The following is a 57,671-nucleotide window of genomic DNA, read 5'->3' on the forward strand; positions in this document are numbered from 1 at the left end:
CACAACATAACATCTGTTAAGTTATATAACATTTTATCTCAAGAAATATTTAGCGAAACAGATATTGATACTTCAGATTATACTGCTTTAAAAACAGGTAAATTAAGTACAGGTACTTACATTATTAAAATGAAAACTGATGTTGGTGAAATTTCTAAAAAAGTTCTGATCGAATAAATAAACCAAAGCCTTATAATTAAAAAGCCGAAACGTATGTTTCGGCTTTTTTTTATCTTTTTAATGCAAAATGACCTGAATAAGTCCTTCCGTCATACCGTGTTAGTATAAACCAATAATCATCAGATCTAAGATTTAAGCCATTAAAAGTACCATCCCAAGAATTATCATCTGGGTTTAATTGTTTAATAAATTTACCGTACCTATCAAAAATGTCTATAGTATAACTACTTTCAGAAGCTATACTTTTAATCTTCCAAGCATCATTTATTCCGTCATTATTAGGTGTAAAAAAACTAGGATAATAAATTAAAAAAACATCTTCACTTACTACTCCACAATTGTTTTTGTCTCTAACATATACGGTATAGTCTCCATACTTAACATCGTTAAATACATTACTGTCCTGAAAAAATATTCCATCTATAGAATATTCATAATTACCAATTCCTTCTGCTTCAACTATTATTGAATTACTGTTGCTTGTCCAGTCGTCTACAGTAATATTCGTGATTTCTGCAACATCAGAATTTGAAACATTAAAATACTTAATCTCTGTACAAGTTATATCATTATAGTAATTAGATACTTCTACCCAATATTCACCAGTTTCATTTAGAGTTATCGTGTTAGACACTTCTCCTGTAGACCACAATACACTATCAAAACCATAGGGAACAGAAACTGTTACCTCTTCGTTTTTACACAAATACCAGTTTTCATTAAATTCAAAATCAGGTGTTTCTAGATAAATAATTTGAAATTGTGAAACAGTAAAACAATCCGGATTATTTTTATTAAAAACTCGCACATAAATTGTTGTTTCTATATTTTCACTTTGAAAAGGTAACTCTATAGGGTTCAAATTTAGTTCTGCTTCTACAAAACTATTATGATAAGACGTCATAAATTGCCCATTTGACTCAATATTTAATATGGATTGGTTTTGAAAGTTAAAATCTAAAGGATCATCAAAGCTATCTGAACATAAAATAATATCTGACGACGAAGTAATAACTGGTACGTCATAAATAGTAATAGTTTGGTTTTGCTCAATTACGTTAAAGCCATCTACCAAAGTAATTGCTACTTGATATTCTCCTGGTGCATCATATAAATGATTTACAGTTTCTTGAGAAGAGAATGTACCGTCTCCAAAATCCCATAAAACAGAGTCAAAAATTTCGTTACCACTAACCTCAAATTCAGTAAATTCTCCAAAACAATTTCCTTCAAATTTTATATAAGAATCAAAAAAAGATTGAATAAATGGTGGTAATCCTGCTTTAGATACACCAGTTGTCAAGTAAACGCCATCATACTGATAATCTGCTTGATCACCATATGCATTAGGATTATTAATAACGCCTAAATAATCATACTCAAAATGTGCTACATAAATTTTCTTGTCTGGACCTAATTGTAAAGCACTATGAGGAAAATCTCCAAAAGACTCTCCGTTTGTTGTTAAATCGTATCTTGAATTTATGATATCATTATAATTAAAATTTGATGTATCAAATTGTATAATTCCGTCTTGAGTTTCTGATACATAAAGATATTTACTGTTAGAAGAAAACTCTACACCATAAATATAGCTAAGAGGCAGACCTTGATCAAAATCTGTTATTTGAATATTATTACTTGGTTTACCTGTTGTAGCATTAAACTCAAATAAATCTAATACTTCAGAAGAGTAAGCTACAGCTAATTTTGTACCATCTGGAGATATCTTCATTGCTCCAACATTATCGTAAATATCTATTGGCGTATGACCAATTTGCGTCTCTACAGGATTCATTTGAATACCATTATTAGTTACTAAATAACTAACAAATTTGTTTGAATCACTTGCATGAGATACAACCCAAATATCATTTTCATTAGTATGTTTTATTGCTGAAATCTTCTCTGAAGTTGATTCATATAAAAGCACATTTTTTTCTGATAGGACAACACCTCCTAACCCAGAATCTAATGACATATCTACTAAACTATATCTTAACCCATTTTCTCCTCCTGTTTCTGGCAAGGAAAACACATAGTATAGATTAATATTTCCTGGATGAGGTATGATAATACCTGATTGAGTACTAGAAATTGAACCTAACAAACCTGTTCCGTTTGGCATTAGTTGGTGATTTTTATTCCATACATCAATACCGTCAGTATAAAACAATAAATTTCCATTACTGTCCGAAATTGTAGAACAACCTTCGGGTGTATTCAAGACTCCATCATCAAGAGCTACAGGTATACCGTTACTAAAATTAATACCAGCATTTTGACCAAAATACCAATTGTTTGCTTGATTTTGACCAAATAATACTATTGTAAAAAGTAAATTTAGTAGAAAAAGCAGATTTTTCATTTAAATAGCAAAAACCTAAAGATAAGGTTTTTAGCTAAAATTTTTAACAACTTGCTCTAAATTAACATTTTGTTGCTCTCCGGTAATCATGTTTTTTAAAGCAAAAAGGTTGTTTTCTATTTCTTGTTCTCCTACAATTATTACAAAAGGAATGTTTCTTTTGTTAGCATAATTCATTTGCTTTTTCATTTTTGCATTATCAGGATAAAGCTCTGCATTTATACCGTTTTCGCGTAAGGTTTTTATTGCTTTTAGAGAATATAATGCTTCTTTTTCTCCAAAATTAATAAACAATACTTCTGTAGATTTTGTTATAGTTTCAGGAAACAATTCTAGCTCTTCTAATACTAAATAAATACGATCTAATCCAAAACTAATACCAACACCACTCATATTTTTCATACCGAAGATACCAGTTAAATCATCGTATCTTCCGCCTCCGCCAATAGAACCCATTGCTACGCTTGGAGCAGATACTTCAAAAATTGCACCAGTATAATAATTTAAACCTCTTGCTAAGGTAACATCTAGTTGAAGGATAGCAGATTTTAAACCAAGCTCTGAAATTGCTGTATTTATAAATTGAAGTTCTTCAATACCTTTTTTTCCTTCTTCAGAAGTACTTAAAATAGAGTTTAAGCTTTCTACTTGTGTTCCAAAATCTCCTGATAAGGTAAATAAAGGTTGAAGTTTTTCTATACCGTCAGGACTTATTCCTTTACTAAGCATTTCTTCTTTTACCTTCTCCTCACCTATTTTATCAAGTTTATCTAATGCTACTGTAAAATCTATTAATTTATCACTTGCACCTATAACTTCTGCAATACCTGATAAAATTTTTCGATTATTAATTTTTATAGTTGCGCCTTCTAGTTTAAGTGCTGTAAATACTTCGTCATATAATTGCACTAGCTCTACTTCTTGCCACAAACTATTACTACCTACCACATCTGCATCGCACTGATAAAACTCTCTAAAACGTCCTTTTTGCGGTCTATCTGCACGCCAAACTGGTTGCATTTGGTAACGTTTAAACGGAAATTCTATCTCGTTTTGGTGTTGTACCACGTATCTTGCAAATGGTACTGTTAAGTCGTAACGAAGTGCTTTTTCTGAGATTTCACTAGAGTTTTTTGAATTAAAACTATCTAATTCATTTATATATTCATTATATATTTTTTCAAAATTATTTCTTTTAAACTCTAAAGAAGATTCAAATTGAAGTATATCCATAGAATCATTCTCTCTAAAGAAACTTAAAATTTCTGATTCATTTTTCAAGAAAAAATCTCTTAAAATCCCTTTTTCTAATTTACCTATTCCTGAAATTATTTTTAAATATCTATTAACTGTTTCCTCATAACCGAAATCATCATTTCTAAAATTAGAAATAGTTTTAATTGAATCTAATAACTCAAAGAAATAAACAGAAAATTTACCTGAATTTATTATATTCTTTCTTACATCTTTAAAATAATCACCACTATTTAATATTTTAAAAATCAAGCGATCACCTTCATCACCATACTTACCCATTAAGGTGTCTGAATTTTCAAAACTTGGTGTTTCTATTGGCATAAATCCAAAACGTTCAAATTTTGATTTTATAGTATTAAAAATATAGTTTCGTTTTGCGACTTCTTCTGGATTAAAATCTCTGGTTCCTTTTGGTATGCTTGGTTTTTGTGCCATATTAACTTCCTGCGAATGCAGAAATTTATTTAAATGATTATTATTTTATTTAAGTTTAAAAAGCTTAGTAGCAAAAATAGTAGTTTAGTTACAAATAACGAAAGTTAATTATTGAGATTACTATCTATGCAGAAGTGACTATTTTAATTGATTAAATTGTTCATATACTCATACAACTCACCTTTTGTAATATTGCTTCCTTGTTGGATAAGTGCAAATTTATCTAGGTTTTTGTCATCAGAATATTCTTTTTTTGCTTGAGCAAACTCTACACTTTCGTCCATTAAATTATTACGTAACCAATTAAAGCCTTCTTGTGTAGTTACATCTACATCTTCTTTTTCAATTTTTATCCCTATTAAATGCATATGATCGTCGTTTAATGCAAAAAGATGTATGTTTTTAGGCGAAATATGTTCTAAGTATTTGGCTGCTGTTAATACGCCTTCCCAAACCAAATCACTAAATACATCTAGCTCTTGTTCGGCTACTTCTGGTTTTTCTGTTTTAATGGTTTGCCACTCTTCTGCTGTGATAGATTGTGTGGCTAAAAAGTTGATAAATTCTTGGTGCAGTTCTTCAAATTGTTCTTTTGTAAGTCTTGCGTATTTCATGTGTTTTTATTTTGAAATTTGTAAAGCATTAGCGGCTTCAAATGGTCTATCTGTTGCAAAAACATCTATACCTTTTTGCATCCAATGTCTATATAATGTGTCAGATTTTGTTTTTGCTTGTTTGTCTAAGTTTCCTAAAGTACCTAAAATGGTTTTGACACCTAATTTATGTATGGCTTTATACAAACTATCTGACGATAATCTTGTACCCGTAAATGCTAACATATTTTGGGTTGGTATTTTTGAGTGCAAAAGCCAATCTAATTCTTTTGTATTTCTTGCTGAAACAGAAAGTAATAAATGAGGTGCAATTGCATAAGCTTCTGTAGCTTGTTGTATATCGTAAGTGATTAAAACAACTTGATCTTGTGCTTGTAATTGATTAACTAAATTTACAATAGATTTATAATCTACACTTCGTTTTTTATCTAGTGTTAATACAATATTGTTCTGTTTTGCAAATAGAAGTACATCTTTAAGTGTAGGTATCTTAAAGTTTGTTTCTGTGCCAAAATCATCCACCAAATTAAACTGCTGAAGTTGCTTATAAGTATAGTTAGTTAATTTGCCAGTACCCGTTGTTGTGCGATCCAAACTATTATCGTGCATTAAAACTAATACACTATCTTTAGTTTGTGCTACATCAATCTCATAAATAGCAGATATACTATCATTAATATATTTTAAGGTTTCTAGGCAGTTTTCTGGATAATTACTTAATCCTTTTCCGCCTCGATGTACGCTAATTATTGGTTTATCATCACTACGATATTTAAACTTTTTAAGTAAAATAGATGTGGTTTGATTTGATTTTGATTGCGGTTTTACATCTTGTTTGTTTTTATTATTACAAGACAATAAAACCAATAGTATTAGTAAAATATAGGTGTAAGTTGATTTAACATTATTCATTAAGCTGATATTTTTTTATTATGGATACACAATAAATATATTGTAAAATTAACATAAAAAAAGCCACCTTTTAGGTGGCTTTAATTTTTATTTAAAATTTGCTAACTTGTTTGTTAACTTATTTTAAGCTTGCGCTACTACTTCAAATTCGATATCTGCAGATGCTTCACGGTGTAAACGTACAGTAGCCGTATATAGACCTAAACGTTTAATATTACCTCCAACGATAGAAACATACTTCTTATCTACAGTATGTCCTTCTTTTTCAAATGCTTCTACTAAATCTAATTTAGTTACAGAACCAAATAATTTATCTCCTGCAGATGCTCCTTCTGTAGCTTTTGCAGCTATTTTTATATCTAATTGTTTTAAAGCTTCTAACGTTTTGTTAGCTTCTTCAATTACTTTTTTGTCTTTAAAAGCACGTTGCTTTAAAGTTTCCTCTAATGCCTTTTTAGCAGACTTTGTTGCTAAAATTGCTTGTCCTGTTGGGATTAAGAAGTTTCTACCATAACCGTTCTTTACCGTTACAACATCGTCTTTAAATCCTACGTTTTCAACGTCTTGTTTTAATATAAGTTCCATTGTGTTATGATAATTTTATTTTAATAAATCTGTTACGTATGGTAACAAAGCTAAGTGACGAGCTCTTTTTACAGCTACAGATACTTTTCTTTGGTATTTTAAAGAAGTACCTGTTAAACGTCTTGGTAAAATTTTACCTTGCTCGTTTACAAAGTTTAATAACCAGTCTGCATCTTTGTAATCAACATACTTAATACCAGACTTTTTAAAACGACAATACTTTTTAGTCTTGTTAGTTTCTATATTTAAAGGAGTTAAATATCTAATTTCTCCTTCTTTTTTTCCTTTTGCTTGTTGTTCGATACTTGCCATGATGATTACGCTTTTTGTTTAAGTTTTTCTCTTCTACGTTCTGCCCATGCAACAGCGTGCTTATCCATTGCTACAGTTAAATAACGCATAAAACGCTCGTCACGTCTAAATTCTAACTCTAAAGGCTCTATTACTTCTCCTTCTACTTGGTACTCAAATAAGTGATAAAAACCACTTTTTTTGTTTTGAATAGGGTAAGCTAATTTTTTTAGTCCCCAATCTTCTTTCGATACCATCTTAGCTCCTCTAGAAACAAGAAAATCTTCGTATTTCTTTACTGTCTCCTTTATCTGTGTTTCAGATAAAACGGGATTTAAGATGAAAACAGTTTCATAATGATTCATAAAAATCTATTTTATTGTGTTAAAAATGAGTGCAAAAGTAATTCTTTTTATTTAATAACACAATACCCTTGTAAATATTTCTGTTAAACGACTTTTTAAATGTATATTCGAATGATTTTATTTTTATGTTAAAAAAATCATTTTACCGATGTTTTTTGGTTTTAATCCGTATTTTTTGTACTATTGTCGATAACTTAACCTTAACACTTACGCTATGATACTAAATTGTGTAGTTGTAGATGACTCGGCAATACAAAGATTGTCTATTGTAAAACTTATTGAAGGCAACAACAACCTTAATCTAATTGCTGAATACAGCATCGCTTTAGAAACCAAAAATGGATTAAACACCCATAAGGTAGATCTTATCTTTTTAGATATAGAAATGTCTGTTCTTAATGGTTTTGAGCTTCTGGACGTTTTAAATAATAAGCCTCAAATTATTTTTGTTACAGGAAAAACCGAGTATGCTTTTAAAGCTTTTAATTACGATGCTACAGATTACTTACAAAAGCCAATCTCTAGAGATCGTTTTAATCAAGCTGTAGAAAAAGCTGTAGAGCAACACAAACTTAAACAAGACTTTAGTCAAGAAGAAGGCGAACATATTTTTGTAAAAAGTAATCTAAAAAAACGTAAGGTTTATATTAAGGACATTAAATGGATCGAAGCACTTGGTGATTATGTAAAACTTGTTACAGAAGATACTAGCCTTGTTGTCCTATCTACAATGAAAGCTTTTGAAAAAGAATTACCAGAAGGAAAGTTTTTAAGAATACACAAATCTTATATTGTTAACCTTGATAAAATAGATAGATTTAATAGTAAAAATGTTGAAGTTGGCGCTTACGAAATACCGTTAAGTAGAAACAAGAAAACACAATTAGTTGAAGCTTTAAATAGCATCTAAACTACTACTCTACTATAAAAAATTAAAATCCTGTTTCTTTTTTGAAATGGGATTTTTTTTGGATTACACTTAATAATTATCCACATTCATGATTAATCGTACAGATTTAAAATCTCCTATTGCATTAAAAGTAGTTTCTACACGTTTTATAGCTTCTTTTGTTTTGCCTAGATGTTGACCTTGAGGTATTTTAATCAATATGTTTTTATGATACTGATTACGAATTCTTGATACTGGCGGAAACTCTGGTCCCAAAACATTATTTTTAAACAATTGTACCAATGCTTTGGCTAACCAATCTGAAGCCAAATTCACTTTATTATAATCACGATGTTTTAAAGTAATTTTTATTAATCTATAAAATGGTGGATACTTATAATTATAACGTTCTTCTAGCTGTTCTTTAAACATTCCAATATAGTCGTTAGTTGAGACTTGCTGTAAAATTTTATGATACGGATTGTATGTTTGTATCAAAACTTTGCCTCTTTTATCGGTACGTCCTGCACGACCTGATACTTGTAGCATTAATTGAAAACTTCTCTCATGTGCTCTAAAGTCAGGAAAATTTAACATGTTATCGGCATTCATTATACCAACTAGTTTAACATTTCTAAAATCTAAACCCTTGGTAAGCATTTGTGTACCAACCAAAATATCTATTTCTTGTTGTTCTAAAGCGGTAATAATCTTCTCGTAACCAAATTTTCCTCGTGTGGTATCTAAATCCATTCTTGCTACTTTAAAATCTGGAAATAATTCTTTTATCTCAGCTTCTATTTGCTCTGTACCAAATCCTACAGTATCTAAATCTGGTGTGCCACAAGCCATACATTTTTGCTGCATAGCAATACCATAACCACAATAATGACAACGTAATTGTTTACGATATTGATGATAAGTTAAACTAACATCGCAATTTGGACATTGTGGCGAGTGACCACAAGTTGTACACTCTACAATTGGAGAATAACCTCGTCTATTTTGAAACAAAATAACTTGATACCCTTCTTTTAAAGTTTCTGTAATTTCTTCAATCAAACGGTCAGAAAAATGACCTTTCATACGCTTTTTTTTGTACTTATCTTTTAGATCTACCAATTCTATATCTGGCATTTGTACATTATTATAACGTCTATTTATTTGTACTAATCCATATTTTTTTTCTTGTGCATTATGATAACTTTCTAAGCTTGGCGTTGCGCTTCCTAATAAAATTTTTGCCTTGAAAAATGATGCTAACACAACTGCAGAATCACGTGCATGATAACGTGGTGCTGGATCAAATTGTTTAAAAGATTGCTCATGCTCTTCATCTACTATGATTAACCCTAAATTATCAAATGGTAAAAATATGGATGATCGTGCTCCTAAAATTATTTTCGCTTTCGCGGAATTATGTAGCACATTATTATAAACCTCAACACGTTCATGCGCTGAATATTTACTATGAAAAACAGCTACTTGCTCTCCAAAATAATCTTGTAAACGACTAACCAATTGTGTAGTTAATGCAATTTCAGGAAGTAAATACAAGGCTTGTTTTCCTTCAGCTATTACATCTTCAATTAGCTTTACATAAACTTCTGTTTTACCTGAAGATGTCACACCATGTAACAACACAACGTTTTGGTTTTCAAACTGATTTTTTATTTGCTGTAAAGCTTCTGTCTGATATTGATTTAACTGTTTACTTTCTGAGTTTTCTTCACCATTATATTGTACACGATCGGTTTGAATATGATATTCTTCTAAAATATTTTTATCTACTAACGTTTTAATGGTTGAAGATGTAGTCTTACTAACTTCTATCAACTCTGAAACTTTAACTGGTTTTTTTGTCCTTGCAGAAATAGTAAAGAGATTTAAAATAACCTCTTTTTGTTTGGTTGCATTTTTGTTTAAATTGTCTAAAAGCGAATTTAGCTCAGCTTCAGAAGCATACTTGCTACTTAACTTTACGTATCTAACGTATTTTGGCTTATACTTTTCGTAAATTTCTTCATTGAGGATTACTGCTTCTTTTTCGACCAAACGTTTAACTACAGGAAGCACATTTTTTTTATCTAAAATGTTAGATATATCTTGAATTTTTAACGACGATTGATGTTGCAAAGCTTCGTAAATTAAAAACTCATCATCTTTTAAATCTTCTTCATTAATTACAGATGTTTTATTTGGGCTTATTATAGTTTCACTTTCTAATAAAAAAGCGTTTGGTAAGGCTGCACGCATGACTTCGCCTTCTGTACACATATAATATTTAGCTATCCATTGCCATAACCTAAGTTGTTGTTGGGTAACTATTGAAGCTTCATCTAAAATTTGATGGATATCTTTAGCATCGTAAACAGAAGGTGCTGTTTGATGGATATTTGCGACAATACCTGTATAGATTTTAGTTTTACCAAAAGGAATTGATACACGCATTCCTACTTGCAAAAACTCACTTTCTGCTTGTGTTATATTGTAAGTAAAGCGTTTTTCTAACGGAATTGGTAAAATGACGTCTATAAAATGCAATTTGATTTAGTTTTAAAAGTTATTTTACTTTTTCCCAATATTGTGTAGAGTATATAAATCCTAAATAACCTCTTACTTGAAGTTGACCTTTATCGTTTATTGCTAACCGTAGTTTATAAGTATTTCCGTTTTGAGGATCTAAAATAGTTCCGCCTTTATAATATTTACCGTCTTTAACTGCATCTTTTATAATGATTAAACCTAGGATAGGTTTGTTATTATCATCACCTTCACATTTTGTACATAAAGCATTTACTTTAGACTGGTCATTAATTTTTATTATTTTTCCGTAAACAACTCCATTTTCTTCGTAAATCTTTACTGTAGACTTTTTTTCACCTTTATCATTTATAGTTTGCCAATTACCAAAAATATCTTGAGCAGACATTGATAGACTGAAAAACAATAGTAATAATGTGATGTGTTTTATCATTTAAAACTTTTTCTTAATTGTTTAAGTGAAATATTTAACTCAAAACCTAGCAATAAAATATTGGCATTTAACCAAAGATAAAAAAGCAATATTAGTAATGCACCTATTGATCCATAAAGTTCATTATACTTTGCAAAATTTTCTATATAAATACCAAATAAATATGAGGTTAACATAATTAAAATGGTAGTAAATAATGCACCTACCGAAAAAAACTTGGAGGTTTTACCTTCTGCAGTACCAAAGTAATATAATACTGCAGTTGCCAAATACACCATTAAAACAAAGAAAATATACTGTGCAAAATTAGCCCAAAAATCTGTATTTCTGGAACCTATATATCCCTCAAAAGTAGACATGACGTAAATTTGAAAATACCCTAATACTACTACAGTTACAATTAGTAAAAAACTTAATATTAAAGCTATTCCCAATGCATATAAATATTGTTTAACAACGTTTCTAGATAATTGTTCATGATAAGAATTTTCAAAACCAGAGAATAAAGCATTAACGCCATTTGCCATTAAAAAAATAGATAATACAAACACAGATGAAATTAATCCTTCCTTATTTCCTTCTATGTTATTAAAAATATTTTCATAAAAAAAATCTGTAGTTGTTGCTGGTAAAAAGGACTCTAAGAAAACTAAAAAATCGGTTTGAAAATCGTCTATTGGAACAAAAGGAATTACTATTAAAATAAATAATAAAAAAGGAAACAACGCCATAAAAAAGCTATAAGCTATAGCACTTGCTCTTGCTGTTAATGCGCCTTTTGCTATACCAATAACGTACAATTCTAATAAATCATAAAGCGATAAGCCTTCTAATCCTGGTAGTTTAATTTTACCTAATAATCTAACAATTATGTTAACTACAGGAATTTTATTTAGCTTATCCTCTATCGCTTTTGACATAAAATAATTTAGTCTTTATTTTTAATTTACTACTCAACTGCTTTTAAACTTAAATCTTTATTGTAAACTGAATGCGTTAATGCTCCAGAAGAGATGTAATCTACACCGCAAAGTGCATATTCTCTAATCGTATTTTCGTTAATTCCTCCAGAGCTTTCGGTTAAGCATTTATCACCTATAAGCTTTACAGCTTCTCTAGTGTCTTCGTAATTAAAGTTATCAATTAAAATACGATATACGCCATCAGATTTTAAAATTTCTTTAATTTCATTTAAATCTCTAGCTTCAACAATAATTTTTAAATCACGATTAGTCTCTTTTAAATACTGCTTGGTTTGATCTATTGCTTTTGTAATTCCTCCAGCAAAATCTATATGATTATCCTTAAGCATAATCATATCGTATAACGCAAAACGATGGTTCTCTCCTCCTCCAATTTTTACAGCCCATTTTTCTAAAGCTCTAATACCTGGCGTAGTTTTACGTGTGTCTAAAACTTTAGTTCCTGTACCTTCTAAAAGGTCTACAAATTCTCTTGTTTTTGTAGCGATTGCACTCATACGTTGCATTGCGTTTAATACTAAACGTTCTGCTTTTAAAATAGATTGCGAAGCACCAGAAACGTAAAACACAATATCTCCGTATTTAACATGACTTCCGTCTTCAATCAAGGTTTCTATTTTCATGTTTGGATCAACATAATGAAAAACTTTTTTAGCAAACTCTACACCTGCAATTATACCTTCATCTTTTACTAAAAGTTTAGCTTTTCCTTCTGCCGAAGCTGGTATGCAAGCCAGACTACTATGGTCGCCATCTCCTACATCTTCTCTAATGGCGTTGGCTATGATTAATTCTATTTCTTTATCAAATTGCGCTTGACTGATCATGTTTATAATGTTTTGTGTAAAAATAGTAAATTGAATGACGTTTTACGATTATAGGTTTATGATTTTTTTAGATGAAATTAAAACATCATAACTCATAAAGTGTAAATTTGCGTATGACTATAAAACTACTTGCTATAGGAAAAACAGACAATAAGCAACTGCAACAGCTTATTGAAGATTACACAAAGCGTTTAGGATTTTACATAAAATTTGAATTAGAAATAATTCCTGATTTAAAAAAGGTAAAAAACCTAAGTGAAGACCAACAAAAGCAAAAAGAAGGTGATCTTATTTTATCAAAAATAACACCTACAGACATTTTAATTTTGTTAGATGAAAACGGTAAACAATACGATAGCGTGCAATTTGCTAATTACTTACAAAAACACATGAATTCTGGTATAAAACAGTTAGTTTTTGTAATTGGCGGACCATATGGTTTTAGTCCAGAAGTATATAGTAAAGCAAGAGGAAAAGTTTCTTTGTCTAAAATGACATTTTCTCATCAAATGGTACGTTTATTTATGATAGAACAGCTGTATAGAGGGTTTACCATATTAAAAAACGAACCTTATCACCATAGGTAACTACTTTAGGCTACATTGCTTTTGTTTACAATATCGTCTATTTAACAAACCATTTGTAACCGTAGATAAAGCAATTACCAAAATAAAAAAGACATCCCAGTTTTCACTATCCTTAAATAAGATTGCAGATAATAAAATAACAGATGCCCAAACGATAGAATTTATAATAATTAATTTTTTCATACTTATTTGACGTACCAATTTTAAAAAAGTTACAAAAACAAATAAAAAAAAGGCTGATATAAGATTTCACTTATTATCAGCCTTTAAAAAATATATTTAGAAGTTAGTGGTTAGCAAATGTATGCTTACGTTTTTTTAGCTGCTTTTCTAAATCTTTAATAGCATGTTTTACAGCTTTTTCATAATTATCTTCATTAGCAGTAGCAAAAATTCGTGGACCAGGAACACTTAATTCCATTTTACAAATTTTACCTTTAATTGGATCATGTTGCTCTTTTTCAAAATGAACTTCAGCTTTAATAATCCAATCAAATTTTTCAGTTAAATTATTTAGTTTTTCAGTTACGTAAGTGTTCATAGCTTCACTTGTAGACATATGAACGTATTGAATATTAATTGTCATTGCTTTTGGTTTTATATTAAATTATACTCAAATATACTATAGATAAACCGCGATAAAAATGATATAAATCATATAATAGAAACCAAAAAACACATATTTAAATTACATTTGCGACAAACCTTATTAAGATGAAATTAGTCTTTGCTACCAACAATCTAAACAAGCTAAAAGAAGTACAAAGTTTAATACCAAAACATATTACTTTATTAAGTTTAAAAGACATACAGTGTTTTGAAGATATCCCAGAAACCCAAGACACTATTGAAGGTAATGCCATTCAAAAAGCAGAATACATCAAAAATAATTATGGATACGATTGTTTTGCTGACGATACCGGACTAGAAGTTGAAGCCTTAAATAACGAACCTGGAGTGTTTAGCGCACGTTACGCAGGACCACAACGTGATGCAAATGACAATATGGATTTGTTACTTACCAATCTAAAAGATAAACAAAACAGAAATGCGCAGTTTAAAACAGTTATTGCACTACATTTAAACAATAACCTACAAACGTTTACAAGTGTTTGTAAAGGTGAAATTACAACTGAAAGACATGGAGAAAAAGGTTTTGGCTACGATCCTATTTTTAAACCAAAAGGTTATCAAGACACTTTTGCTGAAATGGATTTAGATTTAAAAAACAAAATTGGGCATCGTGGTAAGGCTGTAAAATTGTTAGTTGATTCTTTAAATAAAATTTAGGATATATTAAAGCTTTACTAAATATTTTACCAAAACATTTAAATCTCAAATAAAAGACTATCTTTGCACGCTGAAACTCAAATCATTTTGAGACAAAAATTCCTCAGAGAGAGGATGTGTTACTAGAAGTTTTAGGTTTAAGTTTGTTCAATTCGCTTCTATATGTAACACCAACATAATGCAATTGAATACTTATATTTTAGAATGAGCACATTCCAACAACTTGGTCTTGACGCTAATTTGCTTCAAGCCATTACTGACTTAGGTTTTGAAACACCTAGTGAAGTCCAACAAAAAGCAATCCCAACACTTTTAGAAAGCGAACGCGATCTTGTAGCACTTGCACAAACAGGTACTGGTAAAACAGCAGCTTTTGGTTTCCCTATGTTACAAAAAATTGACGTTAACAGTCGTACAACACAAGGGTTAATACTATCTCCAACACGCGAGCTTTGTTTACAAATCACCAACGAAATGAAACTTTACGGTAAGTACCTTAATGGTCTTAACGTCACTGCAATATACGGTGGATCTAGTATTACAGAACAAGCAAGACAAGTTAAACGTGGCGCACAAATTATTGTAGCTACACCTGGTCGTATGAAAGATATGATTAGCCGTAACTTGGTCGACATCACTAAAATTCAATATGCTGTTTTAGATGAAGCTGATGAAATGCTAAACATGGGATTTTATGATGACATTAATGACATCTTAAAAGATACACCAGTAGACAAAAGCACATGGCTATTTAGCGCAACAATGCCTAAAGAAGTAGCAAGAATTGCTAAAGACTTTATGAGTAATCCTTTAGAGGTTACTGTTGGTAATAAAAATGAAAGTACATCTAACGTATCACACGAGTATTATTTAGTTAACTCTCGTGACCGTTATTTAGCTTTAAAACGATTAGCAGATGCTAATCCAGATATATTTTCTGTAATATTTTGTCGTACTAAAAGAGACACACAAAAAGTTGCAGAAAAACTTATTGAAGATGGTTACAATGCTGGTGCTTTACACGGCGATTTAAGTCAAAATCAACGTGATTTGGTTATGAAAGCATTTAGAAACAATCAAATACAAATGCTTGTAGCTACAGATGTTGCAGCACGTGGTATTGATGTAGATGATGTAACACACGTAATCAATTACCAATTACCTGACGAAATTGAAACCTATACACACCGTTCTGGTCGTACTGGACGTGCTGGTAAAACTGGTGTTTCTATGGTCATAGTTTCTAAAAGTGAGGTAAGAAAAATTAAGAGCATTGAACGTATTATAAAACGCGAATTTGATAAAAAAGAATTACCTGATGGTATGGAAATTTGCGAAGTACAATTAATGTCTTTAGCAAATAAGGTTCATAACACAGAAATGAATCACGAAATTGATGCTTACTTACCAAGCATTAACGAAATTTTTGAAGATACATCTAAAGAAGAATTAATTAAAAAATTCTTTTCTGTAGAGTTTTCGCGTTTCTTCAATTATTATAAAAACTCTAAAAACTTAAATGTAGAAGCTTCTTCTCAAGACAGTGGTAGATCTTCTAGCGGAGATAGCACAAGATTCTTCATAAACGTTGGTAGAAAAGACGGTTATGATTGGATGAAACTTAAAGACTATTTAAGAGACACTTTACAACTTGGTCGCGATGATGTTTTTAAAGTAGATGTAAAAGACAGTTTCTCTTTCTTTAACACAGAAAAAGAACACCAAGAAAAAGTATTAGCTTTCTTTACAGATTTTAAAGAAAACGGACGTTTTATAAACGTAGAAATCACAGAAGATCGTGGTGGACGTGATAGAAAACGTGGAGGAGGAAGACGTCGTGATGGCGGAAACGACCGTAGACGAAGAAGCGACAAACCAAAAGGAGAAAGACGTAGCAGAAGAAGTGAAGACTCTAACAGCTCTAACAAAAAAAGTAAACGTAGCAACAGAGATAAATCTGAATTTAAATCTACACACGGTAGACCAAGACGCTCTAGACGTTAAACCTTTTTGTTAATATTTAGTCAAATATATAAGAAGACGCTATCAATTAGCGTTTTCTTTATTATTTTTAGAGCATTAAATAATTACATGAAGTCATTTTTTACCCTTTTAATTTTAGTATTTAGCATTCAGATTGGTCTTGCTCAAGACAACAAACAAAAAGATAATAAAAATACTACCCAAACAAGAACAGTAGATTCTACTCAAATAAAAAAAGATTCTACCGTTAAAGGGATAATTATTGATGCTACTACAAAAAAACCATTAGAAAACGTAAACATCGTTAACCTCAATCAAGTTATTGGTACAGCAACTAATAATAAAGGAGAATTTGAATTACGCGCAGTAGCTAACGATACACTACACTTATCTTACCTTGGTTTTAAATCTGTAAAAGTAAAAGTAACTAACGACTGGGTTAATAAAATTGAAAAATCTACCATTACATTAACCGAGCTGGCGTTAGCTTTAGAAGAAGTTGTTGTAAGCGAACTTAAATTAACAGGTTATTTAGAAGTAGATATCAAACAAGTAAATGTAAACAACAACTACAGATATAGTATTAGTGGGTTAAGTACAGGTTACGAAGCAGGAAAAAAACAGCCTAATGCCATAAACAAAGTATTAGGATCTATTTTTAATCCTCTTGACTTTTTATATAATACCTTTAGTAAAAAAGGAAGAGAGTTACATAAGCTTAAAAAGATGAAAGAGGACGATAACATCCGTAATACTTTAGTTAAGCGATTTGACCGTGATATGCTTACAGCTTTACTTGGCGTTACAAAAGTAGATTTAGATGAAATTGTAAGTCAATGTAACTATTCTGCAGAGTTTATTAACACCGCAAACGACCTTCAAATATTGGATGCTATTAGCGAATGTTACGAAGAATACAAAGTATTAAGTAGAACACGAAAAAAGCGTCTTTAGTTTTTGGTGCTATAAAATCGTTCTACAATTTCGTCATAACTTTTAATTGTCTTTTTACACCAGTCTAAACGCTTTTCTAACTTCTCTGTTTCAGTTAATTGCCAATTTATATCTGTTTTTTTCAGTTTACTAGTGACGTGCTGTAAGATTATTGCTGCACTTACAGATATATTTAAACTTTCTGTAAAGCCAACCATTGGTATTTTTAAATAAGCATCTGCTTGTTGTAACACCTCATCAGACAATCCTTCGGTTTCTCTTCCAAAGAAAAAACACGACTTTTTTGTCACATCAAAATCTGATAAATCACAATCGTTAGTGTGTGGCGTTGTTGCTACAATTTGATATCCTTTAGCTTTTAAATCTTTAATACTGTCTTTTACTGTATGATAGCGGTTTAAATCAACCCATTTTTGTGCGCCCATTGCAATTTCTCTATCTATACGCTTTGTATTTTGCTCTTCTACAATATTTACTTCTTGTATACCAAAAACATCACAACTACGTATTACTGCACTAGTATTATGTAATTGATACACATCTTCTGTTGCTACAGTAAAATGCTTTGTACGTTGGTCTAGTACTTTATGAAAACGCTCTAAACGATTTAAGGTTAAATAACCTTCTAAATGTTCTAAAAGTTTAATATCTATCATGGGTTAAAAATAAAAAAACCTGACAGTTATTTGCTATCAGGTTTGCTTTAATATTTAAATTTTAAGCCTAATTAGATCCTATATTTCCTTGTGCTAAATGATAGTTAGTTGCTGTTTCACTTAAAACAATATCTACATAGGCGTCAATAGTTAGTAAATCTTGATAAAGTAATGGGTTTCCGTTTTCATCTTCTGCTATATTAGAAAAGCTTTTTCCTGTTGTCCCATCTACATTATTAAAAGTATAAATAAGATTACCTGGTGCATTTGATAAATCTCCAGAATAAATGAAAGCAGGATGAGATCCTCCAAATGGCAAATTAGAAAGGTTAAAAACAGCTAATGCTTCACCATTAATACGCTCTGTAAAAGTTATGTTTCCTGATACGCCATCTAAATCTACATCGTGCAATGTATAACTTGTAGTATTTTGGGTTAACTCATTTTGACCTATGTCTACATATGCAACTATTTGAGAGTTATTACTATCTACACGAACAGTCAAATAACCATCCATATTTAGCAATTGTTGATATGAAATTTGCGTGCCGTCATCATTAGTATTAAAAGTTGTAAAGCTTTCTCCTGATGCGCCGCTAGCAGGAACTAAACTAATGCTAATAGGACCTGTTTCAGCAGCTGTATTAGAGTGGATATACGCTGGTAACATTGCGTTAGATGGTGTTCCTGTTAGATTTAATTCTACACTTATAGTTCCGTTAGAGTTATTTATAAAACGTGCAGTCCCAGAAACACTATAACCATTTGCAGATTGTAATTGATATGTTTTTGAAGCTATTTCTACATTCTCTTCAACATCATCTTTTGTACAACTTGAGAAAACAATAAAAATTGAAAAAAGTATTGAATTTTTTTTTTAAGATTTCCATGGATTGAAATTATTGATTAGTTTTAATTAATTGTTTAAGATTTTAAGCGACATTATCTTAAACTGCATTTACTTGGCTAAAATAACACAAAAAAATGAAACACCTTGTAGTTTTAACTGGCGCTGGCATGAGTGCAGAAAGCGGACTAAAAACATTTAGAGACGAAAATGGTTTGTGGGAAGGACATGATGTAATGAAAGTAACTTCTCCACAAGGCTTTGCTAATAATCCTAATTTAGTTTTAGAGTTTTACAACCAACGTAGAAGACAATTAAAAACTGTACAACCAAATGCCGCACACAAGACTTTAGCCGAACTTGAAAACAACTTTAAAGTATCTATAATTACTCAAAACGTAGACGATTTGCATGAACGTGCTGGCAGTAGTAATGTAACTCACTTACATGGTGAACTATTTAAAGCAAGAAATATTGCTGATGAAACTTCTGTTGTGCATTGGGAAGATGATATTGTTTTAGGTACAACAGATAAAAACGGGATACAATTAAGACCACACATTGTTTGGTTTGGAGAAGATGTTCCGTTGTTTGAAAAAGCTATTAGCATCTGTCAAACTGCCGATATTTTATTAATTATTGGTACCTCTTTACAAGTTTATCCTGCTGCTAGTTTGATGCATTACACTGCGCAGAATACTCCTAAGTTTTATATAGATCCAAAACCTTCAATAGCATCAAAAGAGAATTTAACCGTAATAGGTAAAACTGCTACAGAAGGTATTAAAGATTTTATAAATGAAATAAGTTAATTTGATTGATTACCGACCGTCGTAGAAATATAAAATTTTACTACTAAAATTCTAATTCTCGATATAAATTTTTCTTTTTTAATCGAAAAATTCACTCGAACTGACGAATTTTATCAGAAAAACAAATGATGAACTTAGTGATTATTTATTAAGATTAATATCTGCTATTCGCTCTATACGATTACGCTCTAAGAACGCATCTATAGTTTCAAAATGTTCTATAACGCGTTGATCTTTAAATTCGAATACTTTTTGAGATAACCCTTGCAAAAAGTCACGATCATGAGACACCAAAATTAATGTACCATCAAACTCTAAAAGTGCTTCTTTTAAAACGTCTTTAGATTTTAAATCTAGATGGTTTGTAGGCTCATCTAAAATCAACAAGTTAACTGGTTCTAAAAGCAATTTAACCATTGCTAATCTGGTTTTTTCTCCTCCAGACAATACACCAACTTTTTTATCAATATCATCACCAGCAAACATAAAACGACCTAAAATATTTTTTATTTGTGTTCTAATATCGCCTTGTGCAACTTCATCTACAGTTTGAAAAATAGTTAATTCTTCATCTAATAAAGAAGCTTGGTTTTGAGCAAAATAACCAACTTTAACATTGTGTCCTAATTGGCAAGTACCTTCAACTTCTATTTCGTTTAAAATGGCTTTTATCATTGTAGATTTTCCTTCACCATTTCTTCCAACAAAACAGACTTTTTCGCCTCTTGCTATAGACATATTTGCATCTTTAAAAACGACTTTATTATCGTATGCTTTTGATACGTCTTTAACCGTAACTGGATAATCTCCAGATCTTGGTGCCGGAGGAAAACGTAATTTTAATGAAGAATTATCTATTTCGTCAATTTCAATAATGTCCAACTTTTCAAGCATACGCTCACGTGAGGCAACTTGATTAGTTTTAGAGTATGTGCCTTTAAAACGTTCTATAAACGCCATATTATCGGCTATAAATTTTTGTTGCTCTTGATAAGCTTTTAATTGATGGCTACGTCTATCTGCGCGTAATTGTAAATAATGACTGTAATTGGCTTTATAGTCGTAAATACGTCCCATAGTTACTTCTATAGTACGATTGGTTATATTATCAATAAATGCTCTATCGTGAGAGATTACCATAACCGCATTGGCTTTGTTAACTAAAAAGTCTTCTAACCAAATTACAGACTCTATATCTATATGGTTTGTAGGCTCATCTAACAGGATTAAATCTGGTTTTTGTAATAATATTTTTGCTAACTCGATTCGCATACGCCAACCACCAGAAAATTCATTAGTCTGACGGTTAAAATCTTCTTGTTTAAAACCTAAACCCTTAAGTGCTTTTTCTACTTCAGCATCATAATTAACATCTTCTAATGCATAATATTTTTCACCTAAATCGGACACTTTTTCTATGATAGACATATACTCGTCACTTTCGTAATCTGTACGTGTTTCTAATGCTTTGTTAAGCTTGTCCATTTCATCACGCATTTCAAAAACATGTTTAAATGCTTTTGCAGCTTCTTCAAAAACAGTACAATTATCTTCTGTCAATAAATGCTGTGGTAAGTAGGCGATTACAGCATCTTTTGGTGTACGCACGTGTCCTCTAGTTGCATTTTGTACACCTGCAACAATCTTCATCATTGTAGATTTTCCTGCACCGTTTTTTCCCATAAGGGCAATTTTATCGGTTGGGTTTATAACAAAAGAAACGTCTTTAAATAGCGTTGTTCCGCTAAATTCTACAGCTAAATTATCTACTGAAATCATAAAAATAATCCTATAAGTTTAGGGTTGCGAAAGTAATAAAAAAGAGTAATGTAATGTCGTATTTTATTTATTCTTCTCTTCTATCCACTTACTCATATACTTATTACTTTGTAGTGTATGATGTTGCAGTATTTGTCCTATGAAGTTTTTTTGACGACGAAGCGGTAATTCGGCTTCAATATGCTTTATAGTTTCAATAGTGTCTTTTAAGTAGATATTTTTGTCAAAAAATGTATTAAGTATTCTAAACCCATTTTTTTGTTTACCACGCCAATAAATTTTGTTGGTATAAAGTTCTACTGCTTGTTTAGCAAAATTTTTGGCATCATCTTCTATAAAAGCATTAGTGTCTTTTAATGTGCCATACATACCTTCTGCTCCAATAGTTGTTGTTACACAAGGTGTACCTGTTTTCATGGCATCAATAATTTTTCCTTTTAAACCAGCACCAAAACGTAATGGCGCTAAAAGTACTTTGGCTTGTTTTACAACTTCAGAAACATCTTCGGCAAATCCTTTAATTAAAAATCCATTTTTAGGATCATTTAATTGCAAATGTTTTTGTGATGCATATGCGCCATATACATGCATTTCGGCTTTTGGCAATTCTTTTCTTATTAATGGCCAAATATCGGTTTTAAGGTAATTTACCGCATCTTCGTTAGGCTGATGTAAAAAATTACCAATGGTTACAAAGTGTTGACGTTGCTTAAAGTTAGGAACTTGTTTTTGATCCTCAATAGACACTGGATCCAACATAAAAGGTAAATAATACAGTAAGTTTGGGCTTATATTAAACTGTGTTATTAAGATGTCTTGTTCTACTTGAGAGATGATCAAACTTAAATCTGATCTTAAAATGCTTGCAATTTCGCGTTTTGCAAAATCATTTTGTAAATAAGAAATATTAAAAAGTGCTTGATCTTTTAAAGCTTGTTGTCTTCCTTTTCTTAAAAAATGTAAATCTTCTGTATCTAAAATCCTTAAAGCATCAGGACATTGTTCTGCAACACGCCAACCAAATTGTTCTTCGGTCATAAAACGATCAAAAAGGACAATATTAGGGTTTAGTTTTTTTATAAAAATATCAAAACTAGAGTCGTTCAACTTAATGCTTTCAACTTTTATATTAATAGATTCAAGATCATAAGCGTTATCTGTTTTACTACAAGTTGTAGCAAAAGTAATATTGTAATCAGCTTGCTGAAACATTTCTATAAGCTGTAACATCCTACTTCCTGCAGCCGAACTTTTAGGTTCTGGCCAAACAAACCCTATGATTAATACCTTTTTACTCATTAATTATTTTTGAGGAATAGATTGCAATGCATAACCCATGCGTACTTTTTTTGCCCAAGCAACAACAGCTTCAATTTGTTCTGGACTTAAATCTGCTTCTGTATGGGACCAAGTATAGCTAGGTAAAGGCATTTCTTTTTCTTCAACTTCTTCTATTAATTCTTCAAATTTATGATCTTTTCTTTTTACAGAATATTCTGACCATTTAGAAAAGTTTAGGTGTTTTTTTCCGTCTTCTACGTGTTCTGCCATCCAATAATTTACTGGTGTAATTTTACTATACCATGGGTAAACTGTATTACTACTATGACAATCAAAACAAGTATTTTTTAAAATAGCTTTAACCTCTTCATTTGGCTTTGTCTCTTCTAAAAAAGCAGTAAGATCTTTAGTGTCTCCTGTATTTTTATCTGGTGAAAAAAATTGAGCAATAACTAAAACCAGAAGCAATGCTATTAGAATTTTCTTTACTATTTTCATTTTAATTAAATTTAAACGCTAAAAATAGTAAATCTTGACTACAGAAACGCTTTATAAAGAATTAAATTACGTTAACCATTCTAGAGAAAAAAGAATGTATTATGCACAAATGGTTATTAACAACAGTAGTTTAATACCAAAACTTATTGAGATTTTAATGCAAGTTGATGATAAAGTTTCTCCAAGAGCAGCATGGGTTTTAGAGTTTGTATGCAAGGATAATTTAAATGTTATCATTCCTTATTTAGATCTATTCACCACAAACATGCATCGAGTTAAAAAAGAACAAGCTGTTAGACCTGTTGCTAAAATTTGCGAATACTTAGCTAATGCCTACTTTTCTAAAACAGAAAATAAAATAAAAGACGCTTTAACACAAACGCATAAAGAACGTATTATTGAAGTCGCTTTTGAATATATGATTGGAGATTATAAAGTAGCCCCAAAAGCGTATTCTATGACTACTTTATACCTTTTTGGAAAAGAATTTGATTGGATTCATCCAGAATTAGCAATTATTTTAGAACGCGATTTTTATAACGAAAGTGCTGCTTTTAAAGCTCGAGCAAGACATATTTTAAAAAAAATCAAAGCTTAACTTTTTTGAAAAAATTATAGACTGATTAATTTTTGTCTTCCTCTTAAAAAACTATCTTTATGCCTTTCAAAAAAACAAGCAAAATATGTCTTTAAGCCAATTAAATGCCATCTCTCCTATTGATGGTAGATACAGAAATAAAGTAGAAAAGTTACAAGATTTTTTCTCTGAAGAAGCATTAATCAAATATCGTGTTTTAGTTGAAATTGAATATTTTATTGCGCTTTGTGAAGTGCCATTACCTCAGCTAAAAGATGTTAATACATCTGTATTTGAAGACCTTAGAAAAATTTACAAAGAATTTTCTTCTGAAGACGCGCAAGCCATCAAAGACATAGAAAAAGTAACCAACCACGATGTAAAAGCAGTTGAATACTTTATTAAAGAAAAGTTTGATGCACTTGGACTAAGTGATCATAAAGAATTTATTCACTTTGGTTTAACCTCTCAAGATATTAATAATACAGCAATACCATTAAGTATTAAGGATGCAATGAATGATGCTTACGTACCAGAGTACCTTAATGTTTTAAAAGAATTAAAACGTCTTGCTGAAGAGTGGAAAGATGTACCAATGCTTGCTAGAACACACGGTCAACCAGCATCTCCTACTCGATTAGGAAAAGAGATTATGGTTTTTGTTGTGAGACTTGAAGAGCAATTTAACTTACTTAACGATATACCAAGCGCTGCAAAATTTGGTGGTGCAACAGGTAATTACAACGCACACAAAGTTGCATATCCAAATATAGATTGGAAAGCTTTTGGGACTAGTTTTGTTCAAGAAAAATTAGGCTTACAGCATTCTTTCCCAACAACACAAATAGAGCATTATGACCACATGGCTGCTTTATTTGACTGCTTAAAACGTATCAACACCATTATAATTGACCTTGACAGAGATATTTGGACGTATGTGTCTATGGACTATTTTAAGCAAAAAATTAAAAAAGGAGAAGTTGGTAGTAGCGCTATGCCACATAAAGTAAACCCAATAGATTTTGAAAACTCTGAAGGAAACTTAGGTATTGCAAATGCTATTTTCGAGCATCTTTCTGCAAAATTACCGATATCTAGATTACAACGAGACCTTACAGATAGTACTGTTTTACGTAATGTTGGTGTACCATTTGGACATACTTTAATTGGCTTTGCTTCAACTTTAAAAGGTTTAGGTAAATTACTTTTAAACGAAGTAAAGTTTGCTGATGACTTAGAAAACAATTGGGCTGTAGTTGCAGAAGCCATTCAAACCATTTTAAGACGCGAAGGTTATCCTAACCCTTACGAAGCTTTAAAAGGTTTAACAAGAACTAATGAAACTATAAACCAAAATTCTATTTCAAATTTTATTGATACATTAGACGTAAATGATTCGATAAAAAATGAATTAAAAGCTATAACTCCTAGTAATTATACAGGAATTTAAAATGTTTAAAGACAAGACTTCTATATTGTTTGCAACCATAACCCTTCTAATATTTTTTTTAGGAGGTTTATTAGATGTGCTATATAATCCTATTGTTATTGGTGCTTTACTTATTTCTTTTTGTCTTGTTATTGTTAATTTAATTTTAATTAAAAAAGAACCTGACGAAGACGTTTGATAAAGAATTATAAATAAAAAAAGGCTTATCTGTTTAGATAAGCCTTTTTAATTAACATTTAAACCTTAATTATTTAAAATAATTAAATAATTGATTTAGTTGGTTATTATCAACATCTGCGTGTTGAAGTTCGGTAATTAATTTTACTAATTGTTCTGGTTTCATCTCATCACCTATTACTCTGACAAATGTAAAACCCATTTCTTTTGAGTTTGCAAGTACTAAAAACTCGTCTACTGTGTTTTCATTACCAATCGTACTTATTTTAAAACTTATACCATTATCTTTAAACTCCATCAACTCCTCATACTTTTCATTTTTGAAGACTTTTTTTGCTTTTTGAAGTTCTTGCTCATAAGCTACAACATCTCCATCATTAACACGATAAGCTAATACATCTAATTTTTCAATTGAATTATAGGCTTCTTGTTGCTCTACTGTTAAATCTGCTTTAGATAAATCTAACATTTTTGCAGACAAGTCTAATGATAAAAACTCTGGTTGTTCTCTATGATCTACAAAGTAAGTTTGTATTGAATTTTCGTCTTTACAGCTTACAAAAAGCAGTGCTATTGTAAGTACTGTAATTATTGATTTTAGCTGGTTTTTCATGGGTTTTTATTTTTTATTTTTTTTCTCTAACTCATCGCCACCAGGTAAATTCATTTTGTTAGCAAGTTTAGATATTTGATTTAAATCTATATCTCCTGTTATGCTAATTACTACGGTTTCTATACTTCGCTTTTTCCCGTTAATTTCAATATTACTGTTTTTTGTAACAGCTTCTAAACCATTAACAAACATTAATAATTCGCTTACATGATCTTCATCTTTACCTTCTTTGATATAAAACGTCATATTTACACCATCGTCTTTAATCATCATAAGTTCTTCTAAAGATGCGCTTCTTGATTTTACCCATTTTACGATATCTGAAGAAATATCTTTATCGTCTGTTGCCATAGTTTTAAAACTGGTAATACTATTTACCATATTAATGTATTCTTGCGCTTCTGGATCGTCTGTATTTATATCCATTTTTGCTAACATTTGAAACATTTTTGGCTTTATTGAAACATAAGTTACGTTTTCGTTATCACTATATTTTTCAAAAACATTTTGAGCCATTCCTGATAATGGAAGCATTAATAATGCTATTACTGCTATTAATATTGATTTTTTCATTGTATTTGTTTTAGTTGTTTTCATCTTGTTTTTATTTGTAAATTCTTTCTATTGGGTTGTTCATTTCTTTTAAATAGTTAACCTGTTTACCTGCTTGGTTTATTGCGGTTAAATACTCTACTTGTTTAGTCCCTTTATTAAGGGTTTGAGATACTAACTGTAAATATGATTTTGCTTTTTCATAATCTTGTTTGTCTTGTTCTGTAATAGTTTCATTTTGATTAAAATAAAACCCAACCATCAACGCAATTACTGCTGCAACACTTAACCACTTATAATTAAATTTCGTTTTAGTTTTTAATGGAAGTTGTTTAGTAAAGGTTTCTTGCTGGTTAAAAGAAAAGTAATTAAACAAGGCTTTGTAATGCTGTAAATGAGGCGCTACAGTTTCTTGCGAAAAATAGTCTTTTAACTGTGCTTCTTCTTTAAGCGTTGTTTCTCCGTTTTCGTACTTTTCAATTAATTTTTCTATCTTATTTAACACCATAATTATGTGTTTTTGTTAGTTGTTCTCTTATTGTTTTTCTTGCTCTAGATAAGGCTACTCGTATTGCTGTAGGTTTCATATCTAGCATTTTTGCTATTTCGTCAAAGTCATATTGCTCAATATCTCTAAGTTGTATGACCATTTTTTGTTGCTCTGGTAAATCTTCAATTATTTTTGCTATCCAACTCATACTGTCGTTAAGCTCTACTTGCTTTTGCAAGGCTACTTTATGATCTTGATAGTTACTATGAACAATCTTTAAATTTTGTGCTTGTTTAGATTTTAATTTATCCAAGCAAAAGTTTTTTGTCATGGTCATAGAAAACGCTTCTACGTTTTTATAATCGCTTATTTTACCTTTGTTTCTCCATAACTTTAATAACACTTCTTGAGTTGCATCTTCTGCTTCTTCTTTAGATACAAGTAATCGCTTTGCTAAACGAAATACTTTATCCTTAAAAGGCATTACTGTATTTAAAAACTCAGTCTGTGTCATTTTGGTTTTGGTGGTTTCTATTACGACGAGTAACTATTAATTTTGTTACAAAGTTTTTTTATTTGATTGTAAATTAAGTACTTTTAAGTAGAAAAATTGAAAAGAAAACTATGAAATTGAATTACAAATTTTCCGTTATCGGGCTACTTTTTCTTGCCCTAACAAGTTGTTTTAGTGATATAGACGACGATCCTATTAGTGATACCGAGATTAAAGATTTTGTATGGAAAGGTCTTAATCTATGGTACTTTTGGCAAGGTACCGATAGCGCTCCAGATTTGGCTGACAACAGATTTTCTAACGATACAGACTACATTAATTTTTTAAATAGCTTTGATTCGCCTAACCAATTATTTTATTCACTTTTAAGTAATGAAGATCGTTTTAGCTGGATTGTTGATGATTATTTTGCTTTAAGTGGCTCTTTAAGTGGCGTATCTAAAAATAACGGTATGGCTTTTGGATTAGGATTAATAGATAATGGTCCAAATGTTTTTGGTTATGTACAATACGTTTTACCAAACTCTAGTGCTTCTGAAAATAACGTTATACGTGGCGATATTTTTTTAACCGTAAACGGAACACAATTAACTGAAGACAATTACTTAAATCTTCTATCTAACGATGTTTATACTATTGGTTTGGCAGAGCTAGATAATAATGACAACTTGATTTTGACAGGTGAAGAAATTACGCTTACAAAACAAATCTATCAAGAAAATCCAATTTATATTTCTAACACTTTTGAAGTAAACGGTATAAAAGTAGGATACTTAATGTACAATCGCTTTTTAAGTGACTACGACCAACAACTTAACCAAGTCTTTGCAAATTTTGTTGCTGAAGGTGTTGAACAGTTAGTTCTTGACTTAAGGTATAATCCTGGTGGTAGTGTAAATAGTGCTGTGCTGTTATCTAGTTTGATTGCCGGAAAACCTTCTACTAGTTTGTTTTCAAACCCGATTACTAATACAAAAGTTAGTGAAAACCCAGAGCTTAACTTTTTATTTCCTTCTAAAAATTTTGTAGAAACCATTAATGGTAACACCATAAATACTTTAAATTTAAGTAAAGTTTATGTTTTAGCTCAATATAGCTCTGCTTCTGCCAGTGAATTAGTTATTAACGGACTTTCTCCGTATATAGACGTTGTACACATTGGTGATTATACCCGAGGAAAAAATGAATTTTCAATAACACTTTACGACAATCCTGATTGTGCTTTTTTACCACCAAACTCTAATTGTGACGGTAATATAAATCCCAATCACACATGGGCAATGCAACCTTTAGTTGGAAGAAATGAAAATGCAGATGGCTTTTTTGATTATACAAGCGGTTTAGAACCAGATATTTCTTTTGGAGAAAGCCTGTCTAATTTAGGCGTTTTAGGACAACAAGACGAACCGCTTTTAGCTAGAGCCATACAACACCTAACAGGTAACGGAAGAACAGGAGAAACCTTTACTGAACACAAAATTAAAATATTTGATTACTCAAATAAACACACGCCAACTGGTACAAATATGTATTTAGAACCGGAAGATGTACCAATGCTATAAACAAAAAGAGCCTCAAAATAGATTATTTTGAGGCTTTTTTATTATAATTTAAACTTATCTTTTAGTTAAAGTATATTTTAGAAGCTCCAACACCAACGCTAAAGCTTTCAGATAAAGTTCCGCTAGAAATATCATAGACTTTTAATGTGCTCTGTGCAGAAAAACTTGCATCTGTTAAAAACAAATTACCATCTTTTACAAACATACCATAAGCATATCCTGCTTCCACACTAAATAAAGAAGAACTTGGTAAATTTGTAGCCGCATCTGCTAATCCATAAACTTCGTTGTTTAATATATAATAAGCCATTCCGTTAGAATACGACATTAAACTTGGGTGATTACCTGTAGCAAATTCGATTGAAGAAATTACTGAATTATCATTAGTATTTATTCTTGTAATTGATGCTAAAGTTTCTCCAGTAGCTTGCCAAGACTGTCCGCCTTCACTTAAAACTAATAAGTTTCCTTGAGAGTCTAAAACCATTTCGTCTGGAACATCATTTACAGAAATAGTTGCTACTGTTGAGTTTGATGTTGTTATTACAGAAACCTCATTATTTGCACCATATCCACCTTTATGAGACACAAATACTTTATCATTATTAGCCAATACTTGTTCTGGTCCTTCACTTACTGGTATAGTAGATGTTACTGTATAAGAGTTTAAATCTACCACAGCAATATAATCGTCTGTAGTAGTAAATGGATCTGCCCAATCTGATACGTAAGCATTAGAGCCATTAAATCCTATATATCTTGGTGTTGTTAATCCTGTTGTTATTGTTGTAATTAACTCAAAAGTATAACGGTTTACTACTGTAATTGTACCAGAATCTTGGATGATATAAGCTTTATCACCATTAAAACCAATAGACTGTAAATATACGGCTAGTGTTTCTCCATTTACGTTAAAATAAATGTCATTTTCTGAAGTAGAAAAATCGTTAGAGATATAAGACACAGAAGATGGTCCTCCTTCTGCACTAATAATAAATCCGTTTTCGTAATCGCCTAATGGTTCTTGAGGTATTGTTCCATCATCATCGTTAGAACAAGAAAATAAAAGGGATAATCCTAATACTGAATACAATAGTTTTTTCATGAGTTGTTATTAAAATTTATAGTGTAATTGAATGTTATAATTTCGATTAGGCATAGGTCTAAAAATTACATTTTGATATGGTGTATCGTATAAATTATTAATGTCTAAACCTAATCTAAGATTATGATTTTTGTTTTGAATTAATTGATAAGAAATGCCGATATTTCCTAAATCATATTTAGGTAAGCTGTAAAGTGGACTTATAATATTATCTTCGGTAGTAAAAACCATATCATTAAACATATGCTGATAGTAAAAAGACAATCTTTTAACATTGTAACCTATACTAACATTAGCTTTGTGTTTAGGCACATAAATTAACTGTTTATTAGTCTCTAAATCTTCCGAAATAGTATAAGAATAGTTTCCGTTTAAAGTAATAGTATGACTTCCAAATGTTTTATTCAATTCTAAACCTACTTCTGCACCATAACTTTGTGTTTTATCAATATTGATAGGCGACCAAATCCCCGAAACGTTTGGTCTCCATTGTATCAGGCTTTCGTTTTTAATATAATAAGTATTAATATTTAATGAAGCCCATTTATAGGTGAATTGATGTCCTAAATCTACTTGATATGACGTCTCTGGTTTTACATCTAAATTTCCTCCAGGTTGCCAAAACAAGTCATTAAACGTTGGTACTCTAAAGTTTTTTGAAGCGTTTAATAATATTTTGTAAAGTTTACTAAACTGATAACTTCCGTCTAAAGAAAATAACAATGGACTTTCAAAATCTGAAGTAACATCTTGTCTAATATTAAAAGCTATAGTAGATTTTGTATCAGGCTTATAAGTAGCTATTGCTGTTGCAGAAAATGCATTTCGGGTTGGATTACCAAAACTACTACCATCTGCTTCAAAATAATTAAAATCTAAAATACTTTTTAATGATATTTTTTTAGTCAAAGCATAATCAAAAACATGCTTAATTAAATAAGTATTTACTTTTCCATAACTATAACCGTTTAAGTCTTTATTCTGGTAAAACTTAAACAACTCCTGTAAGTGAGCTACTTTTACTTTTGAGGTGTAATGATTACCAATATTTGCCCATTCTAATAATGTTCTAAAGTTTTCATCTAAATATTTATTTCTAGAAATTGTATTTAAGGTACCAGACAGCTCTCGTTCACCTAAAAAAGATTGATGATACAATTTTAAAATGTTGTTATCTGATATAAAATATCCTAAATTGACATTAAAATTTAAATTATTAAAAGCTCCGTTTTCATTAACTTCATTTGTACCTAAATACTTGTAATCATTATCTGAAGTCACATATTGAAACCCAAAATTTGCTGCAAATTTAGAGCTACCATAATTAGTATTAAAACTTGCTTTTTGCGTGTTAAAACTTCCATAGTTTAACCTTAGTTGATTGTCAAAATGCGAACTAAAATTCAACTTATTATTTAAATGTATACTACCTCCTATTGCACCACTTCCATACTGTACGCTTCCGCCTCCATTTTTGATAACGACGTTATCAAAATTATTAACGTTAATTAAATTAAAATCTGTTTGACCATTAAGTTGAGAGTTTATAGAAATTCCGTTCCAGATTACAGCGGTTTGAGATGCATTTGTACCTCTAAATGATGGGGAAGACACCATACCATAACCATTTTCTTTAAAGTAAATATTACTATTAAAACGTAAAATATCTGTAAAAGATTTAGAGTCGTTTTGTAACACAGAATCTTTTAATGTTGTTGTTTTAAACCCATAATTATTCTGCTGTAACTTAACATCGCTTAAAACAACAGTTTCTAACGTTTGTACAGAATCTACTTTGGTTTGCCCTTTTAAACCAATTGTGCTAAAGCACAAAAAAACAAGACTATAAAATAATTTCATAAACCTTAAAACCTTTTTCCCGAAGGTTATTAATTATAATTATAGAATTTGGCAGGTCTCCTGACTTGCGTCTTGTTATTGGTCTTCCCATCTAATAAAGACAGTGACATGAAGTATAATAACAAGCTTTATAGCTTACAGTTGCGGGAACAGTTCTGGATTTTAACCAGATTCCCTTTTAATTTGATACAAATAATATTATATCAAAACCAAAATCTGCTGCAAATGTAACAGATAAAATAAATAAAGACTATTTTTTCTTATTCATTTTATAAATTAAATACACAAAGCCTAATAAAAAATGAAGAATAATAACACCTGCTACTATATATATTGTTAAATTTGAACCGTCTCGCATGCTAAATATTTTTGATAAATTTACATGCTTTTTTAGTCAATACCAGTTACAAATGTTACAGAAACACTTACTAATTTACATTTCTATTTTTGTATTGCTTTTTACAAATTGTAAAGAGGATGGAGCCAAAGCAAAACCTTTACCAAACGTTATTGAAACTAATTTAAACTTAAATTACGCAAAAGGTTTTAGTATAAAAGATAATGGGAATTTTAAAGTATTAACTATTACAAACCCTTGGCCAAAAGCAGATAAAAATTACCGTTACGCTTTAATTACTAAAGAAAATGCTGCAAAAACAACGTTAAATAAAGATGAATTTAATGGCATTATTACCATTCCTATTCAGAACATTGTAGTAACATCTACAACTCATATTCCTGCTTTAGAATTGTTAAATGAAGTTGAAACCTTAGTAGGTTTTCCTGGTACAGATTATGTATCTTCAATTAAAACAAGACAACGTATTGACGATGGTTTAGTAAGAGAACTTGGTAAAAACGAAGGTCTAAATACCGAAGTCCTTTTAAGCATAAATCCTGATGTTGTTGTTGGTTTTGGTGTAGACGGAAAAAGTAAGTCTTTAAACACCATAAAAAAAGCAAACATACCTGTAATTTATAACGGAGATTGGGTAGAAAAATCGCCACTTGCCAAAGCAGAATGGATTAAGTTTTTTGGAGCATTGTATGATAAAGAGCAACAAGCAGATTCTATTTTTAAATCTATTGAAACAAGTTATAAAGACGCAAAACAATTAGCAAAAACAGTTACCAATCAACCAACTGTAATTAGTGGCGCATTACACAAAGATGTATGGTATTTACCAAGCGGAACTAGTACCGAAGCACAGCTTTTAAAAGATGCTAACCTTAATTATTTATATGCAGACACTGAAGCTGCTGGTAGTTTAGCTTTAAATTTTGAAAGTGTTTTCGCAAAAGCAAAACAAGCCAATTTGTGGTTAAGTCCGTCTTATTATTCTTCTATGGATGCCTTAAAAGAAGCTAATCCGCATTACACACAATTTGATGCTTTTAAAAATAATCAAGTATACTCTTTTACAAATGCAACTGGTGCAACTGGTGGCGTTTTGTATTACGAAACAGGTTTTGCGAGACCTGATTTAGTTTTAAAAGACATAATTAAAATTGGACATCCAGAACTTTTAAAAGATTACAAACCTTATTTTTTTAAAGTTTTAAAGTGAATCAAAACCAGTCATATAAATGGACGTTTTTAGCACTTAGTTTAGGGCTTATTGCTTTGTTTATTTTAAACATTAGTTTAGGATCTGTACAGATTTCATTTTCTACAATTATTGATAGTTTTTTAGTTAAATCATCAGATTTTTCTAACCAAGAATACATCATTCAAAATTACCGTTTACCTAAGGCGATTACAGCCATTTTAGTAGGTTCTGGTTTAGGTATTTCTGGTTTGTTAATGCAAACCTTATTTAAAAATCCTTTAGCTGGTCCATTTGTTTTAGGGATTACTTCTGGTGCAAGTCTTGGCGTTGCTTTAGTTATTTTAGGCAGCTCGGTCTTTGGTGGATTTTTAGCTACGTTTTTAATTAGCAAATGGAGTTTAGTAATCGCTGCAAGCTTAGGTAGTTTTTTAGTATTATTACTTGTTCTTATCGTTTCAAGTAAAGTTAGAGATACGATGGCAATTTTAATTATAGGGTTAATGTTTGGTAGCATTACTGCTGCAATAGTTAGCGTGTTATCTTATTTTAGTTCTGCAGAGCAATTACAACAATACATTTTTTGGGGATTTGGTAGTTTAGGCGATTTAGACTGGCAGGAGTTAATCATATTTATTATTATTTACAGCTTTGGACTGTTCTTTAGTATACTTTCTATTAAAGGATTAAACTCTTTATTATTAGGTGATAATTATGCAAAAAGTTTAGGTTTAGATTTAAAGAAAAGCAGATTTATCATCATCATTGCAACTAGTTTATTAGCAGGAACAATTACCGCTTTTGCTGGACCAATTGCTTTTATTGGTTTAGCAATTCCGCATTTAACACGACAATTATTTAAGACTTCAAACCATAAAATATTATTACCAGCTGTATTTTTAATTGGAGCCATTATTATGCTTATTTGCGATAGTATTGCGCAGTTACCAAACAGCGATTATTCGTTACCAATTAATGCTATAACCTCGTTAATTGGTGCTCCGGTAGTGATTTGGTTATTAGTTCGACAACGTAAAATGATATTTTAAAATGAATGAAAAAACCCAAAATATCATCCTAAAAACCAAAAATTTAGATATAGGTTATATTTCTAAAAAGAAAGAAACACCTATTGCTAAAAACATAAATATTAGTCTAAATAAAGGTGAATTAATAGCGCTTGTCGGCGGAAATGGTATAGGAAAATCTACATTATTAAGAACACTAACCAAAGTACAACCTGCTTTAAATGGAGATATTTTTATTAAAGAAAAACAGCTAAATCTTTACAATAATTTAGAATTAGCAAAAGAGATGAGTTTGGTTTTGACAGAGCCTATTTCATCTAAAAACCTAAGCGTTTTTGAGCTTGTCGCTCTGGGAAGACAACCTTATACAAACTGGATAGGCAACTTAACAACAACAGATTTAGAGGCTATAAAAAAAGCCATTCAACTTACAAATATTGAAGATTTACAGCACAAAAAATGTTTTGAACTAAGCGATGGACAACTTCAAAAAGTAATGATTACACGTGCTTTAGCCCAAGACACACCAATTATTATTTTAGACGAGCCTACAACGCATTTAGATATGTATCATAAAGCATATCTTTTAAAACTGCTAAAGCAATTAACGATAGATACTGGCAAAACCATATTGTTTTCTTCACATGAAATTGATTTAGCCATTCAACTTTGTGACAGTATGGTTGTAATGACAAAAGACCAAGTGGTTTCTAATCAACCATGTAACCTTATTTCAAAAGGTGTTTTTGAAAGTCTTTTCCCTAAAGATTTGATTGTTTTTGATGAAAAAACAGGAAGTTTTAGAGTGAAGAAATAGTTGAGAAAACTTTTTAACTTGTAGATTTCAACTTATAACTTTATTTTATCTTTGAAAAAATCAAAATTTTAAATGAGCGATAACATCATTCTTATTATAGCTATACTAATTTCGGCTGCAATTGGCGGTTATTTGGGTATGCTTTTTACCAAACTAAAAAGTAAAAGTGAAAAAAGTACTTTAGAGGAAAGAAATGCCAATATTCAGCAACAATTTAACGACTTTAAAGCCTTTCACGACAGTGAAAACCAAAAACAAAACGAGGCTTTTAATCTTCAATTAAATGAATTACGTCAACAAATTACAAAAACCGAAAACGAGCGTGAAGACATTAGGCGCGAAAAAGAATTTTTAAACGCAGAACTAACCAGACGTAATACAGAATATGACAATCTTCAACAACAAAATTTAAAACGAGATGAAGAATTAGCCCAACAACAAGAGCAATTACGTAAAGATTTTGAGTTATTGGCTAACAAAATTCTTGAAGAAAAGTCAAATAAATTCACCGAGCAGAATAAAGAAAATATCAAGAATATTTTAAATCCATTACAGGAAAAAATTCTAACCTTCGAGAAAAAAGTAGAAGACACACAAAAGGAAAGCATAAGCATGCATAGTGCTTTAAAAGAACAATTATTGGGCTTAAAAGACCTAAATCAACAAATGACTAAAGAAGCCACAAATCTTACTAGAGCATTAAAAGGCGATAGTAAAATGCAAGGAAATTGGGGCGAATTAGTATTAGAACGTGTTCTTGAAAAATCTGGTTTAGAAAAAGACCGCGAGTATTTTGTGCAGCAAAGTTTTACTCGCGAAGATGGTACACGAGTCTTACCCGATGTGGTTTTACACTTACCGGATAACAAAAAAATGATTATTGACAGTAAAGTGTCTTTAACCGATTACGAACGTTACGTTAATGCAGATGAAGACGAACGTGCAATATTTTTAAAAGCGCATTTAAACTCGATAAAAAAACATATCGAGCAACTATCTGAAAAAAATTATCAAGATTTATACGATATAGAATCGCCAGATTTTGTGCTTCTATTTATCCCAATAGAACCAGCATTTGCAATAGCAATAAACGAAGATAACACGCTTTACAACAAAGCTTTTGAGAAAAATATTGTAATTGTAACACCTTCTACCCTACTTGCTACTTTAAGAACAGTAGACAGTATGTGGAACAACGAAAAACAACAACAAAATGCAATTGAAATTGCACGTCAAGCTGGTGCATTATATGACAAATTTGAAGGTTTAGTTAAAGATTTAACTGGTGTTGGTAAAAAAATTGACGATGCAAAAAAAGACTACTCTTCTGCTATGAATAAATTAGTTGAAGGACGAGGAAACCTAGTTATAAGTGTAGAAAAACTAAAAAAACTAGGTGCAAAAGCTAAAAAATCTCTACCAGAAAAAATTGTAAAACGAGCTAATAGCGACGATTAAATATTACAATGAATTATATCAATTCAAAAATCAAACCTAAAAACTGTAAGAGATACTATACTTCAGTTAAAATTACTGATAAAGAAACTGAATTGATTAATTTAGGGATTCAACCCAAAGAAATGGATGGAGGAAAATGGCGAATTATTAAATCGAAATCACATTACATACTAAAAAGATCTTGGTCTAATGTTGAAATTTTTAAATTTAAGATTAAAAATCAATTGATTAGTGAAATTATAATAAATACAACTTATGTTTCATCTGAAAAATTTAATCCATTAAAATTCAAAATTCTACTATTTGATATCATTTTTAATTACAATTTTCAAAATGGATAATAAAACTTTAGATGAGGTAAAAGAATCTGTAAAAACAGAATATAAAAACAAAATTGAACTTACAGATAAAGTCTCAAATGTTGATTGTATAAAATTCAATATGAGTCAAATTGATAAAAATAAAAATTTAAACAAGATTTTAATTAATAAGATTTCTAATTTAGACAACAGTAAACCTTATGTCTATATTTTTGAATTTTTAAATTTAAGCGACAGTTCAATCTCAATCAGAGATAATTTTATTAAGACAAAAAAATTAAACAAATACAATAGAAATTTTACACAGGTAAATTCAAAAGCTGATGTAAAGTCTAAAATTCTTTACATTGGTAGTGTTAAAAATAAAATTTCAACAAGATTCAAACAACACTTAGGCGTTTTAGCTGGAACAACTGGAGCATTACATCTAAGTTATTGGATGGATAAAAATTTAGATCTTAAATTTACTTATATTGAAATACCAAACATAACAATGACGAACGATTTTGAAGCTGCTCTAAGAAAACAATTAACACCTCTATTAGGACAAAAATAAAGTTAGACAAATATGAGATTCTTAATCAAATCCATTATAGTAATCCTTTTAATAGTTATAGGCTACTTTGCCTTTATCTACTTTGTACCTTACAGCGAAGGTGTAAGAGCTGGAGAACTTGTAAAGTTTAGTAAAAAAGGTGTGCTATTTAAAACTTGGGAAGGCGAAATAAGTCAAGGTGTTAGCGAAGCACAAATATTTCAGTTTTCTGTAGAAAAAGGAAAATCTCAAGTTATTGAAGATTTAAATAAATATCAAGGTCAGTTTGTAAAACTCTCTTATATAGAGCGTTATCAAAGTTTTTTCTGGCTTGGTGACACCAAATATTTTATAACTAAAGTTGAAGAAAAAGAGCGTAACTAAATTTGAAAGAGCATAACCAAAATATAATTTACAAATGGACTTTAAGAGCTAAATATATCTTTGTATTTGCAGCTGGAGCTGGTTTATTATCTTTCGGTTTACAGACTTTTTTTCAACCTAATTTAATATCTAAAAACCCAGATTTAGAATCGATTTTGATGGTTGGTTCCTTATTATTTGGTTTAATTTTTATTGTATTTGGTTTTTACTACAAAAAAGACATTGAAATTTATATTAGACAACAACAAGTATGAGCAATAAATCCTATAAAAAAGTAGATGCATCTCGTGTAAGTATTTCACAATTAATGCAACCTTCACACTCTAATTTTGGAGGAAAAATTCATGGTGGTTACATTTTAAATTTAATGGATCAAATTGCGTTTGCTTGTGCCTCAAAACACTCAGAAACTTACTGCGTAACAGCAAGTGTAGATACTGTAGATTTTTTAAATCCAATAGAAATTGGCGAGCTTGTTACCATGAAAGCTTCTGTAAATTTTGTTGGCAATACATCTATGGTAGTTGGTATTAGAGTAGAATCTGAAAACATACAAACTGGCGCTGTAAAACATTGTAACTCGTCTTATTTTACCATGGTTGCAAAAGATGAAAATGGTGACTCTAAAAAAGTACCAGGTTTAATTTTAAACGACATGAATGAAGTTAAACGTTTTTTAAAAGCCATCAAACGTATGGAAACTAAAAAACAACGTCAAAGCGAGTTTGATAGCGAAGATTTTTCTCATATTGATTACTTACCCTTATTAGAAAAATACAAAGTTAAAATTGAATTACCAGAACAGTTTAATTAAAAAAAGCCTCAATAAATGAGGCTTTTTTTTTAAATCTTTACAAACTTTTTTGTAATTGATTGCTTTTCATTTTTAAAGCTTATTTTAATCAAGTACACTCCGTTATTCCAATCTGAAACAGATATTTTGTTTTTCTGTGTTAAAACAGTATTGCTGTAGATTTTTTTTCCTAAAACATTATAGATTTCAATATAATATTCATCATCAAAAGCAGGAAAATTAATATTTAACTGCGTTGAAACTGGATTTGGATAGACATCTATTCTTTTAGAAGCTTCTTCAAAGGTAGGAACACTTAAAGTACCTTCTGGTACTACAGTAATTACGCCATACATGTTACCACTATGCGGTGTGCATACGTAAGGATTTGTTCCAACAGATGTAAATGTTCTTTGAAAGGTCACTCCTGCTCCAGAAGATATAAAACCACTATCCCAAGTCTCAGTACTTCCTGCGCTGCTTGTTACAGTATGTGTTCCTGTTGCGTAATAATTCCAAATTACTGTATCTCCTACTTCTATAGTTCTATCTGCGTTTGTAGGATCTGTAGTTGGTGTAACATCAGAGTTTGATCCAAAAGACCAATCTATAGTTACTGTTTGTGTTTGTGCAACTATATTAAAAGTTGCTAAACAAGTTAAAATTAAGAGTAGTTTTTTCATCATAGTTTGTTTTTTTGTTATTAAATACACAAAAAACAAACCAAAACATACTGACTATCAATTAACTAAAACTTGTTTAGCAATATAATTATTTGCTTAGATACATTTTACGTCTTGCATAAAGATCATAAAACTCGTCATCTTTTAAACTATCTATAAATAAGATACTTTCGCCTGTACTTTTCATTTCTGGTCCTAATTGCTTATTTACATTAGGAAATTTATTAAACGAGAATACTGGTTGTTTTATAGCGTATCCATCAAGCTTCGGATTAAAATCAAAGTCGGTTACCTTCTTCTCTCCTAACATTACTTTAGTAGCATAATTTACATAAGGTTCTCCATACGCTTTTGCTATAAATGGTACGGTTCTAGAAGCTCTTGGGTTTGCTTCGATAATGTAAACAGTATCATCTTTTACCGCAAACTGTATATTGATTAAACCTACTGTATTTAGTGCTAATGCAATCTTTTTAGTATGATCTTTTATTTGTTGCATTACTAAGTCACCTAAATTAAAAGGTGGTAACGTTGCGTTACTATCTCCAGAGTGAATACCACATGGTTCTATATGCTCCATTATACCAATGATGTAAACATTTTCGCCATCACAAATAGCATCTGCTTCTGCTTCTATTGCACCATCTAAATAATGATCTAGTAATAATTTATTATTAGGAATACTACGTAGTAAATCAACAACGTGCTTTTCTAATTCTTTCTCATTAATTACTATTTTCATTCCTTGTCCTCCTAGTACATAAGATGGACGTACTAAAATTGGAAAATCTAATTTATCTGCTACAGCTAAAGCTTCTTCTGCTGTTTCGGCTGTATCAAACTTAGGGTAAGGAATATTGTTTTCTTTTAAAAGTTTAGAAAAACTTCCTCTGTCTTCAGCTAAATCTAAAGCTTCATAACTAGTACCTAAAATTTTGATGCCATATTTAGAAAGTTTTTCTGCAAGTTTTAATGCTGTTTGACCACCTAATTGAACGATAACACCTTCTGGTTTTTCATGACGAATAATATCGTAGATGTGCTCCCAAAATACTGGTTCAAAATATAGTTTATCTGCGGTATCAAAATCTGTAGATACAGTTTCTGGGTTACAGTTTATCATTATAGTTTCGTAGCCACATTCTGCAGCAGCTAACACACCATGAACGCAACAATAATCAAACTCTATTCCTTGACCAATTCGGTTAGGTCCAGATCCTAAAACAATAATTTTTTTCTTGTCAGAAACTATACTTTCATTATCTGGTAAACGTGTTCCGTCTACGGTTTCTACATCATTTTCAAATGTAGAATAGTAATAAGGTGTTTTTGCCTCAAACTCGGCAGCACAAGTATCTACTAACTTGTACACACGATTTACGCCTAATTCATCACGTTTATTATACACTTGACTTTCTAAACAATTAAGCATGTGCGCAATTTGTCTGTCACCATATCCTTTTTGCTTAGCTTCTAACAATAAATCTTTTTCTATCGTGTCTATTGTATATGTGGAAATTTCTTTTTCTAATTGGTATAACTCTTCATATTGACGTAAAAACCACATGTCTATTTTTGTGATTTCGTGAATACGACTTAGAGGAATACCCATTTGGATTGCATCGTAAATCACAAATACTCTATCCCAACTTGCGTTAGTTAGTTTATCTATAATCTGGTCATAGTTTTTATATCCTTTACCATCTGCTCCTAAACCATTTCTTTTAATTTCTAGAGATTGGGTAGCTTTATGTAAGGCTTCTTGAAAAGATCTACCAATACCCATTACTTCTCCTACCGCTTTCATTTGAAGACCTAAAGTACGGTCTGAACCTTCAAATTTATCAAAGTTCCAACGTGGTATTTTTACGATTACATAATCTAATGTTGGCTCGAATAAAGCAGAAGTAGATTTTGTAATTTGGTTTTGAAGTTCGTCTAAATGATATCCTATAGCTAATTTAGCAGCTATTTTTGCAATTGGATATCCTGTTGCTTTACTTGCTAATGCAGACGAACGAGATACACGTGGATTAATTTCAATTGCGATAATTTCTTCACGTTCATCCGGACTTACAGCAAATTGTACGTTACATCCGCCAGCAAAATCACCAATACTACGCATCATTTTTATTGCCATATCACGCATTTTCTGAAATGTTTTATCAGAAAGTGTCATAGCTGGCGCGACAGTAATTGAGTCTCCGGTATGGATTCCCATTGGATCCATATTTTCAATCGTACAGATAATTACAACATTATCATTTTTATCTCTTAAAAGCTCAAGCTCATACTCTTTCCAACCCATCATAGCCTTATCAATCATCACCTCATGTATTGGAGATACTTCTAAACCACGGGTAAGAGCGTCGTCAAATTCTTTTTCGTCATAAACAATTGCTGCTCCTGCTCCTCCTAAGGTAAATGATGCTCTAATACATAACGGAAAACCAAATTCTTGAGCTATTTCTTTACCTTTTAAAAATGAAGTTGCTGTTGCTTGAGGTGCCATACCAACACCTATTTTTAACATTAACTCTCTAAACTTTTCTCTGTCTTCTGTAATGTTAATGGCATCAATATTAACACCGATAATTTCTACTCCAAAGTCTTCCCAAATACCTTTTTCGTCTGCTTCAATACAAAGGTTAAGCGCTGTTTGTCCTCCCATTGTTGGTAAAACAGCATCTATTTGAGGATGCTCTTTTAATATTTTAACAATAGACTTTGTATTAAGAGGAAGCAAGTACACATGATCTGCCATTTTTGGATCAGTCATGATTGTTGCTGGGTTAGAGTTAATTAAAATAGTTTCGATTCCTTCCTCTCTTAAAGATCTTAATGCTTGTGAACCAGAATAATCAAATTCGCACGCTTGACCAATAATAATTGGACCAGAACCAATAATAAGGATAGATTTTAATTTAGGATTTTTAGGCATTGTATTATGTGTTGTTTTTGGTTTTTCAAAAATAGTGATAATTAGATATAAAAAAAGGCGTTACACCTAAGCAACGCCTTTATATATTAACAATTGTTAATCATTATTTTTTATGTCTAGTTTCAGATGAAACAGATAATTTCTTTCTTCCTTTAGCACGACGACGCGCTAATACTTTTCTACCATTAGCAGAAGCCATTCTTTCTCTAAAACCATGCTTGTTTCTTCTTTTTCTTTTCGATGGTTGAAACGTTCTTTTACTCATTGTATATTATCTTTAAATCTGAAAATGTAATTTTTAATATAATTCTGGTTTTGAAATCTCCAAAACTGAGCGCAAATATACAAAGGGTTTTTAATTTGACAAACCTAAAATTAAAAATATTTTTCAATAAAATTTTAGTTTCTTTGCAAAAGCAAATAAAACAATGCTTTTATGTCCTTTAAAAAATTATTTTTATTAGTCCTTTTGATAGGTTTTACTAGTATTACACAAGCACAACACTATCTTGGATATAACTTAAATGTTGGTGACACCTTAAAGATTACTCAGGTTTCTGAGCAAGAAATTGTTCAAAAAATGAATGATCAAGAACATAAAATTATTAATAATCTTGGTGGAGATTATCTGTTTCACATCAAAAAAGAGACAGATAGCTCTTATATTATTAACTTTAAGTATGATTCATTTTTCATGAAAACCACTTCCAATTTAGCAGGAACCATATTTAATGTTGATACTAAAAAAGATATTAGTGAAGACGATGTAGAAGGAAAAATCTTTAAAGGGTTAACCGAAACTGCTTTAGAGATAAACATGTTAAAAACAGGAAAAATTGTAAGTTTAGTTGGTACCGAGGATTTAATTAACAATATGATTAACGATCTTGATTTTGATAATTTTACTAAAGAAATTATGAAAGAATCTTTACGTAATGAATTTGGTGGCGAAAGTCTTATTGAAAGTCTTAACCAATTTACTTTTATGTATCCAAATAAAACTGTAAATATTGGAGAATCTTGGCAAAACAAATTTAAAGGAGACATGAAAGCTAAGAATACTTGGCAACTAGATAAGGTTGATAATAATTTACATATCTCTTGCAATAGTACCATAACTTTAACATCTAAAGAAGATACACTTACCATGAGCTTAGAAGGTACGCAACAATCTGTTATCACTTCTAACAAAACTTCTGGTTGGCCAATAGAAGCTAAAATAACTTCTATAGCAAAAGGAATTTCTATTATGAAAGGTATGGAAAGTGTAGAAATCCCTACAACAATAATTTCAACAACAACATATAAACCTTTTAAATAAAAACATGTACAATAAAATTTTTAAACTAATACTAGCGGTAGGAATATTTGGAGTTGCAATCTGGCAATTTATTGATGGTGAAATAGGTAATGGTATCATGTACCTTTTACTTTCTTTAGTATTTCTGTTTTTATATTTTAAAAATGAATTTATCCTTCTTGCCTTTTTACGCCTAAGAAAACAAGATTTTGACGGCGCAAAAAAATGGCTTAATAAAATTAAAAATCCTGAAGCTGCATTAGTAAAAAAGCAACAAGGGTATTACAACTTTTTACACGGGATAATGGTATCTCAAGACAATGTAAATGAAGCAGAACGTTATTTTAAAAAAGCAGTAAGCTTAGGGTTGTCGATGGATCACGATATGGCTATGGCAAAATTAAACTTAGCTGGTATTGCTTTTTCTAAACGAAGAAAACAAGAAGCTACAAAACTACTTGCCGAAGCACAAAAACTAGACAAACAAGGTATGCTTACTGACCAAATAAAAATGATGAAGCAAAATATGAAGCAAGCGCAAATGCCTAAGCAACATTATGGTCAAGGTGGATCTTTAAGGTCTCAAAAAAGAAGAAGCAGATAAGCATATTTACCGTTTTAACGTAAAATGTTCTTTGTAAGTTAAACCATTTGCTCTGGTTACAACAAACCAATAGTCGTTGGTTGGCATAGTATTACCATTATAAGTACCATCCCAACCAGCGTCTTGACTTCCAAATTGTTTTAACAATTTACCATACCTATCAAAGATAAAGACTTTTAAATCTGGTTCTAGATTAGAAAATTTTATCTGCCAAAATTCATTTATATCATCTCCATTTGGAGTGAAATATTTAGGGTAATGTAATAGATAAACGTCTTTATCTACAATACCACATCCATTACTATCCTTAATGTAAACTCTATATTCTCCTGGTTCTAAATTAGAAAAAGTGTTTTGAGTTTGATAATCAATTCCATTTAAAGAATATAGGTAATTCCCTGCTCCAGAAGTCATTACTGCTATTGAATTTTCATTAGCAGTCCAATCTGAAATTTCTATATTTTCGATAGTTGCTGGTTCTGAATTTATTACTTGATAATTCTTTGTGCTTTCACAATAAAAGTCTCCTATTTCATCTATAATAGTTACTGTATAAGTACCAGCTTGATCTACAATTATACTTTGTGTTGTTTCTTCTGTTGACCATAAATACGCATCAAAACCAGAATCTGCTATTAATGTTGCTGTACCATTAGAACAGATATAAACTGTTTCTTCTTCACTTAAAACAGGTACTTGACCAACATATATTTGAAATGATGTTGTTGCATGACACAATGCTAAATTATTATGTATAACCCTTGCGTAAACCGTTTGAGGATTGGTATTATTTGTAAATTGATTTGGCAACGGATTATTACCTGTATCTGCATCAGACTGGGATAAATGATAGGTTATTGTGTAGTTATTTGGGTTTTGATTTCCTAAAATTTGTTCGTTTTGAGTGTCTAATTGAAACACTTCTTGGTCTATACCATCTGCTTTGCAAATTGTAAAGTCGTCTGGTTGGTTTGCTCTAGCTAATGGTAATAAATTTTCGAGATTAATGGTTATATTTTCAATGCTTCCGCAGGCATCTTCTACTCTAATTTCGTAAATATTATTGGGTAAGTCTGAAAACACGTTATTAGTTCCGTTATTTATTGTTATTGGGGAAATAATACTATAATTGAAAGGCGCTACACCAATAGCTTCTACTACGACGTCTGACGGATTACCACCACTAGAACAATTTAGATTATAAACTCCTGAAATGACTAAATCTGAATATACAGTGAAATTGGCAAATTGATCTAAACAATACACGTCTGGATTTTCTGAATTTATAGATTGAAACACTTTTATCAATCTAAAATCTCCTGTTAAAAAAATATTATAAAGTGTTTCCATATTTTCTATTTCAATAGCAGTTGTGCTATTTGGGATATCGCCTTCTGTGTACGCTACACCGGTATTTGGATGTCCCCAAACTTCATTTTCTTCAAAATAATATTGCAACCAATATGTTTGGTTAGTTACTGTTTGATCTAAATCATTAATAGTAACATCAAAAGAACCGCAGTTTCTGGTTAATGTGTATGCAAAAGGATTACTTGTATAGCTGTTTATGGTAACATTAGTTGTGTAATCAAAATTACAAGTATCTGAAGATTCAAATTGATAATCACCAACGGGTAAATTATTCATAAAAAGGTTACCATTTCCATCTAATAAACTGGTCGCATCAAAAGGAATTGTTTCCGCGAAAGCGGAAGGTGCTGCGACAATAATAATTTCTGATAATTGTCCATGATTACTGCTTAGATTTAAAGAACCTGTTTCTGTTTGGCAATTTGGAAGCGTTAATACATTTAATCCTTGAAACTGAAACACCGGAATATTAGCATCTAAAGTATATTCTACACCACAATTATCAACTACAGTAACAACATAATCTCCTGCAGGAAGATTGTTATCCTGAATGGTTAAAATATCTCCAACAATAAACTCGTCTGCATTAAATGGTAAGGTTTCAGAGAAAGATGATGGTGCGCTTATTATAGAAGCTGAAATGACCTCACGCTCAGGAATCCTGATTTCTAAAATACCAGAATTTGCAGAACATCCATTATTGCTTGTTATTACTAACGGATCTACAACAACTTCATCTACAAAAATAGTACCTGCTCCTACTCTATTACAAGCATCTATCATTTCAACGGTGTACATACCTGTTGGTACTGGATTATCGTCAAAACCAAAAATTATAGTTCCATCATCCTCAGTAAATGGTCCTGGATAACTATTGTTGTAATCTGTTGGATTAAAACCTGAAGGCGCAGATGTAAAACTTAAAGTGAAAGGTGGCAAGTAGTTGTTTATAGTTACGTTTAAAAATTCGCCACAAAATTCTTCTGTAGTTGTTAAGCTAACTTTTGGATTTGGGTTTACAATTTGATCAGATTCAAAAACCAATCCGCAAGAATCTACAATTAAAACATTTACATCAAAACTATCTGATCCAAATAATGGAATTAATTGATTGATTGTAAAATTTAAATCGTCTCCACTTGTAATATTTTGATCAAAAACAACCTCTGGAGAACCATCTGGTGGATAGAGTGTTAACGTTACTGAAAGCGGATAAATTATTGTTGTACCTTCTGCCGCATCAATAGAAATTTCGACATCTGCTTCATCACAATTATCGTATACAATTGGCAAACCTACTTCGCCTATAATTAAGTCATTAATATCTAGTAACATGGTGTAGGTTTTTGAAAGCGCATTATCACAATCGTCATAAACTCTAATAATGTAAGTACCTTGAGGCAAATCTGTAAAAACATTTGAAGTTTGAGGAGCAACCGTTTCTGGTCCAGAAATTACCTCGTAAGACACTGGATTACCTGATGTTATATTTACTGTGATTGTACCAAACTCGTCACAATTTGACGTGGTTGAATGCGAAATATCGTAATCTAAAGTTGTAGTTAAATTATTAATTGTAATTTCTTGTTGTTGCTCATTTTCTTCACTTCCAAGAGTTTGTGTCGCAACGACAATGTAATCTCCAGATGGCAAACTATTAAAAGAAGACGCTGTGGTTTCTGCAATTGGATTTGTACTGTCTGGTAGTAAAAATAATGAATATGTAATTGTTGCTCCAACTGCTGTATTATTTACACTCATTGTCAAAGCACCGTTACCAGAACATGTTTCGTCTGTTGCGGTTACTACTAGATTAAAGTCTGGTAATTGAGCAATTACAGACCAATGTGTAAGAAAAAAGAATATAAAAACCAAAACTATTCTTTTTACTTTATAAATATTTATGTTGGTTGATGTTTTAATTTCATTATCAATTTAGCCCTTTAAATATACGACTAAAAAATTTTTGAATTAAATAATTATAACAACGGAGCCCAAAGCCTACAATAAGCTTCTTTTAAACGTTCTAATTTACCTCTGTTTTTCCATTGGTCGTAGTCCATACACAAAGAATCATCCAAATCGTTTAAATACATCTGTTTTGCTTTTAAAGCTTGTTCTTTACTATAGATTAAAGCATTAATTTCGAAGTTAATATTGAAACTTCTATAATCCATATTACAAGTACCAATGGTTGTAAAGACATCATCAATAACCATTGTTTTTGCATGAGTAAATCCTTTTTTGTACCTGTAAACCTTAACATTGGCATCAAACAATTGTTCTAAATAAGAGTTTGTTGCATGTTGTGCTATCCAAGAGTCTGATTTATCTGGTATTAAAATCCTAACATCTACTCCGCTTTTTGAAGCCACTTGCATTGCGGTTATAATTTGATCATTAGGAATAAAATAAGGTGTCGCTATATACACGTATTTTTCTGCGGTTACTATTGAGAAGAAAATAGCTTCCATAATGTTTGCCCAATCGGTATCAGGACCACTTGCAGCAATTTGAATTGGAGTAATTGTTTCTGTTTTATTTTTTGGAAAATAGGTTTGATTTAGCTCTATTTTTTTATCTGAAACAAAATTCCAGTTGGTTAAAAATTGAACTTGAAGTGTAAAAACTGCTTCACCTGTAATTCTAAGATGTGTATCTCTCCAATACTTTTTATTTTCTGGATAATTCACATAAGTGTCCGAAACATTTATTCCTCCAACATAACCAATTTCGCCATCAATAATCACTATCTTTCGGTGATCTCGGTAATTCATTTTACCAGTAAATTTTGGAAATAATACTGGCATAAACGGATGATGCTCTATTGAAGATTGCGTAAGCCTTCTTTTCATTTTAGATGAAATTTTGCTTCCTACATCATCATAGCTTAGCTTTACTTGTACACCTTGATCTGCTTTTTTAAGTAATAGCTCTAAAAATTTTGTACCAATTTTATCATCTTTTAAAATATAATACTCTACGTGAATGTGTTGTTTTGCAGACTCTATATCTTTAAAGAGCTTTTCAAATTTATTTTCACCATTAATTATAATTTCAACATCGTTATACTGTGTTAATGGTGATTTATCATTTTTTTGAAGTAGTTGAACTAAACGTATTTGATCTTCTTCTGCTTCTGCTTCATAAAAAGTTAAAGCTTCGGGTTTTATCTCTAATTTATCTTCAATAGATTGTATTAATTCATTATTTAAAATGTCTTTTTTATTGAAGATTTTATTTTTTCTATACTCTTGACCAAACAGATAATAAACGATTAAACCAAAAAAAGGAAACACTAACAATACAATAATGTATGTTAGTGTTTTTGTAGGATTTATAGATTTAAATAGAATAGTAACAACTGCAATTAGTGCCAATATATAGTTTAGCGTTATTGCTATTGTCCACCAATGTGATTGTAAAAACTCTATCATTTAAGGTTGTATGTTATAATAACCTTCTTTAGGCAATTCTATAAAATATTGCTTTCTTGATTTATTATTTAAATGCGGCTCTCTTAACCAAGGATTGTGTAGTTTTAAAATTTTATAGTTTATGCCAAATTGCTTTGCAAAACCAGCAAAATCTGTAACTGCTGTATCTACTTCTACTAAATATGTTGGTACTTTAGAGTATAAGTCTTTATCTCTAAAATTAAAACCATATTTTGAAGGGTTTGATAAAATTTCTTTTAAAGCTAAAATCCTAAATACATAACGACCAGTTTCTTCACCTAACAACAAATCGTAATAACCTTTAACTTGTTGTGCATCTAACCTTCTTTTTATACCTGCATTACCAGCGTTATAAGCTGCAGCTGCAAGTGTCCAACTACCTAAATTTTCTTTTGCTTTTTTTAGATAATCGCAAGCTACTTCTGTTGCTTTTTCTAAGTGGTATCTTTCATCTACGTTACTATTAACTTCTAACCCATGTTCACGACCTGTAGCTCTCATAATCTGCCAAAATCCACTTGCTCCAGCTGGTGATTTAGCATTGGTTAAGCCACTTTCTATAACTGCTAGATATTTAAAATCATCAGGCACACCATGTTTTGCTAAAATAGGTTCTATTATAGGAAAGTATTTTTTAGCTCTTTTAAACATTAATAGACCGTTAGATTGCCAATAAGTATTTACTAAAAGCTCTCTATCCATTCGCTCTAAAATATCAGGATTAGATAATGGTACTTCTTCGCCTGCAAAATCCATATAATCCGGAACTTGTAATGCGTATACGTTATAATCGTTTATAAGTTTTTTTGTAAAATTTTCGTCTGTTGGCGCTTCTTGCATAGCATTGATAGATAATGCTCCAATAGCTAATAAACCAACTGCTGCTAATGTGTTTTTAACTAACTTCATCTTCATTATTTCTTTTTCTAAATTTAAAAATTTTATTTGATTTTTTATTAATTACCTAGGATTAGTTTTGGTAAATTTTCGTTAAACCATTTATACTTATTTATAATCATAATGTGTGTTCCACCTTTAATTTTTGTACAATTTGATATGTAAGAACACGGAAACACCATATCATTATCGCCATGTATGTGTATGGCTTCTGGTATTGGTTGATCTTGTTCCCAACATATTACTTGCTCTATTGCCCAATCTAAATATGCTTTATCACTAACAGATAGGTATTTTTTATATAACTCTACACGTTTAGTAATAGTTTCTCCAAAAGCATATTTTGCTAATAAATCTATATTACCCATTAATTGCGTAGGAAGCAATTTATAAGCTTTTGTTACCTTAAGCAACTTCATACGTTTTGGCAACTCATGTTTAGTCTTAACGCTAGAAACAACAAATAATTTTCTTATACTAATATGTTTACTCATTTCTTGCACTAAAATACCTCCAAAAGACACACCTAAAAGTACAGGGTTTTCATGCTTTACTTCTTCGCACATACGTTTGGCATAATCTTGTAGAGTTTCTTTTTTAAAAGGCATTTTCCACGATAACCAAAAAATTTCAAACTGATCTTCGGGTAATTTTATATATTCAAAAATTGTAGGATTTGCCGCCATACCTGGCATTAAGTAAACTGGTATTAACTGCTGACTCATAAGCTTTTAACAACTTAAACAACTATTGTTGTTATTATTTTTTGTAAATTTGTAGTATAAAACTAAAAAATAGTTTGGTACTATTTTTGAAACTTCCTTGATAATTAATAAAACTTTATAAATATGATTAATGCAGCTGAGCTGATTGACAACGATTTTTTACGTCAATTTGAACTGAAAATAGATGATCATTTTGCTAAAATTGAGTATTCTCTTCAAGAAAAAAAGATTTTTTTAACCAAGTTAATTGTTCCTGAAGCACTTGATAATGACGAGTTTAAAACAGATTTTATTAAAATAGTTTTTGATAATATCGAAGAGCGCAACTTAAGTGTTGTCCCAACAAGTCCTTACATTGCTAAATTTATTAGAAAAAACCGCCAATTTAAAAGGTTATTACCTGTTGGTGTAAGAATCTAATTAGGTTTAATTTAACTTAAAAACAAAACATCCGAAGTTAATCACTTCGGATGTTTTGTTTTATATCACTTCTACGTTTACAAAATCGAATCTTACTAAACCGTCTGTATCTATTTTAGTAAGCTGAACTTGATGAAGTGTATTGACTAATTCTGGGTTCCATGGTGCTTTAACCTTGACATAATTTTCTGTAAAGCCGTGTATGTAACCTTCTTTATTTTCTGATTCAAAAAGTACGGTTCTTTTGGTACCTATTTGTGACTCGTAAAATGCACGACGCTTTTTAACGCTTAATCCTCGTAACATTTTACTTCGTTTTGATCTTACTTTTTTAGGCACAACGCCATCCATTGTAGCTGCTACTGTATTTTCTCTTTCAGAATATGTAAATACGTGTAAGTATGAAATATCTAATTCGTTTAAAAAATTATAGGTTTCTAAAAAGTGCTCATCAGTTTCACCAGGAAAACCAACAATAACATCTACACCAATACAAGCATGAGGCATCACTTTTTTAATTTGTTCTACACGATCTACATACAATTCTCTTAAATAACGACGTCTCATTTTTTTAAGCATATCGTTACTTCCGCTTTGTAGCGGAATATGAAAATGTGGCACAAACGTTTTACTTTGGGCTACAAAATCTATAGTTTCATTTTTAAGCAAATTAGGTTCTATAGAAGAGATTCGTAAACGCTCTATACCTTCAACTTCATCTAAAGCTTGTACTAATTCGTAAAATGTGTGTTCGTGTTTTTTATTACCAAATTCGCCTTTACCATAATCGCCTATATTTACACCTGTTAAGACAATTTCTTTGATGTTTCTTTCTGAAATTTCTTTAGCATTTTTTAGTACATTTTCTAAAGTATCACTTCGTGAAATACCACGAGCTAAAGGAATTGTACAATACGTGCATTTGTAATCACAACCATCTTGCACCTTTAAAAAAGCACGTGTTCTGTCACCTATGGAGTAACTTCCTACGTAAAAATCGGCTTCTTCTATCTCGCACGAGTGTACTTCGCCAAAATCATTTTTTGACAAATCGTTTAGGTAATCTGTAATCTTAAATTTTTCGGTAGCACCAAGCACTAAATCTACTCCATTTACGTCTGCTAATTCTTGTGGCTTTAATTGCGCATAACAACCTACAGCAGCAATAAAAGCTTCTGGATTTGCCTTTTGCGCTTGCTTTACTATAGTTTTAAAACGTTTATCTGCATTTTCGGTTACAGAGCATGTGTTTATAACATAAATATCTGCTTGATCATTAAAGTCTACACGCTCAAAACCTTCGTCTTTAAAGGAACGTGCAATGGTTGATGTTTCAGAAAAATTAAGTTTACAACCTAAAGTATAAAAGCCAACTTTCTTTTTGTTATTCAATGCAATTCGTGTTTATGCTAAGTAAGTTTTGTTATATTTACCTAGTGCTATTAAAATTTGTGGCTGCAAAAATACGTAATTTTTCCTGCTATAAAAAGCGTTTAAACCTTTAAAATCAATATGTCTACATTAGAAAAAAGACTACAAGAAGTCTATCGTTTTTTTGAAAATAAAGATACTGTTTTAGGCTACAGAAAACTTATGGATTGTGCTTTAGACACACAAAACTTAGAGATTTACAACCAAATTATTGAAGTTACAGATTGGAAATCTAAACATCCTGATAACGAAACCGAGTTTATAACTAAATGCTTGAAGGTTTTAGAGGACATTTCTAAAATTCCTATTGAAGTTTACAACAATTTTAAACCTATTGTCACAGCAACAAACATCACTAAAAGTTATGGAACTAATAGTTTTAGTTTAGGACCTATCAATCTTTCTATAAAAAAAGGAAATGTTTATGGTTTAGTTGGTGAAAATGGAAACGGAAAAACAACACTTTTACGTGTACTTGCTAAAGAGTTAAAACATACTTCTGGTAACTTAAACTATGATTTTGATAGTAAAGTAAATACCGATTTTGAACTAAGATCTAAATTAGTTTACATACCGCAACGTACCCAAAAATGGTACGGTAGTTTAAAAGACAACTTAAAATTTGTGTTGTCTAATTATGGAATTAGTCCCGAAGAAAATGAAACAAGAGTTTTAATGATGATTTGTAGACTTGGTCTTTGGGATTACAAACATTTAAAATGGAGCGAATTATCTTCTGGTTACAAAATGCGTTTTGAACTTGCAAGAACTTTATTGCGTCAACCAGAGTTACTATTACTTGATGAGCCTTTAGCAAACCTTGATGTTTTAGCACAACAAGTTATCCTTGAAGACTTAAAATCTATTTGCAACTCATTAAATCATCCTATTGCATTAATTTTAAGCTCTCAGCAATTATATGAAGTTGAAAAAGTTTCGGATAAGGTTATTTATTTAAAAAACGGAAAATACACTGATAACAACAACTCTGAAACTGAAGAAACAACAGTAAAGAATCAACTAATCATAGAAATTGATTGTAATTGCGAACGTGAAAAACTTCAGCAAATTTTTAATCCTTTACAACTTGAAAAATTGGTTTTTAATGGCGGAATTTATGTAGCATATTTTGATGCTAACACTCTATTTTATCAAGTTTTAGAAGCGCTAGGTAATCATCAAATTGATGTGACCTATACCAGAAACATAACTAAATCTACCAGACGTTTTTTTGTATCCTAATCTCTATTATTCAAAATGCAGCAATTCATTTCTAAAATAAATAAATATTTAATCGAGCGTCATCCAACATTATGGAACACCAAAGTAGTTTGGATGTTAGGTGCTTCTTTAATTATTCATATTCTATTCTTTTTATTTGGTTTAATTACATTAACTAACCCAGAAAGCTTACAAAATAGAGGCGCAGAAAATATCTTTTTTGATAATGGCGCGATATTCTTTAGCATGATGATTTCTGTAGTTATGTTAGTACTTTGGCTAGTATTTATGTTTAAAAACAATGCGTTTAAAAACTACTATCCAACAACTGCTTTTAAGCTATTTAAGCAGTTTGTATTATACTTTATTATCATATTTTTTTCGACTACATTTTACTTTTCTTATAATTTTGGTTTAAAGACGTTTATCGTCAATAAATACCCTGATAACATTACTAAAAATGAAGTTTTAACTGCTAATAAGGCTAGTGTATTTTTATCGCACTCTTTAAAAAATTATACTGTAGACCGACTAGTTTATCCTAAACCTTTTGATTCTTTACATTGTGAAACTGAATACTCTAAAATTGATTTAGATAAACCTTATCTTGATTTTTTAGGAAAAAAATATCAGTTTTATAACTTAAAATTTGTCTCTTATTATGATAGTGACAAACCTATTCATTACAACGTAAAAGGCTACGTGTATTATAAGCATAAAGACACTACCACAATATATGCTTATAAAGATTCTGTTGTAGATGTTTCTGCATATTTAAAATCTGCTAATCCAAATTATTACAACTATTCCAAAATATTTTACAGTTATGGTAAAGACGATGTAGACTATTTATACTCTAGATATGAATACAATCCTTTAGACGATAGATATGGAAATATGTCTAAAAAACAATTAGTACAAAAAGGAAATTTTGATTTATTAAACAGAAATAACCCAGATGAAATAAAACAGTTGTTAAACAGCTTTTTACAAGTATCTAAAAAGTATAGAATAAAAACAAATTTAGACACAGACAGCTGGTTTAAAATGGTTTACAATCCAACAGATTTTGGGGTAAAACACCTTATAAGCAACAGAGATTATCCTTACAAAAAAAGCTATAGATCTAACATAGATCGATCTGATTTTGAAATCTATCAAGATAAAATAATGTCTAACAAGTTTTTTGACTCAGATCATCTTAAAATTGTGTTTGAAAACTTAGACGATATAAAAAACAAAACTATTATAGATGCTAGTATTCATGCTTTTATTTGGATAGCATTTGCAATTGCATTACTTATATTCTGTTTTAGAGTAACCAGTTTAAAATCTGTTTTATTTACTATTGTTAGCGGTATATTACTTACTATTTTTATATCATTAATAGCAGCTGCTATAGGCTTTACCTCAAGAAGTGGCGGTATTGATTTTGAATACTTTATGATGTATTTTATATTATTTATTGCATCCATTATAATGATTATTGGTCTATTTGGAGTCACTAAATTAAAAAAGCTAGTAGGCAGTATTTTTATCAATCTAACATTGTCTGGATTTGTCGCTTACGTATTATTAATTATGGCAATTATTACATCACACCAAAGCGATGCATGTCGCTTAAAATTTCCTGATTATTCTGAAAGAACTGAAAATTGTTTCGTTCTATTAAGAGACTTAGATTTGTGGTCAAGTTTAATTTTATTTGTTGTTGGTATTGTTTTTACTTACTTATATTGCAATACTATCTTAAAATGGAGAGCTACACCAGAAAATTAATCAATGAAACACTTATTATATTTTAGCTTTAGTTTACTACTGTTTTGGTCTTGTAATTCAACTAAAAATGATAATAAAGACCATTTAGTTTTTAGATATAATGAACATAAAAATATAGGGTCTTTAGATCCCGCATTTGCTAAAGACAATGCAGATATTTGGGCTATTAATCAACTATTTAATGGGTTGGTTGAAATGAATGACAGCCTAAAAGTCATACCAAGTATTGCAAAAAAATGGACGGTTTCTCCAGATGGTTTAACTTACAGATTTGTATTAAGAAATGATGTTTATTTTCATAAACATAAATTGTTTAAAAAAGACAGCACCAGAACTGTAAAAGCACAAGATTTTGAATATAGTTTTAACCGAATTTTAGATCCAAAAGTAGCCTCTTCCGGTCGTTGGGTTTTTAATAAAGTTGAACATTTTAAAGCTGAAAACGATAGTATTTTTACTATAAAACTAAAGCAACCTTTTCCTGCGTTTTTAGGCTTACTAACCATGAAGTACTGCAGCGTAGTCCCTAAAGAAATTGTAGAACATTACGGCACCAACTTTAGATCCAACCCAATTGGTACTGGTCCCTTTAAATTTAAACGTTGGGAAGAAAATATAAAATTGGTTTTTAGAAAAAACAATAATTATTTTGAAACAGATAAAAACGGAAACCAATTACCATATTTAGAAGCTGTAGCTATTACTTTTTTACCAGATAAGCAAAGTGAATTTATGCAATTTGCACAAGGTAATCTTGATTTTTTAAATAGCTTAGATGCTTCTTATCAAGATGAAATTTTAACAACAAAAGGCGAACTTAGAGACAAATACACAAAAACTGTAAACGTCATTAAAGGTCCTTACTTAAATACGGAATATTTAGCCTTTTTTATGGATAGTGAAAAAGATGAAATTAACTCAAAAAATTTAAGATTAGCAATTAATTACGGTTTTGACAGAAAAAAAATGATAACCTATTTACGTAACGGAATAGGCATACCCGCAAATGGTGGATTTATCCCAAAAGGTTTACCAGGTTATAATAAAAATACTGGTTTTGAGTACAATCCTACTAAAGCTAAACAACTTATAGAAGACTACAAAACACAAACAGGTAATCAAAATCCTGAAATAACCATTACTACAACAAGTAATTACCTTAATTTTTGCGAGTATATACAAAGAGAATTAACAAAAATAGGACTTATTGTCAATGTAGATGCAATACCAGCTTCAACTTTAAAAGAAGGTAAAGCAAATGGTAAATTAGACTTATTTAGAGCAAGTTGGGTTGCAGATTATCCCGATGCTCAAAATTATTTATCATTGTTTTACAGTGAAAACTTTGCGCCAAACGGACCAAATTACACACACTTTAAAGATGAAACTTTTGACACTTGGTACACGCAATCTTTTTTAAAATCTAATGTAGACGAACGTGCTAAGCTATATTCTAAAATGGATAGTTTAGTATTAAAAGAAGCGCCTATCGTACCTTTATATTATGATGAAGTAATACGATTTACGCATAAAAAAGTTTCAGGTATAGGTAAAAATCCTATAAATTTATTGCAGTTGAAAAGGGTTAAAAAAGAACTTTAAATTCTGAAATTAGGCTTTTCTTCATCTTCTTCAACAGACTTACCAATATCATCTATACTCTGTATTGGTTCTGGTTTATTTTGCTCG

58 protein-coding genes and 1 riboswitch (1 of these 59 running past the window's edge) are annotated in these 57,671 nt (G+C 30.5%); of the genes, 26 read left to right on the forward strand and 32 right to left on the reverse strand.

The annotated features are described in order from the left end of the window. Nucleotides 1-6 precede the first annotated feature (6 nt). The gene (locus WA340_RS15265; RefSeq protein WP_442920776.1) at nucleotides 7-177 is read left to right on the forward strand and encodes a T9SS type A sorting domain-containing protein; all 171 of its coding nucleotides are present in this window, start codon (nucleotides 7-9) and stop codon (nucleotides 175-177) included. A gap of 52 nt (nucleotides 178-229) precedes the next feature. Here WA340_RS15265 and WA340_RS11975 read toward each other — a convergent pair whose 3' ends face one another. The 7 genes from WA340_RS11975 to rpsF form a co-directional block, all read right to left on the reverse strand. Then, the gene (locus WA340_RS11975) at nucleotides 230-2,548 is read right to left on the reverse strand and encodes a T9SS type B sorting domain-containing protein (RefSeq protein WP_336129245.1); all 2,319 of its coding nucleotides are present in this window, start codon (nucleotides 2,546-2,548) and stop codon (nucleotides 230-232) included. A gap of 30 nt (nucleotides 2,549-2,578) precedes the next feature. Beyond that, entirely contained in the window at nucleotides 2,579-4,240 is a 1,662-nt protein-coding gene (gene hisS / locus WA340_RS11980) for a histidine--tRNA ligase (RefSeq protein ID WP_336129246.1), read from the reverse strand. Nucleotides 4,241-4,383: 143 nt separating this feature from the next. Continuing rightward, on the reverse strand, nucleotides 4,384-4,854 hold the full coding sequence (locus tag WA340_RS11985; protein ID WP_106676837.1) for a DUF6495 family protein: 471 nt from the start codon (nucleotides 4,852-4,854) through the stop codon (nucleotides 4,384-4,386). 6 nt (nucleotides 4,855-4,860) lie between these two features. Beyond that, nucleotides 4,861-5,766, reverse strand: coding sequence for a glycerophosphodiester phosphodiesterase family protein (locus tag WA340_RS11990; RefSeq protein ID WP_336129247.1), 906 nt, complete (start codon nucleotides 5,764-5,766; stop codon nucleotides 4,861-4,863). Between the two features lie 123 nt (nucleotides 5,767-5,889). Continuing rightward, the gene (rplI, locus tag WA340_RS11995; RefSeq protein WP_223076992.1) at nucleotides 5,890-6,351 is read right to left on the reverse strand and encodes a 50S ribosomal protein L9; all 462 of its coding nucleotides are present in this window, start codon (nucleotides 6,349-6,351) and stop codon (nucleotides 5,890-5,892) included. A gap of 15 nt (nucleotides 6,352-6,366) precedes the next feature. Further along, on the reverse strand, nucleotides 6,367-6,663 hold the full coding sequence (gene rpsR / locus WA340_RS12000) for a 30S ribosomal protein S18 (RefSeq protein ID WP_027878687.1): 297 nt from the start codon (nucleotides 6,661-6,663) through the stop codon (nucleotides 6,367-6,369). Nucleotides 6,664-6,668: 5 nt separating this feature from the next. After that, nucleotides 6,669-7,007 (reverse strand): 30S ribosomal protein S6, encoded by a 339-nt coding sequence (gene rpsF / locus WA340_RS12005; RefSeq protein ID WP_027878686.1) that lies wholly within the window; start codon nucleotides 7,005-7,007, stop codon nucleotides 6,669-6,671. Nucleotides 7,008-7,221: 214 nt separating this feature from the next. On the opposite strand from rpsF, the gene WA340_RS12010 reads away from it, so the two are divergent. Continuing rightward, entirely contained in the window at nucleotides 7,222-7,917 is a 696-nt protein-coding gene (locus tag WA340_RS12010; protein ID WP_336129248.1) for a LytR/AlgR family response regulator transcription factor, read from the forward strand. Nucleotides 7,918-7,986: 69 nt separating this feature from the next. Here the strand turns inward: WA340_RS12010 and priA are convergent, their stop codons facing one another. Genes priA through nadC form a run of 4 tightly spaced genes read right to left on the reverse strand, consistent with a single transcriptional unit; the run spans nucleotide 7,987 to nucleotide 12,683 of the window. Beyond that, nucleotides 7,987-10,440 carry a replication restart helicase PriA gene (priA, locus tag WA340_RS12015; RefSeq protein ID WP_336129249.1) on the reverse strand — a complete coding sequence of 818 codons (2,454 nt, stop codon included), beginning with the start codon at nucleotides 10,438-10,440 and terminating at the stop codon, nucleotides 7,987-7,989. A gap of 19 nt (nucleotides 10,441-10,459) precedes the next feature. Next, nucleotides 10,460-10,873, reverse strand: coding sequence for a DUF2147 domain-containing protein (locus WA340_RS12020; protein WP_336129250.1), 414 nt, complete (start codon nucleotides 10,871-10,873; stop codon nucleotides 10,460-10,462). Next, the gene (locus tag WA340_RS12025) at nucleotides 10,870-11,793 is read right to left on the reverse strand and encodes a YihY/virulence factor BrkB family protein (RefSeq protein ID WP_223076996.1); all 924 of its coding nucleotides are present in this window, start codon (nucleotides 11,791-11,793) and stop codon (nucleotides 10,870-10,872) included. Before WA340_RS12025 ends, WA340_RS12020 begins: the two co-directional genes overlap by 4 nt. Before the next feature lie 29 nt (nucleotides 11,794-11,822). Continuing rightward, nucleotides 11,823-12,683, reverse strand: coding sequence for a carboxylating nicotinate-nucleotide diphosphorylase (nadC, locus tag WA340_RS12030; protein WP_304143499.1), 861 nt, complete (start codon nucleotides 12,681-12,683; stop codon nucleotides 11,823-11,825). A gap of 113 nt (nucleotides 12,684-12,796) precedes the next feature. On the opposite strand from nadC, the gene rlmH reads away from it, so the two are divergent. Beyond that, nucleotides 12,797-13,270 carry a 23S rRNA (pseudouridine(1915)-N(3))-methyltransferase RlmH gene (gene rlmH, locus WA340_RS12035; RefSeq protein ID WP_336129251.1) on the forward strand — a complete coding sequence of 158 codons (474 nt, stop codon included), beginning with the start codon at nucleotides 12,797-12,799 and terminating at the stop codon, nucleotides 13,268-13,270. A 286-nt stretch (nucleotides 13,271-13,556) separates the two neighbouring features. Here rlmH and hpf read toward each other — a convergent pair whose 3' ends face one another. Beyond that, nucleotides 13,557-13,856, reverse strand: coding sequence for a ribosome hibernation-promoting factor, HPF/YfiA family (gene hpf / locus WA340_RS12040; RefSeq protein WP_336129252.1), 300 nt, complete (start codon nucleotides 13,854-13,856; stop codon nucleotides 13,557-13,559). A gap of 128 nt (nucleotides 13,857-13,984) precedes the next feature. Between hpf and WA340_RS12045 the strand changes: the two genes are divergently transcribed. The 3 genes from WA340_RS12045 to WA340_RS12055 all read left to right on the forward strand — a co-directional run bounded on the left by WA340_RS12045 (nucleotide 13,985) and on the right by WA340_RS12055 (nucleotide 17,497). Next, nucleotides 13,985-14,560 carry a non-canonical purine NTP diphosphatase gene (locus tag WA340_RS12045; protein ID WP_336129253.1) on the forward strand — a complete coding sequence of 192 codons (576 nt, stop codon included), beginning with the start codon at nucleotides 13,985-13,987 and terminating at the stop codon, nucleotides 14,558-14,560. A gap of 204 nt (nucleotides 14,561-14,764) precedes the next feature. Next, the gene (locus WA340_RS12050) at nucleotides 14,765-16,564 is read left to right on the forward strand and encodes a DEAD/DEAH box helicase (RefSeq protein WP_336129254.1); all 1,800 of its coding nucleotides are present in this window, start codon (nucleotides 14,765-14,767) and stop codon (nucleotides 16,562-16,564) included. Nucleotides 16,565-16,651: 87 nt separating this feature from the next. Further along, on the forward strand, nucleotides 16,652-17,497 hold the full coding sequence (locus tag WA340_RS12055; protein ID WP_027878675.1) for a carboxypeptidase-like regulatory domain-containing protein: 846 nt from the start codon (nucleotides 16,652-16,654) through the stop codon (nucleotides 17,495-17,497). Here the strand turns inward: WA340_RS12055 and WA340_RS12060 are convergent. Next, complete coding sequence (locus tag WA340_RS12060; protein WP_336129255.1) at nucleotides 17,494-18,153, reverse strand: TrmH family RNA methyltransferase; 660 nt, start codon at nucleotides 18,151-18,153, stop codon at nucleotides 17,494-17,496. The genes WA340_RS12055 and WA340_RS12060 overlap by 4 nt on opposite strands. Nucleotides 18,154-18,220: 67 nt before the next feature. Further along, complete coding sequence (locus tag WA340_RS12065) at nucleotides 18,221-18,823, reverse strand: hypothetical protein (protein WP_336129256.1); 603 nt, start codon at nucleotides 18,821-18,823, stop codon at nucleotides 18,221-18,223. 314 nt (nucleotides 18,824-19,137) lie between these two features. Here WA340_RS12065 and WA340_RS12070 point away from each other — a divergent pair, with 314 nt between their 5' ends. Then, entirely contained in the window at nucleotides 19,138-19,812 is a 675-nt protein-coding gene (locus tag WA340_RS12070; protein WP_336129257.1) for an SIR2 family NAD-dependent protein deacylase, read from the forward strand. A gap of 141 nt (nucleotides 19,813-19,953) precedes the next feature. On the opposite strand, the gene WA340_RS12075 is transcribed toward WA340_RS12070, so the two are convergent. From WA340_RS12075 to WA340_RS12085, 3 genes are all read right to left on the reverse strand, one after another. After that, complete coding sequence (locus WA340_RS12075) at nucleotides 19,954-21,591, reverse strand: ABC-F family ATP-binding cassette domain-containing protein (RefSeq protein WP_336129258.1); 1,638 nt, start codon at nucleotides 21,589-21,591, stop codon at nucleotides 19,954-19,956. 63 nt (nucleotides 21,592-21,654) lie between these two features. Next, complete coding sequence (locus WA340_RS12080) at nucleotides 21,655-22,890, reverse strand: glycosyltransferase (protein WP_336129259.1); 1,236 nt, start codon at nucleotides 22,888-22,890, stop codon at nucleotides 21,655-21,657. A 3-nt stretch (nucleotides 22,891-22,893) separates the two neighbouring features. Next, nucleotides 22,894-23,370: a heme-binding domain-containing protein gene (locus WA340_RS12085; RefSeq protein ID WP_336129260.1), complete on the reverse strand. Its 477-nt coding sequence runs from the start codon at nucleotides 23,368-23,370 to the stop codon at nucleotides 22,894-22,896. 34 nt (nucleotides 23,371-23,404) lie between these two features. Here WA340_RS12085 and WA340_RS12090 point away from each other — a divergent pair, with 34 nt between their 5' ends. The 3 genes from WA340_RS12090 (at nucleotide 23,405) to WA340_RS12100 (ending at nucleotide 25,575) form a co-directional block, all read left to right on the forward strand. Next, nucleotides 23,405-23,968, forward strand: coding sequence for an adenylosuccinate lyase (locus tag WA340_RS12090; protein WP_336129261.1), 564 nt, complete (start codon nucleotides 23,405-23,407; stop codon nucleotides 23,966-23,968). Between the two features lie 85 nt (nucleotides 23,969-24,053). Continuing rightward, nucleotides 24,054-25,397 (forward strand): adenylosuccinate lyase, encoded by a 1,344-nt coding sequence (purB, locus tag WA340_RS12095; protein ID WP_336129262.1) that lies wholly within the window; start codon nucleotides 24,054-24,056, stop codon nucleotides 25,395-25,397. 1 nt (nucleotide 25,398) lies between these two features. Continuing rightward, on the forward strand, nucleotides 25,399-25,575 hold the full coding sequence (locus WA340_RS12100; protein WP_336129263.1) for a hypothetical protein: 177 nt from the start codon (nucleotides 25,399-25,401) through the stop codon (nucleotides 25,573-25,575). Nucleotides 25,576-25,644: 69 nt separating this feature from the next. On the opposite strand, the gene WA340_RS12105 is transcribed toward WA340_RS12100, so the two are convergent. From WA340_RS12105 to WA340_RS12120, 4 genes are read right to left on the reverse strand one after another with little or no spacing between them, the layout of a single operon-like run. Further along, nucleotides 25,645-26,187: a DUF4252 domain-containing protein gene (locus WA340_RS12105; protein WP_336129264.1), complete on the reverse strand. Its 543-nt coding sequence runs from the start codon at nucleotides 26,185-26,187 to the stop codon at nucleotides 25,645-25,647. Between the two features lie 6 nt (nucleotides 26,188-26,193). Then, on the reverse strand, nucleotides 26,194-26,760 hold the full coding sequence (locus tag WA340_RS12110; RefSeq protein ID WP_027878664.1) for a DUF4252 domain-containing protein: 567 nt from the start codon (nucleotides 26,758-26,760) through the stop codon (nucleotides 26,194-26,196). Nucleotides 26,761-26,791: 31 nt separating this feature from the next. Continuing rightward, nucleotides 26,792-27,247 (reverse strand): hypothetical protein, encoded by a 456-nt coding sequence (locus WA340_RS12115; protein WP_336129265.1) that lies wholly within the window; start codon nucleotides 27,245-27,247, stop codon nucleotides 26,792-26,794. Further along, on the reverse strand, nucleotides 27,234-27,743 hold the full coding sequence (locus WA340_RS12120; RefSeq protein WP_336129266.1) for an RNA polymerase sigma factor: 510 nt from the start codon (nucleotides 27,741-27,743) through the stop codon (nucleotides 27,234-27,236). Before WA340_RS12120 ends, WA340_RS12115 begins: the two co-directional genes overlap by 14 nt. Nucleotides 27,744-27,853: 110 nt before the next feature. On the opposite strand from WA340_RS12120, the gene WA340_RS12125 reads away from it, so the two are divergent. Continuing rightward, nucleotides 27,854-29,305, forward strand: coding sequence for a S41 family peptidase (locus WA340_RS12125; RefSeq protein ID WP_336129267.1), 1,452 nt, complete (start codon nucleotides 27,854-27,856; stop codon nucleotides 29,303-29,305). A gap of 61 nt (nucleotides 29,306-29,366) precedes the next feature. On the opposite strand, the gene WA340_RS12130 is transcribed toward WA340_RS12125, so the two are convergent. Further along, nucleotides 29,367-30,410 (reverse strand): YncE family protein, encoded by a 1,044-nt coding sequence (locus WA340_RS12130; RefSeq protein WP_336129268.1) that lies wholly within the window; start codon nucleotides 30,408-30,410, stop codon nucleotides 29,367-29,369. Between the two features lie 9 nt (nucleotides 30,411-30,419). Next, a complete protein-coding gene (locus tag WA340_RS12135; protein ID WP_336129269.1) occupies nucleotides 30,420-32,270 on the reverse strand; it encodes a TonB-dependent receptor plug domain-containing protein in 1,851 nt (616 codons plus the stop codon). Nucleotides 32,271-32,303: 33 nt separating this feature from the next. After that, nucleotides 32,304-32,499, reverse strand: a riboswitch (cobalamin riboswitch). Nucleotides 32,500-32,680: 181 nt separating this feature from the next. On the opposite strand from WA340_RS12135, the gene WA340_RS12140 reads away from it, so the two are divergent. The 9 genes from WA340_RS12140 (at nucleotide 32,681) to WA340_RS12180 (ending at nucleotide 39,173) form a co-directional block, all read left to right on the forward strand. Further along, nucleotides 32,681-33,838, forward strand: a complete 1,158-nt coding sequence (locus tag WA340_RS12140; protein ID WP_304143559.1) for an ABC transporter substrate-binding protein — start codon at nucleotides 32,681-32,683, stop codon at nucleotides 33,836-33,838. Continuing rightward, a complete protein-coding gene (locus tag WA340_RS12145; protein ID WP_304143561.1) occupies nucleotides 33,835-34,866 on the forward strand; it encodes a FecCD family ABC transporter permease in 1,032 nt (343 codons plus the stop codon). Before WA340_RS12140 ends, WA340_RS12145 begins: the two co-directional genes overlap by 4 nt. Before the next feature lies 1 nt (nucleotide 34,867). Further along, on the forward strand, nucleotides 34,868-35,662 hold the full coding sequence (locus WA340_RS12150) for an ABC transporter ATP-binding protein (RefSeq protein ID WP_336129270.1): 795 nt from the start codon (nucleotides 34,868-34,870) through the stop codon (nucleotides 35,660-35,662). Nucleotides 35,663-35,734: 72 nt separating this feature from the next. Next, nucleotides 35,735-37,120: a DNA recombination protein RmuC gene (rmuC, locus tag WA340_RS12155; RefSeq protein WP_336129271.1), complete on the forward strand. Its 1,386-nt coding sequence runs from the start codon at nucleotides 35,735-35,737 to the stop codon at nucleotides 37,118-37,120. A gap of 8 nt (nucleotides 37,121-37,128) precedes the next feature. Then, nucleotides 37,129-37,461: a hypothetical protein gene (locus WA340_RS12160; RefSeq protein WP_336129272.1), complete on the forward strand. Its 333-nt coding sequence runs from the start codon at nucleotides 37,129-37,131 to the stop codon at nucleotides 37,459-37,461. Further along, a complete protein-coding gene (locus WA340_RS12165; protein WP_336129273.1) occupies nucleotides 37,454-37,996 on the forward strand; it encodes a hypothetical protein in 543 nt (180 codons plus the stop codon). Before WA340_RS12160 ends, WA340_RS12165 begins: the two co-directional genes overlap by 8 nt. A gap of 12 nt (nucleotides 37,997-38,008) precedes the next feature. Then, nucleotides 38,009-38,359: a 6-phosphogluconate dehydrogenase gene (locus tag WA340_RS12170; RefSeq protein WP_336129274.1), complete on the forward strand. Its 351-nt coding sequence runs from the start codon at nucleotides 38,009-38,011 to the stop codon at nucleotides 38,357-38,359. A 2-nt stretch (nucleotides 38,360-38,361) separates the two neighbouring features. After that, nucleotides 38,362-38,613 (forward strand): hypothetical protein, encoded by a 252-nt coding sequence (locus WA340_RS12175; protein WP_336129275.1) that lies wholly within the window; start codon nucleotides 38,362-38,364, stop codon nucleotides 38,611-38,613. Continuing rightward, nucleotides 38,610-39,173, forward strand: coding sequence for an acyl-CoA thioesterase (locus WA340_RS12180; protein ID WP_106676892.1), 564 nt, complete (start codon nucleotides 38,610-38,612; stop codon nucleotides 39,171-39,173). Before WA340_RS12175 ends, WA340_RS12180 begins: the two co-directional genes overlap by 4 nt. 29 nt (nucleotides 39,174-39,202) lie before the next feature. Here the strand turns inward: WA340_RS12180 and WA340_RS12185 are convergent, their stop codons facing one another. The 3 genes from WA340_RS12185 to rpmH all read right to left on the reverse strand — a co-directional run bounded on the left by WA340_RS12185 (nucleotide 39,203) and on the right by rpmH (nucleotide 43,041). Further along, nucleotides 39,203-39,835 (reverse strand): T9SS type A sorting domain-containing protein, encoded by a 633-nt coding sequence (locus WA340_RS12185; protein WP_336129276.1) that lies wholly within the window; start codon nucleotides 39,833-39,835, stop codon nucleotides 39,203-39,205. Nucleotides 39,836-39,923: 88 nt separating this feature from the next. Beyond that, nucleotides 39,924-42,776, reverse strand: a complete 2,853-nt coding sequence (gene carB, locus WA340_RS12190) for a carbamoyl-phosphate synthase large subunit (protein WP_336129277.1) — start codon at nucleotides 42,774-42,776, stop codon at nucleotides 39,924-39,926. A gap of 103 nt (nucleotides 42,777-42,879) precedes the next feature. Beyond that, nucleotides 42,880-43,041: a 50S ribosomal protein L34 gene (gene rpmH / locus WA340_RS12195; protein ID WP_027878648.1), complete on the reverse strand. Its 162-nt coding sequence runs from the start codon at nucleotides 43,039-43,041 to the stop codon at nucleotides 42,880-42,882. A gap of 171 nt (nucleotides 43,042-43,212) precedes the next feature. On the opposite strand from rpmH, the gene WA340_RS12200 reads away from it, so the two are divergent. Both WA340_RS12200 and WA340_RS12205 read left to right on the forward strand, forming a co-directional pair. After that, on the forward strand, nucleotides 43,213-44,097 hold the full coding sequence (locus WA340_RS12200; protein WP_336129278.1) for a DUF6263 family protein: 885 nt from the start codon (nucleotides 43,213-43,215) through the stop codon (nucleotides 44,095-44,097). A gap of 4 nt (nucleotides 44,098-44,101) precedes the next feature. Continuing rightward, nucleotides 44,102-44,680 (forward strand): hypothetical protein, encoded by a 579-nt coding sequence (locus WA340_RS12205; RefSeq protein WP_027878646.1) that lies wholly within the window; start codon nucleotides 44,102-44,104, stop codon nucleotides 44,678-44,680. Nucleotides 44,681-44,686: 6 nt separating this feature from the next. Here WA340_RS12205 and WA340_RS12210 read toward each other — a convergent pair whose 3' ends face one another. From WA340_RS12210 to WA340_RS12225, 4 genes are all read right to left on the reverse strand, one after another. Beyond that, nucleotides 44,687-47,926, reverse strand: a complete 3,240-nt coding sequence (locus WA340_RS12210) for a T9SS type B sorting domain-containing protein (protein ID WP_336129279.1) — start codon at nucleotides 47,924-47,926, stop codon at nucleotides 44,687-44,689. A gap of 104 nt (nucleotides 47,927-48,030) precedes the next feature. Then, a complete protein-coding gene (cls, locus tag WA340_RS12215; protein ID WP_027878644.1) occupies nucleotides 48,031-49,488 on the reverse strand; it encodes a cardiolipin synthase in 1,458 nt (485 codons plus the stop codon). Then, nucleotides 49,489-50,418: a lytic transglycosylase domain-containing protein gene (locus tag WA340_RS12220; RefSeq protein WP_336129280.1), complete on the reverse strand. Its 930-nt coding sequence runs from the start codon at nucleotides 50,416-50,418 to the stop codon at nucleotides 49,489-49,491. A 47-nt stretch (nucleotides 50,419-50,465) separates the two neighbouring features. Further along, on the reverse strand, nucleotides 50,466-51,131 hold the full coding sequence (locus tag WA340_RS12225) for an alpha/beta hydrolase (RefSeq protein WP_336129281.1): 666 nt from the start codon (nucleotides 51,129-51,131) through the stop codon (nucleotides 50,466-50,468). Nucleotides 51,132-51,254: 123 nt separating this feature from the next. Here WA340_RS12225 and WA340_RS12230 point away from each other — a divergent pair, with 123 nt between their 5' ends. Continuing rightward, nucleotides 51,255-51,551, forward strand: a complete 297-nt coding sequence (locus tag WA340_RS12230; RefSeq protein ID WP_336129282.1) for a GNAT family N-acetyltransferase — start codon at nucleotides 51,255-51,257, stop codon at nucleotides 51,549-51,551. 60 nt (nucleotides 51,552-51,611) lie between these two features. On the opposite strand, the gene mtaB is transcribed toward WA340_RS12230, so the two are convergent. After that, on the reverse strand, nucleotides 51,612-52,943 hold the full coding sequence (mtaB, locus tag WA340_RS12235; RefSeq protein ID WP_336129283.1) for a tRNA (N(6)-L-threonylcarbamoyladenosine(37)-C(2))-methylthiotransferase MtaB: 1,332 nt from the start codon (nucleotides 52,941-52,943) through the stop codon (nucleotides 51,612-51,614). Nucleotides 52,944-53,063: 120 nt separating this feature from the next. Here mtaB and WA340_RS12240 point away from each other — a divergent pair, with 120 nt between their 5' ends. From WA340_RS12240 to WA340_RS12250, 3 genes are read left to right on the forward strand one after another with little or no spacing between them, the layout of a single operon-like run. Beyond that, complete coding sequence (locus WA340_RS12240) at nucleotides 53,064-54,224, forward strand: ATP-binding cassette domain-containing protein (protein WP_336129284.1); 1,161 nt, start codon at nucleotides 53,064-53,066, stop codon at nucleotides 54,222-54,224. A 15-nt stretch (nucleotides 54,225-54,239) separates the two neighbouring features. Next, entirely contained in the window at nucleotides 54,240-55,982 is a 1,743-nt protein-coding gene (locus WA340_RS12245) for a hypothetical protein (RefSeq protein ID WP_336129285.1), read from the forward strand. 3 nt (nucleotides 55,983-55,985) lie between these two features. Beyond that, a complete protein-coding gene (locus tag WA340_RS12250) occupies nucleotides 55,986-57,584 on the forward strand; it encodes an ABC transporter substrate-binding protein (RefSeq protein ID WP_336129286.1) in 1,599 nt (532 codons plus the stop codon). On the opposite strand, the gene WA340_RS12255 is transcribed toward WA340_RS12250, so the two are convergent. Next, nucleotides 57,581-57,671: the 3' end of a hypothetical protein gene (locus tag WA340_RS12255; protein WP_304143621.1), read on the reverse strand. It continues 266 nt past the right edge of the window; only the last 91 of its 357 coding nucleotides appear in the window; its start codon lies beyond the right edge, outside the window; the stop codon is at nucleotides 57,581-57,583. The genes WA340_RS12250 and WA340_RS12255 overlap by 4 nt on opposite strands.

The organism is Mesoflavibacter sp. CH_XMU1422-2 (assembly GCF_037029245.1).
Classification (GTDB): Bacteria; Bacteroidota; Bacteroidia; order Flavobacteriales; family Flavobacteriaceae; genus Mesoflavibacter; species Mesoflavibacter zeaxanthinifaciens.

What these genes read in the sequence shown, in the direction of transcription:
- WA340_RS11975 (WP_336129245.1), bottom strand. Translation starts at nt 2,548, where the DNA reads ATGAAAAATCTGCTTTTTCTACTAAATTTACTTTTTACAATAGTATTA.
- hisS (WP_336129246.1), bottom strand. Translation starts at nt 4,240, where the DNA reads ATGGCACAAAAACCAAGCATACCAAAAGGAACCAGAGATTTTAATCCA.
- WA340_RS11985 (WP_106676837.1), bottom strand. Translation starts at nt 4,854, where the DNA reads ATGAAATACGCAAGACTTACAAAAGAACAATTTGAAGAACTGCACCAA.
- WA340_RS11990 (WP_336129247.1), bottom strand. Translation starts at nt 5,766, where the DNA reads ATGAATAATGTTAAATCAACTTACACCTATATTTTACTAATACTATTG.
- rplI (WP_223076992.1), bottom strand. Translation starts at nt 6,351, where the DNA reads ATGGAACTTATATTAAAACAAGACGTTGAAAACGTAGGATTTAAAGAC.
- rpsR (WP_027878687.1), bottom strand. Translation starts at nt 6,663, where the DNA reads ATGGCAAGTATCGAACAACAAGCAAAAGGAAAAAAAGAAGGAGAAATT.
- rpsF (WP_027878686.1), bottom strand. Translation starts at nt 7,007, where the DNA reads ATGAATCATTATGAAACTGTTTTCATCTTAAATCCCGTTTTATCTGAA.
- WA340_RS12010 (WP_336129248.1), top strand. Translation starts at nt 7,222, where the DNA reads ATGATACTAAATTGTGTAGTTGTAGATGACTCGGCAATACAAAGATTG.
- WA340_RS12020 (WP_336129250.1), bottom strand. Translation starts at nt 10,873, where the DNA reads ATGATAAAACACATCACATTATTACTATTGTTTTTCAGTCTATCAATG.
- WA340_RS12025 (WP_223076996.1), bottom strand. Translation starts at nt 11,793, where the DNA reads ATGTCAAAAGCGATAGAGGATAAGCTAAATAAAATTCCTGTAGTTAAC.
- nadC (WP_304143499.1), bottom strand. Translation starts at nt 12,683, where the DNA reads ATGATCAGTCAAGCGCAATTTGATAAAGAAATAGAATTAATCATAGCC.
- rlmH (WP_336129251.1), top strand. Translation starts at nt 12,797, where the DNA reads ATGACTATAAAACTACTTGCTATAGGAAAAACAGACAATAAGCAACTG.
- hpf (WP_336129252.1), bottom strand. Translation starts at nt 13,856, where the DNA reads ATGACAATTAATATTCAATACGTTCATATGTCTACAAGTGAAGCTATG.
- WA340_RS12045 (WP_336129253.1), top strand. Translation starts at nt 13,985, where the DNA reads ATGAAATTAGTCTTTGCTACCAACAATCTAAACAAGCTAAAAGAAGTA.
- WA340_RS12050 (WP_336129254.1), top strand. Translation starts at nt 14,765, where the DNA reads ATGAGCACATTCCAACAACTTGGTCTTGACGCTAATTTGCTTCAAGCC.
- WA340_RS12055 (WP_027878675.1), top strand. Translation starts at nt 16,652, where the DNA reads ATGAAGTCATTTTTTACCCTTTTAATTTTAGTATTTAGCATTCAGATT.
- WA340_RS12060 (WP_336129255.1), bottom strand. Translation starts at nt 18,153, where the DNA reads ATGATAGATATTAAACTTTTAGAACATTTAGAAGGTTATTTAACCTTA.
- WA340_RS12065 (WP_336129256.1), bottom strand. Translation starts at nt 18,823, where the DNA reads ATGTTACCAGCGTATATCCACTCTAATACAGCTGCTGAAACAGGTCCT.
- WA340_RS12070 (WP_336129257.1), top strand. Translation starts at nt 19,138, where the DNA reads ATGAAACACCTTGTAGTTTTAACTGGCGCTGGCATGAGTGCAGAAAGC.
- WA340_RS12075 (WP_336129258.1), bottom strand. Translation starts at nt 21,591, where the DNA reads ATGATTTCAGTAGATAATTTAGCTGTAGAATTTAGCGGAACAACGCTA.
- WA340_RS12080 (WP_336129259.1), bottom strand. Translation starts at nt 22,890, where the DNA reads ATGAGTAAAAAGGTATTAATCATAGGGTTTGTTTGGCCAGAACCTAAA.
- WA340_RS12085 (WP_336129260.1), bottom strand. Translation starts at nt 23,370, where the DNA reads ATGAAAATAGTAAAGAAAATTCTAATAGCATTGCTTCTGGTTTTAGTT.
- purB (WP_336129262.1), top strand. Translation starts at nt 24,054, where the DNA reads ATGTCTTTAAGCCAATTAAATGCCATCTCTCCTATTGATGGTAGATAC.
- WA340_RS12100 (WP_336129263.1), top strand. Translation starts at nt 25,399, where the DNA reads ATGTTTAAAGACAAGACTTCTATATTGTTTGCAACCATAACCCTTCTA.
- WA340_RS12105 (WP_336129264.1), bottom strand. Translation starts at nt 26,187, where the DNA reads ATGAAAAACCAGCTAAAATCAATAATTACAGTACTTACAATAGCACTG.
- WA340_RS12110 (WP_027878664.1), bottom strand. Translation starts at nt 26,760, where the DNA reads ATGAAAAAATCAATATTAATAGCAGTAATAGCATTATTAATGCTTCCA.
- WA340_RS12115 (WP_336129265.1), bottom strand. Translation starts at nt 27,247, where the DNA reads ATGGTGTTAAATAAGATAGAAAAATTAATTGAAAAGTACGAAAACGGA.
- WA340_RS12120 (WP_336129266.1), bottom strand. Translation starts at nt 27,743, where the DNA reads ATGACACAGACTGAGTTTTTAAATACAGTAATGCCTTTTAAGGATAAA.
- WA340_RS12125 (WP_336129267.1), top strand. Translation starts at nt 27,854, where the DNA reads ATGAAATTGAATTACAAATTTTCCGTTATCGGGCTACTTTTTCTTGCC.
- WA340_RS12130 (WP_336129268.1), bottom strand. Translation starts at nt 30,410, where the DNA reads ATGAAAAAACTATTGTATTCAGTATTAGGATTATCCCTTTTATTTTCT.
- WA340_RS12135 (WP_336129269.1), bottom strand. Translation starts at nt 32,270, where the DNA reads ATGAAATTATTTTATAGTCTTGTTTTTTTGTGCTTTAGCACAATTGGT.
- WA340_RS12140 (WP_304143559.1), top strand. Translation starts at nt 32,681, where the DNA reads ATGTTACAGAAACACTTACTAATTTACATTTCTATTTTTGTATTGCTT.
- WA340_RS12150 (WP_336129270.1), top strand. Translation starts at nt 34,868, where the DNA reads ATGAATGAAAAAACCCAAAATATCATCCTAAAAACCAAAAATTTAGAT.
- rmuC (WP_336129271.1), top strand. Translation starts at nt 35,735, where the DNA reads ATGAGCGATAACATCATTCTTATTATAGCTATACTAATTTCGGCTGCA.
- WA340_RS12160 (WP_336129272.1), top strand. Translation starts at nt 37,129, where the DNA reads ATGAATTATATCAATTCAAAAATCAAACCTAAAAACTGTAAGAGATAC.
- WA340_RS12165 (WP_336129273.1), top strand. Translation starts at nt 37,454, where the DNA reads ATGGATAATAAAACTTTAGATGAGGTAAAAGAATCTGTAAAAACAGAA.
- WA340_RS12170 (WP_336129274.1), top strand. Translation starts at nt 38,009, where the DNA reads ATGAGATTCTTAATCAAATCCATTATAGTAATCCTTTTAATAGTTATA.
- WA340_RS12180 (WP_106676892.1), top strand. Translation starts at nt 38,610, where the DNA reads ATGAGCAATAAATCCTATAAAAAAGTAGATGCATCTCGTGTAAGTATT.
- WA340_RS12185 (WP_336129276.1), bottom strand. Translation starts at nt 39,835, where the DNA reads ATGAAAAAACTACTCTTAATTTTAACTTGTTTAGCAACTTTTAATATA.
- carB (WP_336129277.1), bottom strand. Translation starts at nt 42,776, where the DNA reads ATGCCTAAAAATCCTAAATTAAAATCTATCCTTATTATTGGTTCTGGT.
- rpmH (WP_027878648.1), bottom strand. Translation starts at nt 43,041, where the DNA reads ATGAGTAAAAGAACGTTTCAACCATCGAAAAGAAAAAGAAGAAACAAG.
- WA340_RS12200 (WP_336129278.1), top strand. Translation starts at nt 43,213, where the DNA reads ATGTCCTTTAAAAAATTATTTTTATTAGTCCTTTTGATAGGTTTTACT.
- WA340_RS12205 (WP_027878646.1), top strand. Translation starts at nt 44,102, where the DNA reads ATGTACAATAAAATTTTTAAACTAATACTAGCGGTAGGAATATTTGGA.
- cls (WP_027878644.1), bottom strand. Translation starts at nt 49,488, where the DNA reads ATGATAGAGTTTTTACAATCACATTGGTGGACAATAGCAATAACGCTA.
- WA340_RS12220 (WP_336129280.1), bottom strand. Translation starts at nt 50,418, where the DNA reads ATGAAGTTAGTTAAAAACACATTAGCAGCAGTTGGTTTATTAGCTATT.
- WA340_RS12225 (WP_336129281.1), bottom strand. Translation starts at nt 51,131, where the DNA reads ATGAGTCAGCAGTTAATACCAGTTTACTTAATGCCAGGTATGGCGGCA.
- WA340_RS12230 (WP_336129282.1), top strand. Translation starts at nt 51,255, where the DNA reads ATGATTAATGCAGCTGAGCTGATTGACAACGATTTTTTACGTCAATTT.
- WA340_RS12240 (WP_336129284.1), top strand. Translation starts at nt 53,064, where the DNA reads ATGTCTACATTAGAAAAAAGACTACAAGAAGTCTATCGTTTTTTTGAA.
- WA340_RS12245 (WP_336129285.1), top strand. Translation starts at nt 54,240, where the DNA reads ATGCAGCAATTCATTTCTAAAATAAATAAATATTTAATCGAGCGTCAT.
- WA340_RS12250 (WP_336129286.1), top strand. Translation starts at nt 55,986, where the DNA reads ATGAAACACTTATTATATTTTAGCTTTAGTTTACTACTGTTTTGGTCT.